This is a genomic window from Frankia nepalensis (assembly GCF_016786325.1).
Classification (GTDB): Bacteria; Actinomycetota; Actinomycetes; order Frankiales; family Frankiaceae; genus Pseudofrankia; species Pseudofrankia nepalensis.
Genome location: NZ_JADWYU010000198.1, coordinates 1 through 57,671, shown reverse-complemented (window position 1 = coordinate 57,671; position 57,671 = coordinate 1). Strand labels below are relative to the sequence as shown.

Below are 57,671 nucleotides of genomic sequence, written 5' to 3'. Positions count from 1 at the left end.
GGTCGACGCCGGTGACCAGCGCGCCCAGCGCGCCTGCCTGCCGCTGGACGGTGATCCCCGTCGTGATCATGCGTCGGTCCCTTCGCGTGCCCGCTCGCGGTGAATGAATATTAGATATATGATCCGATAGCATGATCGCTAGGGGCGGTTGGCCGGGCGCCGCCGCCCCCGAGGCCGGCCATCGTCCGCTGGGCCGGCCGCCGGCCGGCGCGCGCCCGTCCAGCCAGTCACTCCGGAGGTGCCGATGTCGGTCGACGTCGCCCGTCACACCGCGCTGGCGGCCGAGCTGCTGCCGCCCGGGCGGCTGCTCGTCGGCGACGAGCGGCCCGCCGGCAGCGGGGGGACGCACCCGCATGTGAACCCGGCGACCGGGCGGGAGCAGGCCGCGGTGACGCTGGCGTCGCCGGACGAGGTGTCCGCCGCCGTCGACGCCGCCCGCGCCGCGTTCGCCGTCTGGCGTGGCCTGCGCCCGGACGAGCGGCGCTCGGCGCTGCTGCGGCTGGCGGCGCTGGTGCGCCGCGACACCGAACGGATCGGGGGAGTGCTCACCCTCGAGTGCGCCGTGCCGGCGGCGACGGCCACCGCGCTGCCGCGCCGCGCCGCCGACTACCTGGAGTACTACGCCGGGTTCGCCGACAAGCTCGAGGGCCGGGTCATCCCGATCTTCCCGGAGAACGCGTTCGACTACACCCTCGCCGAGCCCTACGGCGTCATCGGGATCATCTCCACCTGGAACGGCGGCATCTCGTCGGTCGCGCGCAAGGCCGGGGCGGCGCTGGCCGCCGGCAACACGGTGGTGGTCAAGCCGATGGAGCTGGCGCCCTTCTCCTCGCTGATCTTCGGTGAGCTGGCGCTCGAGGCTGGGCTGCCCGCCGGCGCGGTCAACGTCGTGCCCGGCGACGCGGCCGCCGGGGCGGCGCTCGTCCGCCACCCCGGCGTCAACAAGATCAGTTTTACGGGCGGCCACCGGGCCGCCCGCGCGATCCTGGCCGGCGCCGCCGAGGTGATCAAGCCGGTCGTGCTCGAGCTCGGCGGCAAGTCGGGCAACCTCGTCTTCGCCGACGCGGACCTGGAGGCCGCCGGCCGGTTCGCCGGCACGGTGTGCATGGGGATGGCCGGGCAGGGCTGCGTGTTCCCGACGCGGCTGATCGTCCACGAGTCCGTGCACGACGAGGTGGTGCGCACGGCGGTCGCCACCGCCGCCGCCCTGCCGGTCGGTGACCCGCTCGCCGAGGCGACCGCCGTCGGCCCGGTCGTGTCCGCCGACGCCCGCGCGCGCATCCTCGGCATGCTGGAGCGGGCCCGCGCGGGCGGCGCCGGTGAGCTCCTGCTCGGCGGCGGCCCCGCCGACGTCCCGACCGTCGACGGCGGCCAGGCGGGCGGGTTCTTCGTCGCGCCCACCGTCTTCGACCGGGTCGACCCCGCCGCCGAGATCGCCCAGGAGGAGGTCTTCGGCCCGGTGCTGACGGTGCTGACGTTCCGCGACGAGGACGAGGCGGTCGAGCTCGCCAACGGCACCGCCTACGGCCTCGCCGGCTACGTCCACACCTCGGACCTGCGCCGGGCGCACCGGGTCGCCGCCGCGCTGGACGCGGGGTACGTCTCGGTCAACGGCTTCGCCGCCCTCCCCGCGAGCGCCCCGTTCGGCGGCTTCGGCGGCAGCGGCTTCGGCAAGGAGGGCGGCCGCGCGGGCCTGGACGAGTTCATCCGGACGAAGAACGTCTACCTGCCGCTGTAGCGGGGGCGGCGAGCCGGTCCCAGGCGGTGGGTGGCAGGCCGCGGGCCCGCAGCTCGTTCTTGCGGACCCGCCCGGTCGTCGAGGTGCGGGGCAGGTCGTCGACCACCTCGACGTAGCGCGGCACCATGAACGCGGGCAGGCGGCCGTCCAGGAACGCCACCAGGTCCGCCGGGTCGAAGGACGGGTCGGCGGCGATGACCGCGACGAGGACCTCGTCGTCGCCGAGCTCGGTGCGCACGCCCACCGCCGCGCACTCGCGTATCCCTGGGTGCGCCGCCACGGCCGCCTCGACCTCGAACGAGGAGATGTTCTCGCCGCGGCGGCGGATCGTGTCGCGCAGCCGGTCGACGAAGTAGTGCCGGCCGTCGGCGTCGGCGCGGAACGCGTCACCGGTGTGGAACCAGCCGTTGCGCCACGCGGCGGCCGACGCCTCCGCCATCCCGTGGTAGCCGAGGCTCATCGACCACGGCTCGCGGGCGCGCACGACCAGCTCGCCCACCTGGCCGGCGGGGACCGGTTCGTCGCTGTCGTCGACGATCCGGGTCTCGAAGCCCGGCCAGGAGGCGCGCGGGAGGCCGGTGTTCTCCCACGGGCCGTGGTCCCAGCCCGTCGCCAGCGGCGCGCCGACCTCGGTCTGGCCGTAGCAGGTCGCGACGCGCACCCCGAAGCGCCGCTCGAACTCGGCCATCCGCCCGATCATCGGGCCGAGGATCACGCCGCGGACCGGGTTGTCGGCGTCGTCGGGACGCGGCGGCGCGGCGAACAGCAGCGCGGTCAGCGGCCCGACGAGAGCGAGCGCGACGCAGTCGTACCGGCGCACGTCGGCCCAGACGTGCGTGGCGCTGAACTTCGGCCGCGTCACCAGGCAGCCGCCGCGCCCCAGCACGTAGTTGAAGCCCGACCGGCCGGAGTTGTGGAACAGCGCCATGGCGGAGTACAGCGCCTCCCCGGGCGCGAGCGTGTCCTCTGGAACCCAGGACCACATCTGGTAGGTGAGTCCCCACGGCGTGATGACGGCCTTGGACGGGCCGGTGGTGCCGGAGGTGAACAGCAGGCAGTTCACGTCCGACACGTCCGGGCCGGCGAAGTCGGTGGCCGGCTCGGTCGCCGCCAGCGCCGGGCCCAGCGAGACGATCGTGACGCCGGCCGGCCACGCGGCGCCGGGCTCCGCGCCAACCCCGGTCTCCCCGCGGCTCCCACCATTCCCGCGGCCCCCGGCATCCTCGCCGCCTCCGGCCTGTCCGCCGCTGCTGGCCTCCCCGCCGGGGCCGGTGACGCCGGGGGCCCCTGCCGGCTCGTCGACGAGCAGGACCCGGGTCAGCGCGGGAAGGGAGCCGGCGACCTCGGCGACCCGCGTGAGCAGCGCGGAGGTCGTCACCAGTGTCGTCGCCTCGGAGACGGCGAGCGTGTGCCGCAGCATCTCGCCGACGTAGGCCGTGTTGAGCGGGACCTCGACCGCGCGCAGCCAGGCGAGGCCGAGCATCGCCCGGTGCGGGTCGAACCCGTCGGTGAGCAGGGTCGCCACGTGCGTGCCCACGCCGACGCCGAGCTCCCGCAGGCAGGTGGCCCAGCGGTAGCTCTCGGCGAGCAGCTCGGCGTAGGTCAGCCGCGGCCCGTCCACCTGGACCAGGGCCGGGGCGTCGGGGGACCGCCGCGCCCAGGCGGCCAGCGCGTGCGGCGCGAGTAATCGTCGGTCCAGCATGGTCGACCTCCCTGGCCGTCTGCGTCGGGCATTGCGGCCTCAGGACGACACAAATATCATGTATCAAACATACAGTTTAGGGGTTCGCTCATGACCATCGAGGCAACCGCGCCGGGCGAGCGCGCCGACCCGGCCGCGCGCATCCCGCCGATCGTCGACGTGGACGCCCACGTCGTCGAGCCGCCCGACCTGTGGACCACGCGGCTGCCGGCGCGCTACCGCGAGGTGGGGCCGCGGGTCGAGTACCTGCCGGCCGGCACCCCGAAGCTCGACGGCGGCGGGTACATCGAGGAGCCGGGCACCGAGGGCCCGCCCATCGCCTGGTGGTTCTACGAGGACCACCGGTACTCGGTGAAGCGGCTGATCGCCGCCGCCGGCTACCCGGCCGACGAGATCTCGCTGACCGGCGTCACCTTCGACGAGATGCGCCGGGGGTGCTGGGACCCGGCCGCCCGGGTCGCCGACAACGAGCTCAACGGGGTCGAGGCCCAGCTCTGCTATCCGAACTACCCGCGGTTCGCCGGCCAGATCTTCCTGCGCGCCCACGACCGCGAGCTCGCGCTGCTGTGCGTGCGGGCCTACAACGACTGGATGGTCGACGAGTGGTGCGGCCCCAGCGGCGGCCGGCTGGTCCCGCTGTGCCTGGTGCCGCTGTGGGACGCGGAGCTCGCCGCCGCCGAGGTCCGCCGTAACGCCGCCCGCGGCGTGCGCGCCGTCGCGTTCACCGAGCTGCCGACCTACCTCGGCCTGCCCAGCATCCACACCGGCTACTGGGACCCGTTCTTCCGGGCGTGCGCCGAGACCGGCACGGTGCTGTGCATGCACATCGGCTCGGGCACGAAGACCCCGCAGGCCTCGCCGGACGCCCCCGACGCCGTGCCGGCGACCATCATCTTCGGCAACTCGGTCGCCAGCATGAGCGACTTCCTGTTCTCCGGCGTGCTCGACCGGATGCCCGACCTGTTGCTGATGTACGCCGAGTGCCAGATCGGCTGGATCCCCTACCTGCTCGACCGTCTCGACGACGTCTGGGAGACCCACCGCGGCTGGAGCAACGCCCAGCTCAACTGCCCCCGGCCGCCGTCGGAGTACTACTACCGCCAGATCCACGCCTGCTTCTTCAAGGACGCCGTCGGGATCGAGCTGCTGCACCGGGTCGGCATCGACAACATCATGTTCGAGACCGACTACCCGCACCAGGACGGCACCTGGCCGGGCAGCCGCGCCGCCGCCGCCGCGCAGTTCGGCCATCTCGACGACGCGAAGATCCGCAAGATCGCCCGGGGCAACGCGATCAGGCTCTTCGGCCTGCCGCTCGCCCCCTGAGTCCGCCCCTGAGCGCGGCTGGCGGCCCGCGGGCCATGCTCGGGCCGGTGGCCCGCCGGCCGCGCTCAGGCCGGCGGGCCGCCGCCGATCACGCCGTCCGCGCGCAGCCGCGCCAGCGCGGCGGCGTCCAGGCCCAGGAGCTCGGTGAGCAGTTCGGCGGTGTGCTGGCCGACCGTCGGCGGCGCGCTCTGCGGCTCCTCGGGCACCCGGGAGAGCTTGATCGGGTTGCCCGCGACGAGCACCGGCTGGTCCACGCCGTCGCCGCGCGGGATCTCGACCAGCATGCGCCGCGCGGCGACGTGCGGGTCCGCCACCAGGTCCTCGGGGCGAAAGCACGGCGCGGCGGTCACGCCGGCGCCGGCGAGCGCGCCGGCCGCCGCCAGCATCGGCCGGTCCGCGGCCCATGCCTCCAGGGCCGGGCGGATCACGTCGGCCCAGTGGTCGTGCCAGCCCCAGGGGGTGGCGAGGCGTTCGTCCGACGTCCACTCCGGGTGGCCCACGAGCCGGGCGAGCCGGGGGAACTGGTGCTCGCGGATGACCTGGACGACGCACCAGCCGTCCTGGGCACGGAAGGCGCCCAGGATGTACGGGACCCGCCGCTCGGTGTCCGGCTCGGCGCGCAGGCCCAGCGACCAGAAGTTGGCGACGATGTCGCAGACCGCCACCATCGCGTCGAACATCGCCACGTCGACGAGCTGGCCGAGCCCGGTCCGGTCGCGGTGGCGCAGCGCGGCCAGCACGCCGACGACGCCGAACAGCCCGGTGCCGATGTCGCCCAGCCCGCCGACCGGGTTGATCACGGGTGGCTGGTGCGGGCGCCGGGAGTACTCGTAGATCCCGGACATGGCCTCGGCCACCGCCGCGTAGGCGGGCCAGGCCGCGTACGGCGAGTCCGCGCCGCCGCCGAACCCGGTGACCGACAGGTAGACCAGCCGCGGGTTGCGGGCCGCCACCGCCTCGTAGCCGAGGCCGAGGCGCTCCGCCCGCCCGGGGCCGAGGTTCTCGGCGAGGACGTCGAACGACCCGGCGAGGTCGAGCACGAGATCGCGCCCTCGTTCGCTCTTGAGGTCGACCGCGATGCTGCGCTTGCCGAGGTTGTAGCGCAGGAACGTGGCCCCGGCCGGCTGCCCGGCGGCGTCGGTCACGGCCGGCCGCGCGGCCCGTCCCGACTCGCCGGCGAGCGGCTCGACCTTCACCACGTCCGCGCCGAGGCGGGCCAGCAGCAGCGTGGCGAACGGGACCGCCTGCACCTGTTCCAGGGCCAGCACCCGGACGCCGGCGAGCGGCCCGCCGGCGGGGTGGGCCTCGGCGGGGCCGGCGTCGACGGGGCCAGGGCCGTCGGGGTCAGGGTCGTCAGGGCGCATGGGTTCTCTCCGTCGGTCCCGTGCCGGTGATCGGGCAAGGTGGCGGGCGCGGGTGGCTGGCGCGCCGGAGGAATCAAATATATAACATACAATCATCGCGCCGGGCTGACGGCGCTGGTCGCGACGTTGGGGGGCCACCATGCCGGCCGCGGGCATCCAGGGGAGCTTCGGATCGGCCGCCGAGCTGCGGGCGGCGGTCGGGGACGAGTTCGGCCCGGGGGAGTGGCTGGTCATCGACCAGGACCGCATCGACGCGTTCGCGGCTGCCACGAACGACCACCAGTGGATCCACGTCGACCCGGCGCGGGCGGCCTCGGGACCGTTCGGGGCGACCATCGCGCACGGCCTGCTGATCCAGTCCCTCGTCCCGTACCTGGTGGGGCGGATCGTCGCGGTGACCGGGTTCCGGATGGCGGTGAACTATGGCAGCGACCGGGTCCGGTTCGTCACGCCGGTGCGGTGCGGCGCGCGGATCCGCGCGCGGACCCGGCTGCTCGCCGCCGACGACCTCGGCGGCGGCGGCCTCGCCGTGTCGATGCGGACGACCATCGAGATCGACGGCGGCGAGCGTCCGGCGGTGGTGGTCGACCACCTCGGGCGTTACTACTTCTGAGCTTTCGATCGTTCCATGTATTTTGTATTCTTGATACAAGTGGGCGACGCCCGCGGCAGCGGCACACGAGGACGGCGGCGCATGACGACTCCACCGGCGCGGGACACCGACCAGATCGCGCTGCCGCCACCGGACGAGCTGGGCGCGCAGCGCAGCACCGGCGAGCAGGTCGTCCTCTACATCCGCCGGCTCGTCTTCGACGGCGTGCTGCGCCCGGGCGACCGCGTGCCCCAGGACAACGTCGCCGCGGCCCTCGGCGTGAGCCGGATCCCGGTGCGCGAGGCGCTGCTGACCCTCAAGCACGAGGGCTGGGTGACGGTCCGGCCTCGCCGCGGCACGTTCATCGCCGCGATCGACGAGACCATCGTCCGCGACCACTACGAGCTGTACGGGCTGCTCTACGGCTTCGCCGCCCGCCGCGGCGCCGGCCGGGCGACCCCGGAGGTCATCACCCGGCTGACCCAGCAGCGCCGGGAACTGCTGGCCGACCCGCGGCCCTACGCGGTGTGGCGGCACAACCGCCAGTTCCACACCACCGTCGTCGACCTGGCGCACTCGCCGCGGCTCGCGCCGCTGCTGCGCGCGATGTCCGGCATCATCCCGGGCAACTTCTTCGAGCTCGTCCCGGGTTCCATCGACGTCGAGCTGGTCGGCACCGCCGCGATCCTGCGCGGCCTGGAGCGCCGCGACCCCGAGGGCACGGCCGCCGCCTACGCCGACCTGATGCGCCAGCAGGGCGACCTCGTCGTCGACCTGTTCGCGGGCCGCGGCCTGTTCGCGCGCGACGAGCCCGCGGCCGCCGCCGGCTGAGGCAGGCGCGCGAGACGTCCTTGCCGGGATAGGCGACCACCTTCCTGGACAGGAGACCTTGACACGATGAGGGCCACGGGGCCCGCGCCGCGGCGCCCCGGAGCCCGGATGGGGCTGGTGTGGACAGGTACGGGTTCACCACGATTCGGACCGAGCTCGACGGCGGCGTCCTGCTGGTGACGCTGGCGCGGCCGGACCGCATGAACGCCATCAACGACGTCATGCACCGCGAGCTGACCGCGCTCTACGCGCGGATCGCGGCCGACAGCGAGGTCGAGGTCGTCGTGCTGACCGGCGAGGGCCGCGGGTTCTGCGCCGGCGGCGACTTCAAGCAGATGGCCGAGAACAACGACGCGGGGTACGACGACGGCTTCTCCCAGCTGTTCGTCGACGCGGTGGCGATGGCCCGCAACATCCTCGCGGTCCGCCAGCCGATGATCGCGGCCGTGAACGGCGACGCCATCGGGCTCGGCGCCACCCTCGCGCTGTTCTGCGACATCGTCTACATCTCCGCGACGGCGCGCATCGGCGACCCGCACGTCCAGGCGGGCCTCGTCGCCGCCGACGGCGGTGTGGTGCTCTGGCCGATGCTGATCGGCGCGAACAAGGCGAAGGAGTACCTGCTCACCGGCGACCTGCTGACCGGCGCCGAGGCCGAGCGGATCGGCCTGGTCAACCACGCCGTCCCCGCCGAGGAGGTCCTCGAGCAGGCGACGGCGACCGCCCGCCGGCTCGCCCAGGGCGCCGCGCTCGCGATCCGCTTCACCAAGCGGCTGGTGAACAAGGACCTCGAGGACCGGGTCGACCGCATCTACGAGATGGCGCTCGCCATGGAGGCGGTCACCTTCCGCAGCGCCGACCACCTCGAGGCCGTGAAGGCGTTCGGCGAGCGCCGCGCGCCCGTCTTCGCCCGCGGCCTGCGCTGACTGGACCGAGACGCCAGCCCGGCGGGCCGTCAGCATACGTGTCATACCGGGTTGTACAACCCGAACCGGCCGGATCCGCGCCCCGCCGGGTATCCCTGACCAGTAGCCCTTTTGGGCGCACTGGTCAGGGAAAATTCGAAGAACGAGTGTGCCCGAAAGAAAGCGTACGCCCGGTTGACGCCGGGCTTCCCGGGAAGAACGACGTCGCGGCGACCGGACTTCAGTCAGCCCTGGGTGCCGTTTTCCACGGAAATTTCCAGCCAGGTGAACGTGAGGCGAAGGGCGGCGCGCTCGCCGTTCGACCTTCTCGAGGGAGGCCGTCCTGCCGGGACGGGCCCCGTGTCACAGGAGGGAGCTGCTCATGGCCGCTATGTCGGGGCGCCGTCGCGTGCTGGTGGCCGCGATGTCGGCGACACTGGCCACTTCTGGCGTGGCCGTACCAGCCGCTGCGGCCGCGACGGCTCAAGGAAATCACGGCGCCGCCATCACGCAGGACATCTCGGGCGTCTACAGCCAGGGTTACGATGATGGGGACTACACGGACGGTCTCGGCGACTGGCAATGAGTTCGGACTGGCAATGAGTTCGCCAGAACGCCACCCTCGGCGGCGGGGCGGACGCGCGACATGCACGTCGGTGAGCTGGCGTACTAACCGAGATCGGGGTTGGGGACGTATCGGTACACGTCCAGCGCGCCGTCCCGGCTGGTCATGAAGGTGTCCTGGTCGACGAGGCGCAGCCCCGCGTCGAGGAGGGCCGGCACCGCCGGGTGGGCGCCGAACACGGCCACGGACACGGCCAGCCCTCGGTCGGCGGCCTGGCCGACCGCGGCGAGGACGGCCTGGACGCAGGCATCGGGGTCACGCCCGCCGGCCGGGCCGAGGACGCAGGCGTCGCCGTGCACGCGGGTGAACGCGTACCCGTGACGGGTGGACCAGGCAGTGACGCCTGGCTGGGCGGCATACCAGGCGAGGTGGCGGCCGCGATGACCGCCGCTGGCCTCCGCGTCCAGACCGGCGACCTCGTCGACGCCGACGGGCGGCGGGCGGACGGCGCCGGCGGGAGGCGTCTTCGGGCGGCCGTTCAGGTACCACAGCGGCTGGCTGGGACGCAGCCCGTGCCGCAGGTAGAGGGTTAACGCCCGCGGGTCTGACGACGCGAACGTCACCACGTCCGCGCCTGCTCCCGGGAGGACGGCCGACAGCAGGCGCCGGCCGAGCCCGGCCGACTGCGTCCGCGGGTCGACGAACAGGTCGCCGAGATGGGTGAGCGTGCCGCGGCTCAGCGTGCCGGCGAAGCCGACCACGCCCTCGTCCCCGTCGGCCACCCACAGGCGGCCGTCCTCCCGCTCCAGGTCGAGGAAGTCCGCCCGGCCCGGCCAGGTGTCCAGCAGCCCGAACCCGGTGGCGACGGCCCGCACCGCGGGCATGTCGGCCGGCGTCGCGGCCCGGACATCGCTCACCACACCCCCCTTCAAAACTGCGCAAACCGTACCGCCCCGCCGAATGACGTTCCCGGCATTAGCGCCCCAATCGCCAAGATCAGCCCGTCGCGCATGATCGCCAGTTGTGCCCTCCGGTGGTCGCGGTGTCGCCACGTCCACGACCACCCGAGGGCAGGAACCGCGATCATGCTGGGCGCCGGGACCGGGCCAGCCCCGCGAGAGCCCGCGGGAGGCGGCCGGGTCGGGCCTGGTGGCGCCCCGTGCGGGGCCACCGGGCTGTTGGGCCGGGTCCTGAGCCGAGACGGCCGCCGGCCTCGGCCTCGGGCCGGTCTCAGACGCGGTCCGGTTTCAGGCAGAGGGCGTGGCGACGGGGTCGTGGGGGGAGTCGTTCGGTGAGCTGGTGAGCCCGGCCGCCTTCGCCAGGTGCTCCAGCGAGGCCAGCCAGTGATCGGCCAGGGACTCGAGGGCCGGGACGCCGCGGTCGGCCACGATCCCGAGCGTGGCCGTCGGCGCCAGGCCGCCGAGGCCGACGGAGACGCGCTGCTCGGGCATGAGCACCGGCAGCGGCAGCGCCGCGGTCACCGGGCGGTCCGCGACCACCAGCGGCCCGCGCATCGCGCCGAGGTTGGAGGCCGACAGCGCCACCCGCTGGGGAGCCGTGCCCAGCGCCACCACGGTCGGCGTGACGCGGGTCGGGATGCGCTCGAACCACCAGCGTTCCCCGACCCCCGCCCTGGCGGCGCGGAACTGGGCGGTCTGCCGGCGGATCTCGTCGAAACGGCGCCAGGGCGAGTCCGACGCGCTCGGCAGCCAGACACGGGTTCCCATGACGAAGTTGCCGAGAAGCTCCTGCTCCTCCGGCCGCCGGGCGCTGATCGGCATCAGCGCGCGCAGCCCGCGGCGCGGGCCCACCGGGCGGGTCCAGGACTCGAAGGCCTCCGACAGCGCCACCAGGAACACGTCGTTGACGGTGGCGCCGTACGCGCGGCCGATGGCGCGTAGCCGGTCGGTGCTCGTCGACGCCCAGTGCAGCCGGACGTCGCCGGCGAGCGGACCGGCCAGGGCCTCGAGGCCACCGGACGGCCGCGCCCACGTGCAGATGTGCCGGAACGCCGACAGGACGATCCGCGGCGTGGGCCGCCCGTCCCGGCGGGGCGACAGGGCGCGGTCGGGGGCGTCGCCCGCGCCGAACAACATGCCCATCACCCGGCCCGCCGCCATCCCGTCGAGCCAGACGTGGCTGGACCGGAAGAAGACCGCGAACTCCCCCGCGGCCACCTTCGGCACCAGGAAGATTTCCCAGCCCGGAGCGTCGAGCGGCAGCTCGGCCCGGTACCGCCGCTCGAGGAAGGCCCGCAGGCCGGCCTCGCCGTCGACGTCCGCCATGGTGTGCTCCCGGACGACGGCCGACACGTCGAAATCGGGGTCCTGACCCCAGACCGGCTGGCGCGCGCCCTTCGGGAACATCAGCCGCTCGGTGAGCTCGGGAAACCGGCGTACCCGGTCGAGGACGGCGGCGCGCAGCTCGTCGACGCCGCATTCTCCGGCGACCCGTAACAGATAGCCGCCGACGACGGGCGTCGCCGGCTTCTTCTGCTGGTACCGCATCATTGTCAGGTCCATGGCGCTGAGCGGGCGGGTCTTCGGGCCGTGCTCCGCCTGAACGGTCATCGCAACCTCCGTCGCCCGGGCCGAGAACCGGCCGAACCGAGCACCCCGTACCGGGCGCCGGCGCGCCGTGGGCGGGTCCGAAGCCGCCGCGCGAAATCCGCTCGAGGTTCGAGACGGGCCGCCCGGCACCGAGCCGTGGTTTCCCCCCGGTCGCCTGGCCGTGTACCGCGAGCAGCATATGGCGGTGTCGTGGGCCCGTCATTCGAATCCGTAATGGTCGATGTCGGGTGGAGGACATGCCTCACCCGACGCGGCCAATGCGCGGGTGGGCCGGGTCATTGCCGGCCGCCGTTTCCCGCTCCGGGCTGCCTGAACGGCCGGCACGCGTCGGGCGCCGGCCCCGGCCGTCGGAATGCGGGCGCGTCCGTGCGGGCACAGATGCTCGCCGGCGCGGTGACGGCGAGGTCAGGCCGCCGGATGGATGGTCAGGCCGGCGGATGGATACCGGGCCGGCGGACATCAGCGGCGGTGGCGCGGCCAGGCGAACTGCCGCCCGGATGACCCGGGCGCGCCCCCCATGGCCAGTACGATGCGCTGGTCATGCCGTTTCGCCTCCATCGTCGAGTCGACGCGGCTCGCGTACCCGGCGGCGGTGGCGCGTCCCCACGCGCGGTTCTGCTCATCATCACCGTGACCCTCGCCGTGAGCGTGCCGCTCTCGTTCGCCGGCGTCCCGAGCCCGGTACTGTTCGGGTCGCTCGTGGGTGGCATGGCGTACGCGCTCGGAGGCTCGGCCGAGCTCACGGTTCCACGCTGGCTCACGACGCTCGGCCAGGGCCTGCTCGGGGTCGTGATCGGCACCAGCGTCAGCTACCCGGCGCTTCGCTCGATGGGTGGGGACACTCCGGCGATCCTCGCGGTCACGCTCGGAACCGTCGCGATCAGTCTCGGCGCGGGCCGCGTCCTGGCGATGCGTCGCGACGTGTCCCAGGTGACCGGCGCCTTCGCGATGATCGCCGGGGGCGCGTCCGGGGTGGTCGCCGTCGCCAGGGACCTCGGGGCCGACGACCGGGTCGTCACCGTCGCCCAGTACCTGCGGGTCTTCGTCGTGGTCGTCACGATGCCGCTCGTCGCCTCGCTCGTCTTCCGCCCGGCCCTCGGCGCCGGCACGCTGGCGGTGACGAGCGCTCGGCTGGGCCCGAGCCTGCTCTACGTCGCCGCCTCGCTGGGCCTCGGCCTGCTCGCGGCCAGGGTGCTGCCGTTCCCCACGTCGACGCTGCTCGCGCCGCTGGCCGTCGCGTCCGTGATCGTGGGGGCCGGCTGGCTTGGCCCCGTGGACGTTCCGGTCCCGCTGCAGTGGTTCGCCTACGCGGTCATCGGCGTCCAGGTCGGCCTGAGGTTCACCAGGGCGAGCCTGCGCTCGATCGCCAGGATGCTGCCCGCGATCTTCGCCATCATCATGGGGATGATCGTCGCGAGCGCGGCGATGGGGGCGGTGCTCGCCGTGGTCACCCCCGTCGACGGGCTCACCGCGTACCTGGCGACGACGCCGGGCGGCCTGTTCGCCGTGCTCGCGACCGCGGCCGACAGCGGCAGCGACGTGACCTACGTGACGGCCGTGCAGGTCGTGCGCCTGCTGGTCGTCCTCGTCTGCACCCCGCTTCTCGCCAAGGTGCTGGCACGCAGGGGTTAGTTCCCGGAGTCGTGACCCGGCGAACCGTCGGACGGGGTGGCCTCGAAGGTCCAGACCTGGGAGTCCGCGGCGGGAGGTTTCCCCCGCGTGTAGTCGGCGTGGACGGCGGTCACCGTGAAACCGGTGTCCTGGAGCAGCGCGGTGAACCCGTCGACGTCGTACCGCCGCAGGGCGAAGAAGGACGTCCCGATCGGCTTGTCGACCTGGTAGACGAGCGCGCACAGCCGCCCATACCCCCACGACGTCGCGCCCATCGGCCTCCCCGTCCCGTCGGTGGCACGGACCTCGGCGCGGTCCGCCTGTCGCGCGGTCAGTGTCCGGCCGCGAGGAACTTCCTGGCGAGCCGTTTTGGCGCGCGGGCGAGCCAGGCTTCCACCACCAGTTCCTCCAGGTCGGTGACGCTGATGCGGTCGAGCTGGACCAGCACCGCCGGATAGCCGTCGAAGTGCGGGGTCGTGAAGTACACGTCGGGGTCGTCGGCGACGAGTGCTTCCCTGACGCCGAGGTCGGCGACCCGCGCGCCGAGGATCGGCCCGCCCGGAGCCGCGTCACCCAGTGCCGCCAGGTCGGCGCGGCGCAACGGCCGCTCCCAGACGAAGCCCTTGTCCGCCACCTTCCAGGAACGCTGGCCGTAGGAGGTGCCCTCGGCCGTCTCCGGCAGCGCCAACGCGATTCGGGCCACGTCGTCCCAGGTCGCCATGGCCCTGACGGTAGCCGGCATCCAGGGCGCCGTCAGGGCGCGGCGACCCGGACCCACATGGATCCGGCGGCGCCGGGTCGAGCCTCGCGACGCCGGGCCACCGGCCGTCACAGCCGGCAACCTCACAGCCGGCAACCTCACAGCTGGCGATGTCACAGCTGGCGACGTCACAGCCGGGTGGCGGCGCGGCGAGCCAGGACGAGCACCTGCTCGGTGTCCAGGCCGTCGCACCACACGGTCGCGACCCGGTCGCCGACGCGCACGACCGCGGTGAGGGTGACGCGCGGCTCGGGGGCGAGCGTCGCGCCGTCGTAGTAGAAGTGCGACTGCCGGACGAGCAGCGACTCGTCACCGGCGAAGCCAGTCCGGATGATCGTGTTGGTGGTGGGCCCGGCGCCGGTGCGCTCGGCATTGAACGCCGGCCGGTTCTCGCAGAACGCGACGACCGCCCGGACGTCGGCGAGGCTGCGTGCCCCGAAGCCGAGCGCGAACGCCTCGACCTCCTCGAGCACGGACCGCGCCCCACCGTCGGTGGCGTAGCCGACCACCGCCCAGTCGAGCTGCCGCTGGCGGGACGGGTAGTCGGAGCGCTGGTAGCCGGCGCAGGCGTCCGCCCAGAACCAGGCATCCCCGCCGCCCTCGAATGGCTCGGCCGCGACGTCGGCCCAGCCGCCCGGGCCGAGGTCGGCGGCGGTGAGCAGCATGCCGGGACCCACGGTCATGGTGGCGCTGGGCACCACCGTGGTCGCGAGGGCCGATGGCGGCGCCGTGCCCGGCTGGGTGGTTCGCGGCGCGGTCGTGGCCGGCGCGGTCGGCGTCGCCGTGGCCGTGGGCATGGTGGTGGCACCGGACGCGGTGGCCGCTCCGGGCGGGGTCGCCGCCAGCGTGACCGTCCCGCCGGGCTCGCCAGGCCCGGCATCCGCGAGTACCGCGCCGGCGGCCGCTCCACCGCCGGCGACCAGGCAGACGGCGGCCAGCCCGACGGCGACCCGCCTGCGGGCGGCCAGCCGCCGGCCGTGGCCGCGGACCTCGTCGGCGGTGGCGAACGGCCGGGGCGGCCGCTGCCGCCGCAGCGCTTCGAACGCCTCGCCCAGCCCGTCCAGCGGCTCCGGCGGGGTGCCGGCCGCGCCGCCCTCCCGGCCCAGGCCGGGGTCGTGGTCAGACATGGCTGTCCTCCGGCTCGATGCGCAGCAGGGCGGCCAGCGCGTGCCGGCCACGGGAGAGCCGGGCCTTGACGGTCCCGACCGGTACCCCCGTCTCGGCGGCCACCTCCGCCACCGACCGGTCGCACAGGTGATGCAGGACGATCGCGGTTCGCTGCTCCACCGGCAGCCGGGCGAGGGCGGAGATCATCATCGTGGTCGCCGCCGACGGGGGCGGCACCGGATCCGGCGGGCCGAGCCGCCGCTGCGCCGTGAGCCGGTTGCGGGTGCGCCGCCACCGGCTCACGGCGATCCGCCGGCCCACCGTGCGCACCCACGCCTCCGGGTCGTCGTAGCCGCCGACCGTCGGCCAGCGCTGCCACGCCCGGGCAAATGCCTCCTGCGCGGCGTCCTGCGCCTCGGCCGGGTCGCCGGTCAGCGCGTACAGGCAGTCGTACAGTCGCTGCCGGCTCTGCCGGTAGAAGGCGTCGAACGACGCGTCGTCCGCCATCGACCGCCCTCCCTCCCGCCGCGACCGGCTCGTCCGGCCCTGTTCAAGTCACGCCGGGTCGGGCAGGTTGGTTGCCGATGTGGTGTGGATCACATCGAGTGGCGCGGTCGCGGTGATCAGCGGGCGGTCAGGACATCGCCGTCGCCTTCGGCGGTGGGGCGGGCCTCGGTCGGCGGTCGTCGACGGCGGCCAGCGCGGGGCGCAGCAGCACCCTTGCCACCGCGGCGAGCCAGCAGGCCCCGATCAGCGCGCCGGCCAGTACGTCCGTGGGGTGGTGCATGCCCCGGTAGACCCGGCAGAACGCGACCACCAGCGGGGCGAGCACGGCCGCCGCGGCAGCCGCCGCGGCGACGACGTCGACGACCCCACGCGCGGGCGGGACGCCGGCCGCGGCACGCCGCCGGGCGGCGGCCCAGCGGGCGAAGACGGCCACTCCGCCGTACAGGCACACCGCGGCCGCGACATGACCGGACGGGTAGCCGGCCGCCGGGTCGCCGACGTCGAGCCGCGGGACCGGCGGGCGGGGCCGGTCGACCAGCAGGCCGGTCAGCTCGTAGATCGCCGTCTCCCCGGCGGTGAGCAGCACGGCGGCGGCGGGCAGCAGCCAGCGCCTGGTCCACCAGCCGGCCGCGGCGGCGAGCAGCGCCGTCGCGGCGATGACGGTCCAGGTGTCGGACAGGTAGGTGCCCGCCGCGGTCGCGCGCAGCAGCCAGCCGGTACGGTGCGCGGCGAACCAGCGGACGACGTCGAGGTCGGCGTCGCGAACCGCGGCCGGGCCGGACGCGATCAGGGTGCCCAGCGCGGTGAAGACACCGATGAGCAGGGCGGCCACGACGACCAGCCTGACGACGATGATCCTGACCGGGTGTCCGTGTGTCGCCGCCACCGTCCTGTTCTTCCGGCTTTCGCCCCGGGTCAACCATCCGAAACCAGGATCTGTCAGCCACCGGCGATCCTTGGCGTCACGCCGGTGGCTGACAGGGCTGGGCCGGAGTCCGCGTCCCGTGGATGTCACTGGGGGACGCGGACCAGCCGGAGCGTGTGCACGACGTCGCGGATCCACCCGTAGCCGGCCACGGCGTCCGCGAAGTCGTCGACGTCGTGGGCGCCCAGCAGCAGCCGGTTGGGCCGGGGAAGGATGACGGCGCCGCCCTCGCCGACGGTGGCGCGGGCACGGTAGCCCGCCCGCAGCGCGTCGTTGAGCTCCCGGTGGCACCCGGCGGCGAGAATGCCGTCCACGTCCTCGCTGACCTGCTCGCGGTGGCGGCGGCGCTGGTCAGCGCTCCACTCGGCCCGGCGGGCGAGCCACCGCTCGCGGTCGGCGGCGTGCCTCAGGTCGGACTCGATGTGCTGGACGGCGTGCCGGCCGATGGTGTTGTCGGGAACGAGCCGCGCGAAGTAATCGACCTGCTCCGTGAGCGGAGCATCTCGCAGGACTTCGTCGCGCCCTACCTGGACGCTGGCCCAGCGGGTAAGCGGCCCCACCTTGTCTGCGGCCCGCCGGCCCCACACCATCTGGGTGATTTCCTGCCGGCGGATTCCCTCGCGGAAGTCCGCGTCGCGGTCGTCGTGGCCGGCCGTCCGGCGCGCGACGACCAGGAGGTCGCGCTGGCGGGCACGCTGGCGCTTGTGGACGCGGCGCCGCTCCTGGCGGGCCGCCTTCCGCCTGGTCGAGGGCAGGACCGACTCCGTCATGTCCCTGACCTTCTCGTCATGGTTGCGCACAAAGCACCTCCTCGTGGTCGCCGGAGCCGGGCAGCGAACGTATCGACGGCCGCGCGGTGGCTATCGTGCCGGCGCCTTCCTGGCGCCAGCTCGTTCGGTGCGAGCACGAGAATGCCCGATATCAGACAGGGCGCGCAAAGGATTTTCCGCACGCGGTCGACACCATCACCGCCGCGCATTCTCGCGAGGAGGAACCCGGCGGAATGTCGACGGCGCTGTCGCGGCGCGCGCGTACCGATGAGTCCGTGGCGGTGGCCCGGTCTGAGGAGGTGACGTGCCGCGAGGCCTCGCGGACCGACCGGGCAGCCGAGAGCAGGAGCATCACGATGACGACCACGAGGACCAGCGCCCCCGCCGCCGCGAAGGTCAAGGGGCCGGCGTCCTACTTCCCGTCGATCGAGAAGAAGTACGGCCGGCCCGTCGCCGAGTGGAAGGAGATCATCCGCGCCAGCGACCTCACCAGGCACATGGAGCTGGTCAACTGGCTCAAGACCGAGCACGGCCTCGGCCACGGCCACGCGAACGCCCTCGTCGCGGACACCCTCGCCGAGGGGGCCTGACCGGGCCGGTGCCCGTCGGCGCCGGCGGGTCAGACACGACGCCGGCCTGGTCGGTCAGACATGACGCGGCCTGGTCGGTCAGACACGACGCCGGCCCGGTGGGTCGGGTTGTCCCGTGGCTTACGCGGTCAGGCGCGCGTCGCCCTGGATGTGGTGGTGCCGGTCAGCGGGAACCGGGGGTGGGCAGGGCGACGTAGGGGAACATGTGCTGGAAGTGGACGTCGTTCGCGTCCACCGCGTCGCCCAGTGCCTTCGCCGCCGGCGGCGGGTTCGGCAGCAGGACGCCCTGGACCGCCTGCAGCTCGATGTCGACGACGTCGTCGGTGAGCCGGCGGCCGTTCGGGAAGCCGGCGGTGTCACCGCCGACCACGCCGAGCCTGTTCGGAGTCATCGTCGGCGCGATCGACATGTTCAGCCGCAGTCCCTCGTAGGGGATGATCTTGTCCTTCCTGGCGTCCTGGTTGAGGGTGTGCGCGTTCAGGTCCACCCCGAGGTTCGCCTTGGAGACGCCGGTGAGGAAGGCGGCCACCAGGTCGTTGCGCGGCTCCGCGGGCGCCGGGATGTTGTAGATGGCCTGGATCAGCTTGGGCAGCTCCGGGTTGGTGACATAACGCAGGAACTGGGCGTCACGGTCCGGGTTGGAGTTGTTGAACCGGTCCTTCTGGCCGACCGGGAGCACCACCTCGTTGACGAGCGGTGAGCCGAGTCGGGACACCTGCGACCAGCCGCCGGAGTTGAGCGGCTGGCCGTCGCCGCCGGTCCCTGGCAGGAGACGCAGGCTGCGCCGATCGGTGGTGCTCCAGACCCCGATCACCGGGTTGCGGGCCGGGTCCTTGTTCAGTGCCAGCTCCTGCTTCGGCACCTGCAGCACGATCGAGTTCACGTTGTACCCGCGCAGGGTGTCCTGCCCGATCTCGGAGGCGTTGCCGCCGTAGAGCAGGTCGAAGACCCGAAGATCGAGGAAGAAGGGATCGTCGGCCTGGCCGGCGAACGACTTCAGACCACCGGGCAGGGTACGCACCGCGTCAGCCCGCAGCTTCGGGTAGTCCGGCATCGAGGCGACACCGACGTTCGACGGCGCCACCGGCACGTTGTCGGCCAGCACCGTGGTCTGCAGGCCGCGGACCAGCTCCAGCTTGTAGGTCTGAGTGAAGTTCAGGTCGGGATCGTCGAGCGCCGTGACCTGGTTGGTGTTGTACAAGAACGTGTTCTGGTTCTTGTAGTTGGACGTGAAGGTCCACCGGTAGGTGAGGTCGGCCTTCGCGTCGCCGTCCGCGTCGACGTGCAGGTTGTAGCGGGCGTCGGTCGCGAACGGGAAGAAGTTCGGGCCGCCGGCCGGCTCCGAGAACGGCGACCAGTTGGCGACCAGCGTCACCGTGTCCGGCGCGTCCGGGCTGACGAACGCGTAGGTGTCGGTGTTGTCCACGGTCGGGTCGCCCGCGATCAGCGGTGCCTCCCGGTGGGAGGACGCGTTCCCGGCGAGCGGGGTCCCCGCCACGGCCGCGGCGGCGCCGAGGACCAGCGCCGTGACGGCGGTGGCCCCCCGCCGCCGGCGGCGGGGCTGGGGCCGCGTCCGTGGCTCGGGGGCGTCCGCCTCGGGGCGGACAACCGGGTGTCGATGCACGAGATCACCTCGCTGTGTCGCGCGGGCCGGCCCATCGCCGGCCCTGGCACGGGTGGGTTCGCCGCCGACCGCCCGGCGGATGGGTGCCGACGGCGTGGCGGAGGTGTGTCGCCCTGCCGACACCTCCCGCGCTCGACCAATTCCGTTTCGTGACCAGTCCGCGCGACGCCCGGCTCCGAAGCCCGCTCGTCAGACCGTCGGAGACCGCCGGCGGGCCGCCCGGGAAGTCCGGGCCCGCCCGCGGCAGCGGACGTCAAGGGGCGAGCCATGGGACGACCACCCGGCCAGCGGAGACGCGAAAATGTTCTTCCTTCGCGTCTCCGGAGGCCCCTTGGCCGGTATGGCCGGGGGAGACGCGGGAGTGCTCTTCTTTCGCGCCTCCAGAGGCCCCTCGAGCGCTATGGCCGGATCGGGTGGCGGCGGCTGCCGGGCTCGCGCCGGTCGCGGGCGGCGGGCGCGCTGGTCACCGTCGCCGTGCTGGCCGCGACGGCGGCGGCAGCGCTCGTGCTCGGCGTGGGCACGGGAACCGGCGGCGGCCAGCCGGCCGGCTCGGCCGCGGCCGCGCAGCCGCCGCCCACGCCGGCCACCCGGATCGGTCAGCAGATCGACGGCCTGACCGCGCGGCTGCGCCAGGTGCCGGGGGACTGGCCCGGCTGGGCGGCGCTCGGCGGCGCCTACGTCGAGCAGGCCCGGATCACCGGCGACCCGACGGCCTACCCGCGTGCCGAGATCGCCCTCGCCCGCTCGCTGGAGATCCACCCGGACGGCAACGACCTCGCGCTGGCCGGTCAGGCGGCGCTCGCCGCGGCCCGGCACGACTTCCCGGCGGCGCTGCGCCTCGCCGACGCCGCGATCGCCGTCAACGAGTACAGCGCGCCCGCGCACGGCGTACGGGCCGACGCGCTCGTCGAGCTGGGCCGTTATCCGGAGGCGTGGCTCGCGGTCCAGCGGATGGTCGACCTGCGCCCGGACGTGTCCTCGCTGGCCAGGGCGTCGTACGCGTTCGAGCTGCGCGGCGAGGTCGAACCGGCCCGCGAGGCGCTGAACCGGGTGCTGGCCGATGCCTCCTCGCCGGCCGACGTCGCGTTCGCCTGGCTGCACCTCGGCGAGCTGGCGCGTGACACGGGCGACCTGACCGGTGCCGAGGAGGCGTTCCGCCGCGGGCTCGTCGCCGACCCGACCAGCCCGGCGCTGCTCGCGGGCCGGGCCAGGGTCGCCGCGGCCCAGGGACTGGTCGACGCGGCGCTCGCCGACTACCGGACCGCCACCGGCCGCTCGCCGCAGCCGGCCCTGGTCATCGAGTACGGGGAGCTGCTGGCGGCGGTCGGCCGGCAGCCGGAGGCGGACCAGCAGTACGCGCTCGCCCGGTCGGCCGCGGGACTGCTGCGCGCGCAGGGCGTGGACGTCGACGTGGAGCTCGCGCTGTTCGAGGCCGACCACGGCGATCCCGAGGCGGCGCTCGCGGCGGTCACGGACGCCCGGCAGCGCCGCGGCGGCGTGTTCGTCGACGACGCGCAGGCCTGGGCGCTGCACCGCCTCGGCCGCGACGCCGAGGCGCTCGAGTACGCGCGGGCGGCGGTCGCGCTGGGCACCCCGAGGGCGTTGTTCCGCTACCACCTCGGCGTCATCGAGGCGGCGCTCGGCCAGTCCGACGCGGCCGTCGCGAACCTGCGGGCCGCGCTCGCGCTCGACCCGGCCTTCTCGCCGCTGCACGCCCCGCTCGCCCGGAACCTGCTGGGATCGCTCGACGCCGTGCGCCCGGTGGGAGGTGCCCGGTGACCGCCCGCTCCCGCGCCACCCGGCCGCCCGCCGTGCGCGCCGTGCCCGCCGTGCCCAGCCCGTCCCACCCGCTTGGCGCGTCGCGGCGGCGTCACGGCCGGCGCCGCGTCGCGGTGCTCCTCGGGTTCGTCGGCCTGTTCCTGCTCGTGACGGCCGGGGTCGCCGCGGCCCACCCGCTCGGCAGCTTCACCGTGAACACCGCGGGCGTGCTGCGAGTGGCGCCCGACCGGGTCCGCCTCGACGTGGTGGTGGACTTCGCCGAGATCCCGGCGACCCAGCTGCGCCCCGAGATCGACGCGGCCGGGCCGGAGGCCTGGCGTGACCGGGCGTGCGCCCGCGTCGCCGGCGAGGTGGCGCTGACCGTCGACGGCCGGCCCGCCGCGCTCGCGGCCACCGGTGGAGCGCTCACCTTCCCGCCGGGCCAGGGCGGCCTGGCGACGACGCGGCTGGTCTGCAGGTACGCCACGGCTGTCACGCCAGGGCTCGTGGCCGACGACGGCTCGGACGTCGCCTACGAGCTGCGCTCCTACACCGACCGGTCCGGCTGGCGGGAGACCGTCGCCGTCGGCGACGGCGCCACGCTGGTCAGCTCGGACGTCCCGGCGGCGTCCGCGAGCGCGCTGCTCACCGCCTACCCGGCCGACCCGCTCGCCGGCGGCGCCGACGTCACCCGCGCGTCGCTGCGCGCCCGCCCCGGTGGCCCGGCCGCCGCGGACCCGCTGCCTGGCGTCCCGGGCGACGCCGCGGGCTCGGACGCCGCGGGGACGGACGCCGCGGGCCCGGGCGGCGACGGCCAGCTCGCCGCCCGCCCGGGCACGGGCGGGCTGACCGGCCGGTTCACCAGCCTGGTCGCCCCCGGCTCGGCGCTGACGGTCGGCGCCGCGGCGGTTGCCCTGGTCGTCGCCGTCGGCCTCGGCGCGGCGCACGCCTTCGCGCCCGGGCACGGCAAGACGGTGATGGCCGCGACGATCGTGGGCGGCTCGGCGACCCGCCGACAGCTAGCCGCGATGGCCGGCGCCGTCACGCTGACGCACACCATCGGGGTGTTCCTGCTGGCGCTCGTCCTGTCGGCGTCGGCGGGACTCGCGCCCGAGCGCCTCTACCCGTGGCTCGGCGCCGCCAGCGGCCTGCTGCTGGTCGGCCTCGGCGTCAGCATGCTGCGCGCGCGTCTCGCCGCTGACTCGCCCTACCGCCTCGCCGCCCTGCTCCGTCCGCATCACGATCACGGTCACGACCACCATCACGACCATGACCATGACCATGACCACCATCATGATCACAGTCGCGATCGCGATCAGGGTGATCACCACGACCGCGACCACGGTCACGGCAACGGCCCTGGTCACGACCACGGTCATGGCGGCGATCACGGTCATGGCGGCGATCACGGTAACGAGCACAGCCACGAGCACGAGAACGAGCACAGCCACGGTCACGGTCACGGTCACAGCCACGGGGACGGCGACGAGGCGCGTCATGGCCGCGGGCACGGTCATGACCACGGACATGACCACGGACATGACCATGGACATCGTCACGGGCACGATCACGACGGCCACCGCCATCGGCACGGCGGCCGGTGGCACAGCCACGCGCCGCTGGTGGCCGCCGGCCAGGCCGCGCCCCGGTCCCGTGCCCTCCTGCTGACCGGCCTCGCCGGCGGGATGGTGCCGACGCCCTCGGCGGTGGTGGTGCTGCTCGGCGCGACCGCGCTCGGCCGGGCCTGGTTCGGCGTGCTGCTCGTGATCGCGTACGGCCTGGGCATGGCCGCGACCCTCGTCGGCGTCGGCTATCTGCTCGACCGCGCGCTGCGCCCGCTACTGCGTCGCCTGTTCGGCGTCGCGCCTCGGCTGGCGACGGCGGCCCTCACCGTCGGCCCGGTCGCGAGCGCCCTGCTGGTGGTCGCCGTCGGCGCCTTCCTCGTCCTGCGAGCCGGCCTTTCCCCGACAGCCTGATCGCCGGGTCACCCGGACACCGACTTGACGACCCCCTTGATCAGGTCGGCCACGATCGCCGGCTGAGAAAGCATCACCAGATGTGACGAGTCCACCTCGACTACGTCGGCCCCCGCGCGCTGGTAGCCGAAGCGCTGGACCTCCGGGTTGATGGTGTGGTCCGAGGCGGCCACGACGCCCCACGCCGGCCTGGTGCGCCACGCGGCGGCGGGCGCCTTGTCGCCGAACGCCGCCGCGGACAACGGCCGCTGCGACACGGCGAGCACGGCGGCGAGGGCCGGGTCGACGTCGTGGGCGAAGACCGCCGGGAACTTCTCGGGGTCGACCGAGAGATCGATGCCACCCGGGAAGGGGGTGGCATCGAGCGCCTGGGCCAGGTCGGAGTCGGGGAAGCGGCCCTGGAGTTCGCCGAGGGCCTCGTCCTCGTCGACGACGAAGCCCGCGAGATAGACCAGGGCCCTGACGTTCTCGGCGACACCGGCCACGGTGACCACCGCGCAGCCGTACGAGTGGCCGACGAGCACGACGGGGCCGTCGATGGCCGCGAGGACGGATCCGAGGTATTCGGCGTCGCCGACGAGCGAGCGGTTCGGCACCGCCGGTGCCACAACCTTGAGACCGTCGGCGAGCAGCTCGGGAATCACCCTGGCGAAGCTCGAGGCGTCGGCGAAGGCGCCGTGGACGAGGACGATGGTGGGCTGCGACATGCTCTTCGGTCTCCCCTGGTCGGAACTACGAGACCCGACTACACCACCGGCGAGTTGACGATCTGTGTAGTGCCGTGGTGCCGGGTGGCCGTGCCTTCCGCCAGGCATCCACTCAGGTATCCACTCGTCGTCAAGAGCGTCGCCCTAATGTCGCCAGAAGCGAGTGGGCCGCGACCGCTGAGAACAGGCGGCGGTATTCCAGAGCACGGCGCGTCGTTCACTCGCCTTGAAGTCCCGTGTCCACATCGCGACCACCCGTCGCGCGGAATTCCTGAGGGGCAGCGATGTTCGAGCGGCTGGGGCGGACGGTGTTCCGTCGCCGGTGGTGGGTGATCGGCCTTGCCGGCGCGTTCTTCGTGTTCGGCGGCGTCTGGGGCACGCAGGTGTTCGGCGCGTTGACCACCAGCGGGTTCGACGACCCGGGCAGCGAGAGCTCCCGCGCGCTCGAGCGCGCCGAGGAGGCGCTCGGCCGGACCGGGAACGACCTGGTCGTGCTCTACCGCAGCCCGGACCGGACGGTCGACGACCCGGCGTACGAGCGGGCGGTGACCGAGACGCTGGACGCGCTCCCCGACGACGTGGTGACCAGGACGATCACCTACTGGGGCACGAACAACAGCCCCGCCCTGGTCAGCCATGACCGACGCTCCACCTACGCGGTGCTGACGCTCGCCGGCGAGGAGGGAGAACGCGTCGACGCGCTGAAGGAGATAGAGGACGAGCTCGCCGCTCCCGGCCTCCAGACGCAGCTGGGCGGCATCACCGCGGTCAGCCGCGACATCGGCGAGCGGGTGGCGGCGGACATCGCCCGCGCCGAGATGCTCTCCATCCCCGTCCTGCTGGTCCTGCTCGTGTTCGTCTTCGGGGGTGTGGCCGCGGCGAGCCTGCCGCTCATGATCGGCGGTCTGGCCATCCTCGGCGCGTTCACCGCGCTGCGGGTGCTGAGCTACCTGACCGACGTCTCGGTCTTCTCGGTCAACCTCGTGACGATCCTCGGGCTGGGCCTGGCGATCGACTACGGCCTGTTCATGGTCAGCCGATTCCGGGAGGAGATCGCCCGCGGGCGCGACGTCGAGGAAGCGGTCGCGCGCACCATGGCCACCGCCGGCCACACCGTCGCGGTCTCCGGCGTCACCGTCGCGGTGTCGCTGGCCGGGCTGCTGATCTTCCCGATGACGTTCCTGCGCTCGATGGGCTTCGGCGGCCTGGCGGCCGTGCTCGTCGCGATGGTCTCGGCGCTGACCGTGCTGCCCGCCGTGCTCGGCGTGCTCGGCAGGCGGGTGGACGCGCTCGCCGTGCCGTGGCCGCGCCGCCGGCCGGCCGACCCGGCGGGCGAGGTCGAGAGCGGCTTCTGGTACCGCCTCGCGCACAGCATCATGCGGCGACCGATCATCTACGCGGTCGGCGTGCTCGCGGTGCTGCTGCTCGCCGGGTCGCCGTTCCTGCGCGTCGAGTTCGGCGGCGTGGACCCCAGGGTTCTTCCCGAGGGCACCGAGAGCCGGGTGGTCTCCGAGGTCTCCGACCGCGAGTTCGTCCAGAACAGCCAGCTGCCGATCGAGGCGATCGTGACCTCGCCCGACCAGGGAGGGCTGGACCGGTACGTCGCCGCGGTCGCCGGCGTCGACGGGGTGACCGCGGCCGCGGTCACCGCGCAGGCCGGCGAGGTCGCCCGGGTCACCGTCAACTACGACGGCGACCCCATCGCCGGCCAGGCGCGGGACCTGGTGAGCCGGGTCCGGGACGTTGCGGCACCGGCCGGCGGCGAGGTGCTGGTGGGTGGCTTCACCGCGGAACTGGCCGACCAGCTCCACACGACCGCCAGTCTGCTGCCCTGGATGGCACTGATCATCGTCGGCGCGACGTTCATCCTGCTGTTCTTCGCCTTCGGCTCCGTCGTGCTGCCGATCAAGGCGATCGTGATGAACGTCCTGTCGCTCGGCGCCTCGTTCGGCGCGCTGGTCCTGATCTTCCAGGACGGCCACCTGTCCGGCCTGCTGGACTTCACCCCCACCGGGACGCTGGAGGCCACCCAGCCGATCCTCGTCCTCGCGATCGTGTTCGGTCTGTCGACGGACTACGAGGTCTTCCTGATGTCCCGGATCCGCGAGGCATACGACCGCACCGGCGACAACACCACGGCGGTCGCGATCGGCCTGCAGCGCAGCGGCCGGATCATCACCAGCGCCGCGGTCCTCATCCTGGTCGTGATCGGGCTGTTCTCGGTCTCGGGCATCACGTTCATCAAGCTGATCGGCGTCGCGATGCTCATCGCCGTGCTGGTCGACGCGACGATCGTCCGCGCGCTGCTCGTGCCGGCCACGATGCGCCTGCTCGGGAACGCGAACTGGTGGGCGCCGGCGCCGCTGCGGCGCTTCTACACCCGCCACGGCCTGCACGAGCCGGAGGACCCGTCCCTGACCGTGTCCGATCTTCGCCCCGCGCCCGCTCAGGCACAGCCCAACTGATCGACCGTCGCCCAGCCCGGCTCAGGCCGACGCGGCCCAGGCCGGGCTGGGCCGCGTCGGCCTGAGCCGGGCCACGTCGGCGCTGGCCGCTGGCGAGCCGCACTCGCGTCGTCCGGCCACTGACCACCACATCACCTATCAGCGGCGAAACCGTGTCCGGATTTGTTGCCGGATATAGGGTTCCCGCGTGCGCCATGGTCAGCTCCGTCTTCGGATTCTCGGTCCGTTGCGGATCTGGCGGGACGGCGTCGAACTGGACGCCGGGCCCCGGCAGCAGGCGTACCTGCTCGCTTTGCTCCTCGTCCGCGCGGGCCGGCCGATCAGCATGAGCGAGCTCATCGATCTGATCTGGGGCGATGACGTCCCAGCCTCGGCGCTCAATATCCTCCAGAAGTACATAGGCACGCTGCGGCGCCTGCTGGAACCCGCGCTGCCGGCCCGCGAAACCGGTTCCTACCTGCAACGGCGCGGCAGCGGATACCTGTTCGCGTCCAGCCCGGGGATGCTGGACGTCGTCAGCTTCCGGGAGCTCGTCGACGAGGCCGGGACGCGCCTCGCGGAGCAGCGGCTCGACGCGGCGTTCGACCGCTACGCGCGGGCACTGGAGCTCTGGCACGGTCCCGCGGGCGACGGGCTGCCCCACGGGTCGACCGCGGTGTCCCTCTTCGCCGCGCTGAACGAGGAGTTCTTCGGCGCGTGCGTGACGGCGGCCGAGCTCGCGGTGATGAGGGGGCAGGCCGAGCGGGTGCTTGCGCCCTTGCGCCTGGCCGCGGCGATGGCGCCGTTGAACGAGGCCGTGCAGGCGAGTCTCCTCGCGTCCCTGGCCGCCGTCGGGCGGCAGGCGGAAGCGCTGGCGGTGTTCGGGACGGTCCGAGCCCGGCTCGCCGAGGAGCTCGGCGTCGATCCCGGCCCCGTCCTGCGGGCCGCGCACCTGCGGATCCTGAGCCAGCCTCCGCCCTCGTCGGCGTCGGCCGGCGCCGACGCGGGCGGGCCGGACGGGACGGCGCGCCGTTCGCCCCCCTTTCCGCGGCCGACCGAGCCGGCCGCGCCCGCCGGCCGCGCCGAGGAAACGCCGCCCGGGCGGCCGAGGGCACCCGCCGTCGAGACACCGCTCGCCGACCGGCTGATCGGCCGGGCCGAGGAGCTCAAGGTGCTGCGGCACGCCGTGGCGTCGGCCTTCGCCGGCGGCGCGGCGCTCGTTCTGGTCGAGGGCGAGCCGGGGGCGGGCAAGACCCGGCTGCTGGAGGAGGCCGGCGCCGACGCGGGCCGGCTTGGCGCGCTCGTCGTCTGGGGCCACTGCCTCGACGGGGGCGGGATGCCGTCGATGTGGCCGTGGGTGCGGGCGGTCGCCGTGATCCTCGACAGCCTGCCCGCCGCGGCGCGCCAGGAGTGGCGCGCCGGCGAGCTCGGTCGCCTCGTGGAGCCCCGCGACCTCGTCGCGGCGTCGGCGCTGCCGGACGCCGGCGCCCAGTTCCGGCTGTTCGAGCGGGCCGTCGCGCTCGTCGGCCAGGCCTGCGTGCGTCGGCCGGTGGTGCTCGTCGTCGACGACCTCCAGTGGGCCGACGTCGCCTCACTGCGGATGTTCAGCCACCTGGCGGCGCGGATGCCGGGCGGCACCGTGATCATCGGCGCGCTCCGCGACCGGGCACCCGCCCCCGCTTCCGAGCTCGCGCGGATGCTCGCCGCGGCGAGCCGGCTTTCCCGGCACCGCAGGATCCGGCTCGGACCGTTGGACCCGGCCGAGGTGGCCGAGCTCGTCCACCGCGAGACTGGCCAGCCCCCCGGCCCCGCCGTCGCCCGGGGCATTCACGCCCGCACCGCCGGCAACCCCTTTTTCGTCCGGGAGCTCGCCCGTTTCCTGGCCGAGGGCGGGGCTCTCACCGAGCAGGCCGCGGCGCGGGCCGGTGTGCCGGTCACCGTTCGCGACGTCGTCCGCGACCGGATGGCCGGCCTCGACGACGACACCCGAGGCCTGGCGCAGATCGCCGCGCTCATCGGCCGGGACGTCGACCTCGGCCTGCTCGCGGGCGTGGCCGGCCTCGACGCGCGGACCTGCGTCGACCTTCTCGAGCCCCTGGAGGCGCTCGGCCTGCTCGAACCCCAGCCCGGGGACCCGTTCTCGTTCCGCTTCGCGCACGACCTGGTCCGCGAGTCGGTCGTCGAGACGACGCCGCCGCCCCGCGCGACCCGGCTGCACCTGCGCGTCGCGGACGCCCTGGAGCGTTCCGTCGTGGACGGCGAGGCCGTCGCCGAGCGTCTCGCCCACCACCTGTGGGCCGCCGGTCCCCTCGCGGACCCGGCCAGGACCGCGGCCGCGCTGGTCCGCGCCGGCCGTCGGGCCGCGGCGAAGTCCGCGTTCGAGGCCGCCTCGCGGCAGCTGGAGTCGGCCGCGCGGGTGGCGCGGACGGCGGGCCTGGCGGAGCTGGAGCTGTCCGCCGTGTCGCTGCTCACCGCGGTCGTCGGGATGCGGTCCGGGTATGTCGGCTCCGCGACCGACCTGCTGGAGCGCGCCGAGCACCTGGCGCGTGGCCTCGGCCGGGAACGGGAAGCCGCCGACTTCCTCTTCTCCCGCTGGGTCGCGTACTCCCAGGGCATCCAGCTCGACCGGTCGGGCCCGCTGGCGTGCCGGCTGCTCGAGCAGGGCGAAGCGTCCGCCGACCCGGTCATACGCGCGTATGGCCGGCACGCGTGGGGCTTCCATCAGTGGGGCGTGGGCAACATCGGCGAGGCGTTCCGGTACCTGAGCCAGTCCCACTCGGCCATGCGCCTGGCCGAGCGCGACGAGGAACCGCTCCGGCACGACCTGCAGCTGCTCTCACCCGTGATGCTCGCGCTGAACACCGCGCTGCACGGCGACGTCGACGGGGCGCGGGCGCTGCTCGACCGGCTGGAGGCCGCGGCGGGCGACGACCCCTACGCGGTGACGGTCTGGTCGGCCTTCGCCGTCACGGTGGCGGCGCTGGCCGGCGACCCGGCCTGGGCGCTGCGCGCGGCGGAACGGGGGATCGCGGTGGACCCGGAGTTCTCCTATGGATTCCTCGGCAGCTACCCGCGGCTCGCGCGGTGGTGGGCGCGGGCCATGACCGGCGAGGACCCGGCTGGCGCCGCGGCGGCGGCCCAGGAGCTCATCGACGCGAGCCTGCTCGACCCACCCCGCTCGTGCCTGGCGTCCTGGTACGGACTGCTCGCCGAGATGCGGCTGGCGGCCGGGATGCCGGTCGAGGCCGGCGCCGCCCTCGACCGGGCGGAGGAGCTCCTCGGCACCTACGGCGAGCGGTACGCCGAAGGCCACGTACTCCTGCTGCGCGCGCGGCTCCTGCTGGCCCGCGGCGAGCCCACCGCGGCCGTACGTGCCGCGGCCGAGCGGGCTCGCGCGCTGTCCGTCGAGCGCGAGGCCCACCTGTTCGCCGACCGCGCCGCGGAACTGCTGGCCGGCCTGGCCCAGACGCCGCCCCACCGCTGACCGCCGCGGCCGGGCGCCTTCGGCCTGGCCGCGCTCGACCTGGCCGACTCCCTCGGCGCGATCGGCGGCGCCGTCGCCTCGTGGCACCAGACCGGGCTCGTCCGTTGGTTCAGGAACGGGTTGTCGCATGCTTCTCGATCTTGACCGGGGCCTGGGCCACCGCCCGGGCGGGCCGCACCTCCGTCACGACAGGCCGGCGCCAGCTCGGCTAAACTCGGCGCACGCTGTGGTCCGTAGAGATCGCAGGCAGACGACGCTGTCATGTCCATCCGGGAGTCGACAGACATGGCTGGCCGAGCCCATCCCGTTCGTCCCGATGGCGGAGATCCGCCGGCCGGCGCCGGTTCGCTGCGTCTACAGGTCCTCGGTCCGTTGCGGCTGTGGCGCGACGGCGCCGAACTGGATGCCGGCCCCCGCCAGCAGGCGCAGCTGTTGGCGCTGCTCCTGGCCCGCGCGGGCCGCCCGGTGAGCACCAGCGAATTGATCGACCTGATCTGGGCCGATGACGTCCCGGCCAGCGCGCTCAACGTCATCCACAAGTACATCGGGGTATTGCGACGGCTGCTCGAACCCGAGCTGCCCGCCCGGGAGGCTGGTGCATATCTGCACCGCCGCGGCAACGGGTACGTGTTCGTCGCCGGCCCCGGCATGCTGGACCTTGTCACGTTCCGGGAACTCGTGAAAGCGGCACAGGCGGCTCTCGCCGAGCAGGCCCGCGAAGGGGCGCTCGACCACTACGTCGAAGCGCTCGGCCTCTGGCAGGGCCACGCGGGGGACGGAGTCTTCCACGGATCGACCGCGCCTGGGGTCCTGACCGCCCTCGACGACGAGTTCCATGCCGCCTGCGCGGCGGCGGCCGAGCTGGCCGTGGCGTTACGCCAACCGGCGCGGGTTATCCCGCCGCTGCGGCTGGCCGCGTCGATGGCACTGTTCCACGAACCCGTACAGGCCAGCCTCGTCACCGCCCTCGGCGCCGCGGGACGGCAGGCGGAGGCGCTGTCGGCGTTTCACGCGGTCCGCGACCGCCTCGCCGAGGAGCTCGGCATCGACCCCGGCCCGGCGCTGCGGGCCGCGCACCTGCGGGTGCTGACGCAGACCCCGACGCCGGCCGAGGGAGCGAGCGCGCGCAGCGAGGGGGAACGCGTACCGGCGAGGCGGGCAGCCGGGCTGGTCGGCCGGGGCGAGGAACTCGGCGTGCTGCGGCAGGCCATCGAGGAGGCGCTCGCCGGCGGCACCGGCCTCGTCATCGTCGAAGGCGAACCGGGGGTGGGCAAGACGCGCCTGCTGGAGCAGGCCGCCGCCGTAGCGGACGGGCGCGGCGCGCTCGTCGCCTGGGCCTCCTGTCTGGAAGGCGATGGCACACCCTCGATGTGGCCGTGGGAGCAGGCGCTGTCGGCCATCCTCGACAGCCTGCCCGCCTCGGCGCGTGAGAAGTGGCTGGCCAGCGAACTCGGCAGTCTCCTCGAATCTCGACACGATGACGCCGAGCCGCCGGCCTCCGGTGGCCGCGCCCAGTTCCGGTTGTTCGAGCAGGTCGTCACCGTCATTGGCCAGGCCTGCGCGGAACGGCCACTGCTGCTCGTCATGGACGACCTCCAATGGGCCGATGCCGCCTCGCTCCAGCTGTTCGGCCACCTCACGGGCCGGCTACCCGCCGGTACCGCGGTCGTCGGCGCGCTGCGCGACCGCGCACCCAGGCCCGGCTCCGACCTGTCGCGGGTACTGGCCGCCGCGAGCCGGCTGGCCAGCCATCGCAGGATCCGGCTCGGCCCGCTCAACCTGACCGACGTGGCCGAACTCGTCCGTCGCGAGACCGGCCACGAGCCCGGCGCGGACGTCGCCAGCAGCATCCACGTTCGTACCGCGGGCAATCCGTTCTTCGTCCGCGAACTGTCCCGGCTCCTCGTCGACCGTGGCGCGCTCGGTGGCGGCGACGCGTCGGCCCGCGCCGGGGTGCCGTCCACGGTGCGCGACGTCGTCCGCGACCGGATGGCGGGCCTCGACGACGGCGGCCGCGACCTGCTGCGGGTCGCGGCGCTCATCGGCCGTGACCTCGACCTCGCCCTGCTCGCCCGCGCCGCGCGCGTCGACGTCGCGGACTGCCTCGAACGCCTCGAACCGCTGCGCGGACTCGGCCTGCTCGAATCGGGGCCCGAAGACCCGTTCTCGTGGCGTTTCGCGCACGACCTCGTCCGCGAGTCGGTCACCGAGACAACGGCGCATCAGCAGGCTATCCGGCTGCATCTGCGCGTCGCGGACGCACTCGAGGAAAGCCAGGCCGACGATGAGTCGATCACCGAGCGCCTCGCCTACCACCTGCGGGCGGCCGGCCCGCTCGCCGACCCGGTCCGCACCGCGGAGGCGCTGAAGCGCGCCGGCCGGCGCGCCACGACCAAGCTCGCGTTCGCGGCCGCCGATCGACACCTCGAACTGGCCGCCCAGATCGCGCGAACCGCCGGGCTCCCGGAACTGGAGCTTTCCGCCCTCTCGCTGCTCGCGATCGCCCCGCGCCGGCAGGCCGGATTCGGCGGCACGACGTTCGATCTGCTGGAGCGCGCGGAACACCTGGCGCGCCAGCTCGGCCGGGAGGTCGAGGCCGCGGGCCTCCTGTTCGCCCGCCTGTTCGGGGCCTACGCCTTTCTGGAGTGGGACCGCGAACGCCTGGTCCGCCGGCTGTCCGAGCAGGGGGAGGCGTCCTCGGATCCGGTCGTCCAGGTGTACGGCCGGCAGGCCTGGGGCCTGCACCAGTGGGACAGCGGGAACATCGGCGAGGCATACCGGTGCTTCAGCGCGAACGACCTCGCCCTCCTCGAGGGGGTCGTCTCGTCGTACAGCGAGACCTCTATCCGGCGCGACGTCTCGGGTGAGTGGCCGGGCTGGCTGGCCGTCGTGACCGCGCTCCACGGTGACGTCGAGAAGGCGAGGGCCCTGGTCGACAAGTGGAACGGCCCCGACGACCCCTACGCGGTCGCGGCCTGGGCGTACTACACCACCATCATCGCCTCGATGGCCGGCGACGCCGGCGGGGTGCTGCGCACGATCGAGCGGTGGACGACGGTGGGTACCGGCCACTCCGCCATCGAGCAGGAGCACTACATCCGGCTGATCTGGTACTGGGCCCGTGCCGTCACCGGCGACGACCCGGCCGGCATCACCGCGCAGGCCCAGCAGCTCCTGGCCGGGACACTGATCGACCCGCCGCGGTGGGGTGTCGCGTACCACCACGCACTGATCGCGGACATGTGGCTGGCCGCCGGCAGGCCGGACGAGGCGGGCGGCGCCCTCGACCAGGCGGACCGGGCCCTGCGGGCCTACGGCCAACGCTACGCCGAAGGACTCGTCCTGCTGCTGCGGGCGCGCCTGCGCCACGCCCGCGGCGAGTCCGTGGACGTGGTGCGAGCCGCCGCCGAAAGCGCGCGCGAGCTGTCCGGCGAACGCGAGTCCTACCTCTTCGCCCACCGCGCCGAGAGGTTCCTCGCCGAGCTCTGACCGCGCTGCTCGGGAACAGTGACGCCGGCCGCGGCCGGTCTGGCTGACAGCCGGGCCGGCCGCGCTGACCGGCGGGTGGTCGACCAGCCGAACGCGGTCGCGGTGAAGTGCATGACGATGCCGTACACCACGCCGGGGATGGCCATCTCGGCGTTGTCCAGCAGCGCGGGGCTCAGCGCGACCGTGACGGCGATCGCCGTGTTGTGGATGCCGATCTCGAACCCGGCCGCGACGGCGGCGGGGCGGTCGATGTCGACCAGGCGCGGCACTCCGTAGCCGACCAGCATGCTCACGATGTTGAAAGCCAGCACGGCCAGCCCGACCGAGAGGAAATAGTCGGCGAGGTTCGCCCGCTGCCCGACCAGCACGACGGCGACGACGGCGAGGAGGACCACGACCGACAGCACCTGGACGGGACGGTTGAGCCGCCGCGCCACCTCCGGCGCCCGCGCGCGCAGGAGCATCCCGACCGCGACCGGCACGAGCACGATGGTGAAGACCTGCAGCATCTTGCCGAACTGCAGCCCGATCGCGGCGCCGTCGGCCAGGAAGTACTCCGCCGAGAGGTTCACCACGACAGGCAGGGTGACCACCACCAGCACCGAGTTGGTCGCGGTGAGCGTGACGTTCAGCGCGACGTTCCCGCCGAACAGGTGGCTGTACAGGTTGGCTGTCGGCCCGCCCGGCGACGCCGCGACCAGCATCAGCCCGATCGCCAGCTCCGGTGGGAGCCGGAAGGCGAGCACCAGGCCGAAGCAGATCGCCGGCAGCAGCACGACCTGGCAGAGCAGCGCGACCGCGACCGCCTTCGGATGCTGGCCGACCCGCCGGAAGTCCTCCACGGTCAGGCCGAGGCCCAGGCCGAGCATGACGACGCCGAGGGCGAAAGGCAGGCTGTCCAGGATTACGGGATTCATGGCGGCATCCTCAGGCGCGTCGTAGCCGGCGGAGAAGGCTGGATTTCAGGTCCCGCGGGCCGAGGACTGCCCGCGGCCACGTCGGCGGATCGCCACACCACGGTCGCCGAGGCCGCCCACAGCACGGCCTGGGTGAGATCGACGAGGACCTACCAGAGAATGCGGATCCGCGGACTCCGCATCCTGGCGGCCTCGCTTTCGTGTGGCTTCACTGCCTCAAGCTAGGCCGGCGCAGTTGACGGCGAGTGGAATCTTTGTGGACCCGCCGCCGTGGTGCGGCCGGCGTCGTCCACCGCCCGTCAAGCACCGGGCTTCAGGCTGACCCCTGACCGTCACCGAGAACGACAGACACGCGGGTCCGCGGCAGACAGATGTCGCGGGTCCCGCGCTGAAGGGGCCAACCGATGGAGACAACTCGCCGCACGCTGCTCGCCGGATCCACCGTGGTCGCGACCGGCGCCGTGCTCGGAGCACCCGCCGCGCAGGCGCACACCCCGCCCGGCCACGGGCCGAAACCAACCGTGGTCCTCGTGCACGGCGCGTTCGCCGACGCCTCCGGCTGGAACGACGTCGCCGCCCGGCTCCTCCGCGACGGCTACCCGGTCATCGCGCCGGCGAACCCGCTGCGCGGCGTGGCGTCCGACTCCGCGTACCTGGCCAGCATCCTCGCCACCCTGGGCGGCCCGCTCGTCCTCGCCGCGCATTCCTACGGCGGGATCCTCGTCACGAACGCCGCGACCGGAAACGCGAACGTGAAGGCGCTGGTCTACGTGGCGGCGTTCGTACCCGACCAGGGGGAGACGCTGCTGGGCCTGCAGACGGCCTACCTCGGGAGCAGGCTCAACGAGACGGCACTGGATTTCCGCCCCTACGGCGGGGGCGTCGACGGATACATCAAGAAGGAGGTCTTCCGGGACGTGTTCGCCGGCGACGTGCCGAGGGCGACCACCGACCTGATGTGGGCCAGCCAGCGGCCGAGCGACGTGCGCACCCTGCAGGAGCCGTCCGGCGCCCCGGCCTGGAGGACCATTCCTTCCTGGTACCTCGTCGCCCGCAACGACAACGTGCTTCCTGCCGCGGCACAGCGGTTCATGGCGCGGCGGGCCAGGGCGCACACCGTCGAGGTCGCGGCGTCGCACGTCGCGATGATCGCGCAGCCCGCTGTGGCGGTTGAGCTCATCAAGCGCGCCGCGGGCTGAGGTTGCGACGATGCATCAGCGTGCCTATGAAGGCCAGTGCGCCGCCGAGGAGGAGCGGCACACCTTCGGGAAGTCGCCTGTCCGCAATCCGAGGATGACGTTGTTCGCGCTCGCGTTGGGCACCTTCGCAATCGGCACCGGCGAGTTCGGCAGCAACGGCATCATCCAGCTGTTCGCGTCCGACCTGGACGTGTCGATTCCGGTCGCGACGTATGCCATCACGGCGTACGCCTTCGGCGTGGTGATCGGCTCTCCGGCGATCACCCTGCTCGCCGCCCGGGTCAACCGGCGCACTCTGCTGCTCGGCCTGATCGTGCTCTTCCTGGTCGGCAACGGGCTGTCCGCGCTGGCCCCGAACATCGCGCTGCTCGTCCTCTTCCGGTTCGTCGCCGGCAGCGTGCAGGGCGCGTTCTTCGGCGCCGGGGCCGTCGTCGCCACGTATGTGTACGGCCCGGGTAAGGGCGGCAAGGCGTTCGCCACCGTGATGGGAGGACTCACCGTCGCCACCATCGCCGGGTCGCCGCTTGGCACCTTCATCGGCCAGAACGCGGGCTGGCGCGTCATGTACTGGACCGTGGTCGCCGTCGGGCTGCTCGCCGGCGCCGCTCTGGTGACCTGGCTGCCGCGCACCGACGACCTGCGCGGCACCTCCATCACGAACGAGCTGGGTGGCCTGCGTCGGCTCAACGTCTGGCTGATGGTGACCGCCGCGGCGCTCGGCATCTCCAGCATCTTCGCCGTCTACACGTTCATCGGCCCGTTCGTCACCGACGCGGCGCGGCGGGACGCCTCGCTCATCCCGATCGCGCTCGCCGTCTTCGGCCTCGGCATGGCGGTCGGCAACCACCTCGGCGGACGCGTCGCCGACCGGCACGAGAACCGCGGTCTGATCTGGGGCTACAGCGGTGTCCTCGCGCTCCTGGTGCTCATCGGGGTGGCCGGCGACGACCTGGCGATCCTGCTGCCCTGCCTGTTCGGCGTCGGCGCGACCATGATGTTCGCGATCCCCACCATCCAGGTCCGGCTGACCGGCTTCGCGCCGGACGCCCCGACCCTGATGGGGGCGCTCAACCTGGCGGCGCTCAACCTGGCCAACTCCCTCGGCGCGGTCGGCGGGGCGGTCGCCCTCGGCGCGGGCTGGGGAACCCTGTCGACAGTCTGGGCCGGCTTCGTGCTCACCGCCGCTGGCCTGCTGCTGTACGTCGTGACCATCGCCCACGGCGGGCCCGCTCCCGTTCCCGGTCTCCGCCTGAGCGGTTCGGCTCAACCACAGCTCCGGCCGGGGACCCGTCCTGACCTGGCATGACAGCGAACCCCGGTCCTCATCTATCGGCCGTCCGGCCCGTCGGGCCCGCATAGCCGCGGGAAGCAGGCCTGGCCCCGTCTGGTCGCCGGCGCGGCGGTGGCGCGGTCTACGGTGAAGCGGTGAGTGTGCCCGCCTTTGAGCTCGACCTGCACCTTGCCCTGGAGCCGCTGGGCTCCGGTTCCTTCGGGGCCGAGCTGGTGCCCGGGTGGGTGGTCGGCGGCGGGATCAACGGCGGCCTGCTGCTGGCGCTCGCGGGGAAAGCGGCGGGCGCGGTGCTCGACGGGAAGGCCAACCCGATCGCCGTGTCGGCGCACTACGTGTCGCCGGCGGCGCCCGGTCCGGCCGTCGTGACGGCGCGGGTGCGCCGCGAGGGCCGCTCGCTCGGCACGGTCGCCGTCGACGTCGAGCAGGAGGGGCAGCTGCGGCTGACCGCGCTGGTCACCGCCGGATCCCTGGCCCCCGGCGAGGAGGCCGAGAGGGTCACGGCGGTGCCCCCTGACCTGCCGCCGACCGAGAAGTGCGTGCCAGCCTCCATGGGCCCGCCGGAGCTGCTCGAGATCGTGCCGATGCTGGGCCGGTTCGACCTGCTCCTCCACCCCGACCACGTCGGCTGGGCGACGGGGGCGCCGAGCGGGCGGGGGCTGCTGTCCGCGTGGTACCGCCTGGTGGACGGGCGGGAGCCGGACCCGGTCTCGCTGCTCCAGGTCGTGGACGCGCTGCCGCCGGTGACGTTCGACATCGGCATTCCCGGCTGGGCGCCCACCCTGGAGCTGACCGCGCACGTGCGTGCCGCCCCGGCGCCTGGCTGGCTGCGGGTCACGCACACCACCCGCTACCTGGCGGGCGGCATGTTCGAGGAGGACTGCGAGGTCTGGGACAGCGCCGACCGCCTGGTGGCCCAGTCACGCCAGCTCGCCCGGCGGCCGCGCGGCTGACGCCGCCGGCGGCGACCGCCACGGCGACAACTCGACGGACAACCCCCGGCCCAGGCCAGACGCCCGGACCATCTCGGTCAGCGGCACCCTGCGCGCGGCCGACAGGACACCGCGTTCCGCGGCGTCCACGCGGACGGATGGGTAGGCACCGGCGCTCCGCCCTATGAGGGTGCTCCTTGGTTCGGATGGATCAGTTCCTCGGCAAGCCCGATCCTTCCAGCTCAGGAGCACTTTCTATCTTCGGCGTGCCCACCGACGGTCATCGGCATGAAAGCTCGAGGCTAGCGGTACGCCTATCGCCATCGCGTCGGGAAGTGCGTGGGCGTCGCGCGGCAGTCCGGCGCTCTTCGTCGGCGCTCGTCGCGAGGAGGGCCACTTCGGTCGCCGACTGCTTTGCGAGGCGCAGCTGTGTGCCCACCGAGCCGAGGAGCCGCTGAAGGCAATCAACCGGTGCCCGTGACGGCGTCCACTCGTTGTCAACAAGGCATCCACTGGACCAACCTAGCTTTCCCTTCGAGGCGACTGGCGAGAAGGGACGAGACATGAAACAGACCATCGTTTCCGAAGCGGCTGAGAAGGCTCGATCCGTACATGACAGCCCGGGAAGGGCGTTCGGCATCTGGTCGTTCGTCCTGTCGTTCTTCGTGCCGGTGTTGGCGTTGATCTTCGGAATCATCGCGCTGCTCCAAAGCCGTAGGGCGGGCATGGCCAACAGGCTCGCGATCGCCGGCATCGTCATCAGCGTCGTGCTCATCGTCACCGGAATGATCATCTGGATCTCCATCGCCGCCGCCGGAGGCAGCTGATGAAGACCGCGGTCGTCACCGGGGCGGGCGGTGGGCTCGGACGGGCCATCACGGCAGAGCTGGACCGACGCGGCTTCGCGGTCTGGGCGACCGATCTCGAACTCGGCATCGCCAAACCGGTGGTCGAGGGCCTCGGCTCCGGGTGCCGCGCGGCGGTACTCGACGTCACCGACGCGCTCGCCAGCCGCGCGCTCGCCGACGAGATCGTCGCCGAGCACGGTCACGTCGATTTGTGGGTCAACAACGCGGGCGTGCTTGCCGCGGGATACGCCTGGGAGGTCGACGACGCCAGCAACGAACGCGTCCTCGCCGTCAACGCGACCGGGACGATCAACGGCACCATCGCCGCGCTGGCCCACATGGTCCCGGCGGGGCGGGGTCAAGTGATCAACGTGGTCTCGCTCGCGGGGATCGTGGCGACGCCCGGACAGGCGGTCTACGCGGCGAGCAAGCACGCCGCGATGGCCTTCACGCTCAGCACGCACTTCGACCTGCGCCGCGGCGGCCACCGCGGCATCGACATCTGCGCGGTCTGCCCGAGCGGCGTCTGGACCCCGCTGGTGGGAAACCGCGTCGACGACCCCGAAGCCGCGGCCTCCTTCACCGCTCCACTGCTCACCGCCGACGCGATCGGCCGCGTGGTCGGCCGCCTCACCGAGCGCCCCCGCCCGGTGACGATCGTGCCGCGCCGACGGGGTCCGATGATGCGCTTCGTGGATCTCTTCCCGCGTCTCTCCGCGCCCGCGGTGCCGAGGCTGATGCGGGACGCCCAACGCCGACAGCGGCGCTATGAGCGGCTTATCGAGAACGGCGAATGGCCGTGACTGCCACCTGACCGTCGATCCTGCCTAGTGGGCCTGCTAGCTTGCATAAAAGGGCGGTTGTTCGGGAACGCGCCCAGATTGGAGATTCAAGATGGCCAAGCTTCGACACGTCGCGATCAAGTGCGACGATCTGCACTCGGCTTCGAAGTTCTACTCCGCTCTGTTTGAGATGGAGGAGGTGGGCCGCGGTGGCGACATCGACAAGTTGGGCGCTATTTATCTGAGTGACGGCACGGTCAGCCTCGCGCTCATCAAGGTCGACCCTGACCATGTCAACGGCAAGCCCGAGGGTCTCAACCACGTCGGATTCGTGGTTCCCGACATGGACTCCGCGGTCCAGCGAGCGAAGAGCCTCGGAGTCGAGATACTCGTGGACCCCGTAGCCGAACATGCTGGTGTCACCTGGGAGACGAAGATGCGGACGCCCGATGGCGTCTACTTCGATTTCTCGTCCCAGGGCTGGCCCGGGATCTCTGGCGTCGACCACTGAGCCCCGCCGTCGACGATGTTCGCTCGCCCGCGGGTGGGTGGCGCCAGCCAGCCACGTCAGTCCATGGGGATGATCTGGCCGTTGCGGAACAGGTCGACGAAGAGCTGGTGGTCGTGGTGGACCCGGGCGCCGTAGCCGTGGGCGAAGTCGACGAGTCCCTCGACGAAGCCCTTCTCGTCCGCGGCGATCGCCTCGTGGATGGCCTCCTCGGTGGAGAAGCTCACCAGGTCGAGCTCGCTCTCGTCGTCGGCGACGGCGTGCATGCGCGCGGTGGAGCGGCCGAGGTCCTCGACCAGCGCGAGCATCTCGTCCGGCTCGTCGACCTCGGACCAGTCGAGGTCCTGGGCGTACGGCGACACCTCGGCGACGAACTGGCCGACGCCGGCGAGCTCGGTGTGGCCGACCCAGATGTCGGCGTGCGCCTGCAGGGCGCGCTGGGAGACCGCCGTGCGGTGCCCCTGATGGCGGAAGTAGCCGCGGATCCGCTCGTCGTCGATGAACCGGCCGACCGCCGGCACCTGGGCCTGCTTCATGTAGAGGACGACGTCGTTGTCGAGCGCCTCGGTCATGCCCTCCAGCAGGAGGCTGTAGGAGGGCAGGCCCGCGCTGCCGATGCCGACGCCGCGGCGAAGCACGACGTCCTTGACGGTCAGCGAGACCGGGCGGTCCCGCCGCGCGGGCGGCAGCGTGTCGAGGTAGCGCTCGAAGGCCTCGAGGACGCCGCCCCGGGTCTCGTCGTCGACCAGGCTCGCCCCGTCGATCCGCGCGAACCGGCGGTCGTGGCTCTCGAGCACGGTCAGCTCGTCGAGCAGCTCCACCCGGGTCGCGCGCCGGGCCTTCTGCAGGAAGGCGTGCACCACACCGGTCGTCGTGTCCAGCGTCAGCAGGCTCGCGGCGGACACCTCGCCGGTCAGCAGGCGGATCTTGTCCAGGTAGGCCCGGACGCAGGCCTCGACGAGCGTCGTGATGAACGCGTCCGACAGCGCCTTGGCCCGGCCGAGCAGCGCGAGGCTCGCGACGAGGCGGCGCAGGTCCCAGGTGAACGGCCCCACGTAGGCCTCGTCGAAGTCGTTGACGTTGAACACGAGCCGGCCGTCGCTGCTCATGTAGGTGCCGAAGTTCTCCGCGTGCAGATCGCCGTGGATCCAGACCCGGCTCGTCCGTTCGTTCAGGAACGGGTCGTCCAGTGCATGTACATCGTTGTAGAACAATGCCGCCGACCCGCGATAGAACGCGAACGGCGAGGCCGCCATCTTGCGGAACTTGCGCCGGAAGGCGGCTGGCTCGGCGGCCATGAGCTCGCCGAACGCCGCGTCGAATACCTCTCCGATGACCTCTGACCGGTCGGCGGTGCTGTCGGACGTCACTTCCGAGATTCCTCCCTGCGCGGCCGCGTGCATCCTTCCTACCGCGGTATTGCCGCAAGCATGCCCCATCACCGCCTTGGGATGCCTAATCCGACCAACGCCTGACATCGGCTGTTCGCCAGCGGTCCCACCGCCCCGCGGCCCTGGTCGGTCGTCAGCGTGTTGATCCCTGTCTGGTTGCCCAGGCGCGACCGGCGAGGAACGAGGCGAGGACGTCCGGCCGGCTCGGGCTGATCTCACGGTCGTCCGCCCCGGGACTGGTCCGAGTGGCGCACCGCGCTGTTCGGCGGGGCGGTGGTTCTCGGCGGCGGTGCCCGGTCGAGCATCCTTGAGGTGTGGGCGAGTTGAGGGCGTCGAGGCCGGTGATCGTCGCGGTTCACCTCGGTTTGGTCTGGGTGGTGGGGGCGTTGGCGCCGCCGCTGGCCTGGACGGCCATCGTGGCCGCGGCGTTCGCCGGAGGCGCGCTGGGTCTGGGCGTTGGCCTGCTGGGTTTCCTGGCCGCGTTGGCTGGCTTTCTCATGGTGATCACGGCTACGCGGGCGGCGTCGGTCCTGGGCGGGACCGGTGGTCGCCGAGCGTTATGGGCGCTGCTGGTCGCGGGTGTGGGGACGGCCGGGTGGGTGCTGGGGTGGGCCGTGACCGACGTCGCCGGGCTCGGAGTGAGCCGCGACCCGCTGCTGGCGGCCCTTCTGGGCGGAGTGCCCTTCGCCCTGGTCGCCGGGCTGCTGCTGCTGCGCGGGTGGCCGTTCAGCGTCGGCGCGCTCACGCTGAGCGTGGCGCTGGTCGCCGCGGGCGTGGTGGTGCTGCGCCAGGAGCCCTCCGATGAGCTCGACGCGCGGCTGGTCACCGCGGGCATCTACCGGGAGACCTCCTACGTGGTCGCCATTCCCGGCTACCTGCCCGTCGGTGGCCGTGACTACGGCGACCGGCTGGGCGGCGGGAGCTTCGGTCCCGAGGATCCCGGCCTGGTCCCGCCCGACCTGTTCATCACGATCACCGCCTACCCCCGGGACGTCCTGGGCGAGCAGATGTGCGGGCAGCCGACCGCGTACGACTCGCGCCTGACCTGGGGCGCGTGCACGGTCGAGGAGGACGGCCTCGTCTATCGGCACAACGAGGTCGCGCACGGCTACCAGGTGCCGATCGACGACCGGTTCGTGACGGTCGTCGGAACCCCCGCGGTCGACCACGACCTGCTGCGGGCCGCCGCGTCGAGCCTGCACCCGGCCGGCGCCGACGAACTGGTCGGCGCGCAGGTGGAGGCCGGCGCCCACTACGCGGCGCAGGTCCCCGGATACGTCGGGCAGGTGACCGGCCCCTCGCCGGGCGTGACCTACACCCCGGCTGACCGCGCCGGGAACGGAGCGCGGAGCGTCGCCATCACGCTGTATGTGAGCTACGCGGCCGGCGAGGACATCTGCTTCCGCACCACCGAATGCACCCCGCGGGACGCGGGCCTCACCTACGTCCGCGACGAGGACACCCACGGGTACGTGATACGGCGCGGCGACGTGAACGTGCGGGTGCTGGGCGGGCCGCAGGTCGCCAAGGAACTGCTGCGGCAGGCCACGCTGACCGCCCGACCGGCCACCGACGAGGAACTGCGCCGGATACTTCCGCCGCCGCGGCCGCATGGTCGGCTCGAGCGCCTCCGCCACTGGCTACGTCAGTTCTGACCAGCCGGCGCGCGTCGCCGTGACCAGCGGCGCTCGGTGCCGGGCGCCGCGGGAAGGCCGCGGGAGTACGTCAAGGGGGCGGCGGAGTCGCGCGTTCGACAGCGCGATCCCTTTTCCGGCAGGCGCGGCATGAAGCGATTCGTCCGACTATGTTGTCGTCGAAACGCGCTGCCTGGGAGGCCGCGGAGTGGAATCCACGAGGAACCTCATGGCACAGGCCCAGGCCCTCGTGCGAAAGGCCGACGGCCACGAGGCGGCGGGCAGGTTCGACGAGGCGTCGCGGCTGAGCCTGCGCGCGCTGGACCTCGTCCGCCAGTTGCGGGAACGAGAGCCGGACGTGCACGAGCATGCCCGGATGTTCGGCGCCACCGCCTACACCCTCGGGGCGAAGCTGGCGGGCGCTGGGCGGCGCGCCGAGGCCGTCGCCGTGCTGGGCGAAGCCGAGAAGGCATACGAGAGCCTGCCGGCCGCGTCCTTTCCCGCCCGCGACGACTGGGTCGCCGACGTTCGTGCCCGCCGCGCGCTGGGGCACGCCCACCGCGGCGCGCGGCTGTCCGCCCTCGAGGACCTGCGCGCGGCGTTCCGGCAGTACCGGTCCCACCCGATGGTGCCCGCCGAGGCCGTGCGGACGCTCGGCGTCGCCGCGCAGGTCCAGGCGGCATGCGGCGACCCGGGGCTCGCGCTCGCCTGCGCGAAGCGCGCGGTGAACCTGGCCCTGACGAGGCGCGGACCCCGGCTGTCCGTCCCCACGGACGGCACGTTCGCCTATTTCCTGTGGGCGTCGGACGTCATGCGCTGCGTCCTCGCCGCCCAGGGCGAGCACGAGGGCGCAGCCGCGGTCGAGCAGGTGCTGGTCGAGATCGCCGGCGGCCCCCTGCCCGCGAGGATGCCGACGCTGCTCGGCGACCGATTGGCCTCGGACAGCCCGCCCGACCTGACGCTCACGCTCACCGCGGCGCTCGACGCCGCCGAGCGCGAGGGGGCGGACGTCACCGCCGCGAGACGGTTCGTCCGGCGGCCGAGGGACGAAGCAGATCCCGTCCTGCTTCCCGGCGACCGGGCGGACAGGCCAGAGACCGCGGCGGTCGCGGCCGCGCACGCCGTCGAGCTCACCGGGCTCGCGCGCCGGTTCGCCGGCCAGCCCGCCGCGGCGGCGCGGCTGGTCGTCGACGCGCACCACCTGTTCCTCGTCGCCTCCGAGGCCCAGACGCTCGGGATGCGCTACCAGTTCGGGGACTACGGCCCGCACTGGGCGACGGCCTTGCTGGCCTGCTGCCGGCAGGCCCGCGCGGACGGCGACCTGGTGTTCGCGGTGGACCTCGGGCGGTGGATGGTGGCGGTGGCCGAGCGGCTGATGCCGTTCGCGTCCGTCCACCCGGAGGTGGCGGCCCTGGTGGTCGACTGCGTCCGGACCGACGGACAGGTGCTCGTCGACAGCGGCGACGTCGAGGCTGGGCGGACGGCGCTGGCGACAGCCGCGCGGATCGCCGACCGGTACGGCCGAACGGGCGGCGGGCCGGGCGCTGGCGAGTAGGCCCGCGGCGAGGGCCCGGCGCGGAGACAGGCAGGTCACCGCCGGTTCCCGCGCGGCTGGGACGCCGGCCGCCCGCCCGGCGGGGACGTCGCCTGGTCGTTCACGGGACGGCCGAGCAGGTGCCAGAGCGTCGCCCACTGCCCAGGAGTGAGGTCACGGGGCAGGGCGGTGGGATCCAGCGCCGCGGCAGCCAGCGCGGCTCGGCGCGATGGTCTCGGGCCGGGCGTGGCCAGGGCGAGGATCTGTCCGATCCCGCGGCCGGGGCCGGTGAACACCGCGTGGACGAACCGTTCGTAGGCCCGCCGGTCGGCGGGGGCGACCAGCGGTGTGGCTCGACGGCTGATCGCGAGGATGCCGGCGTCGACGCTGGGCCTCGGGATGAACGCGCCCGCGGCCACCCGTCCGTGCAGCGCGAAGTCGAACCACGGCGCCGTCTGCGCCGTCATCATCGTGCGCCCGCCGACACCCGCCCGCTTGCGGGCCACCTCCCACTGGGTCAGGAAGATCGCCTCGCGCCATCCGTCCGCGGCGAGCGAGCGGCGCAGGATCGGGGTGGTGAGGTGGAACGGGATGTTGCCGACGATCACCGGGCGGTCGAGCCGCACGCGCAGCGCGTCGGCCTGGCGGACGGTCACCGACGGCAGGCGCCGGCGCAGGCCGTCTACCCGGCGCTCGTCGAGGTCGACGGCGAGCACGTCCCGCCCGAGGGCCGCGAGCCCTCGGGTGAGCGCGCCGTCGCCGGCGCCGATCTCCAGGATCGGCCCGTCGGTCGCGCGGACGAGACCGACGATCCGGTCGATCGTCCGGCGGTCACGCAGGAAGTTCTGGCCAAGCTCATGCCGGCCACCGTGAAGGGAACGAGATCGCACGGGAGCGCTCCAGTCGCCAAGGAGAGGAGCACCCGGAAGGGCGGTGATGGGAGCCGCGTCCGGGTGCGAACAGCATCCGGAGGAGCGGGCGCGATCGGTAGGTCAGCGAGAGCGCGCCCTCAGGCGCGGCGGTCCCGCACGTAGAACAGCGGCCCGCGGCCGCACATCACCAGCGTTCCCATGGGCCGCACTCTAGCCTGCCGTCCCCACCTGGTCGCCTGATTTTCCGCCCGGTCCAGCGGCCCCAGGAGACGGCGCTGGCCCGCCACGGCGCCGCCGGCCCCAGGACGAACGCCGCGCACGCTCGTGATCAAGGCTCTTGACATTACGCGACAGTGTGGATGTTAATCCGGTGTGCCGCGCGTCACATCGGCGTCTCGCGGCGGAGACCGGGAGGTCGGGCGTGAAGGTCGACGATCTGCTCGCGGGGGCGCGTGAGGCCACCGGGCTGGCGGACTTCGGGGACGACGGGCTCTTCGGCGGCGACGGCTGGCGCGAGGCGTTCGCGCGGCTGCTCGCCAGCCTGAACGACGAGGCCCGGCTGTCCGAGCTCGGCCGGGGCATCGTGGCCGGCGAGCTGGCGAACTACCTGGCGACGCGATTACGGATCGTCGAGCACCACCGGGCGCATCCCGAGATCCGCGACCGGGACGTCACCCCGCCGGTCGTCATCATCGGGCAGGCCAGGACCGGCACGACCATGCTGCACGACGTCCTCGCGCAGGACGCCGCCCACCGGGCGCCGCTGACCTGGGAGGTCGACCTCCCGCTGCCGCCGCCCCGGACCGAGACCTACCTGACGGACCCGCGCATCGCCGAGGTCGACGCGACCTTCGAGCTCGTCGACACCTTCATCCCCGAGTTCCGCGCCGTGCACCAACTCGGCGCCCGGCTCGCCCAGGAGTGCTCCCGCATCACCGGCGGCTCGTTCGTCAGCGTGATCTTCCCGACGCAGTATCGCGTCCCGGGCTACCTGGACTGGGTGCTGCACGACGCGGTACGCGACGGTCACCACGCCGCCGCCTACGTCTGGCACCGCCGCTACCTGGAGCTGCTGCAGAGCGAGCATCCCGGGACCCGCTGGCTTGTCAAGTCGCCGGCGCACGTGTGGACGCTGCCGCAGCTCGTCGCGGAGTACCCGGACGCGCTGCTCGTGCAGACGCACCGCGACCCGGCACGGGTGATCGCCTCGACCGCCAGCATGCTCTCCCACCTGCGCCGGCTCTACAGCGACGACGTCCGGTTCGCCGAGCTGGGGCCGGAGTTCGCCGAGCTGATCCTCGACGGCCTCGAGCGCACCGCGCAGGCCCGCCTCGACGGCACGGTCAGGCCCGCCCAGGTGGCCGACGTGCTGTTCCGCGACCTGATGGCCGACCCGCTGGCCGCCGCCCGGTCGATCTACGACCGGTTCGGCTGGGAGCTCACCGACGAGGCCGAGGGCCGGATGGCCGCGTTCCTGCGCGACAACGCCCGCGAGAAGTGGGGCGGGCACGACTACACGTTCGCCGACACCGGCCTCGACCTGGCCGCCGTCCGCGACCGCACCGCCCGCTACAGCGAGCACTTCGCGGTCCCCGAGGAGGTGCGCTGACGGCGCCGGCCGCCCGGCTGGACGCCCTCGGGCGAGGTTCACTCATATGACGACCGGAGTTGTTGACTAGGTTTGCCTCGTGACCATGGCGGAGGGCGACGCGCTGGCCGCCGGGCGCCCCCACCCGCGAGGAGAGCAGGCGGGGCCGGGGCGGCCGCGCGACACCCGCCGGCACGCCGCCGTGCTCGCCGCCACCCGTGACCTGCTCGCGCGCGGGGGGTACACGGCGCTGACGTTCTCCGACGTCGCCGAACGGGCCGGGGTCACCCGTCAGCTCGTTCACCGCTGGTGGCCGGACCGGCCGGCCCTGGTCGCGGAGGCCCTGTTCACCGCGCCGGCCGCCGCGGACTGGCCGACCGCCTACGAGGGGCCGCTGGCCGCCGACCTGCGCCGCCTGCTGAGCGCCATGGTCGACTACGCCTGCCGGCCGGAGGTCCGGGCCGGCGTCCTGGGGCTGATGGCCGACGCCGTCCCGAGTGCCGAGCTGACCAATCTGGAGGACGGGCTGCTCGGGCCGCTGCGCCGCTCGCTCGGCGCGCTCGTCGACGCGGCGGTGGCGCGGGGCGAGGCGCGCGACGAGATCGACGTCGGCCTGACCCTCAACACGCTGCGCGGCGCGGTCCTCATGCATCTGATCGCCGACCTCACCCCGCCCGAGGTGATCGTCGACCATCTCACGTCGCTGACCCTCTGGGCGTTTCGCCGCGACCCTGAGGCGCCCCCGCGCGGCTGACGGATCAGAGCACGGATCAGAGCTTGGTGAGGATGCCCTCGGGGCTGACCACGAGGATGTCGATGCCACCGTCGATGTAGAGCGCGCCGCCAGCGGCCACCGCGACCTTGTCGGCGGCGTAGAGCGACTGCCCGGCGGCGAGGCGGCCCTCGTTGGACGGGCCGGAGCGTCCGTTGCCCGCGACCGTCGTGATGAACCCGTCGGGAGAGACTCGACGCACCCGGTAGGCGCTGCTTTCGGCGATATAGAGGTTGCCCTGGTCGTCGAGGGCGATCGTCCCTCCGGAGGAGGACAGATTGAGGTCGGCCTCGGTCGCCAGGCCGACGTCGCCGGAGATTCCCTCCCGTCCGGCGCCGGCGACGGTGGTGACCGTCCCCTGGTCGAGCATGCGGACCACGTTGGTCTTGGAGTCCACCGCGTACAGCCGGCCGTTCCGCACGGCGAGCGCCCCGAGAAGACCGGAGACGAGCGGCGGCAGGCCCGCGTCGGGATCCTCGGAGCCGGGTGTGGGCGCGGATGTGGGTTCGTCGCCGATCCGGGCGACCCGGGTGAGCAGGCCCGCGCTGTCCACGCGGTAGACCGTTGACGGGTCCGCGAAGTAGACGTCGCCGTTCCGGTCCACGGCGATGTCGTCGGACAGGGAGTCAAGCCGGACCGACGTCGCCGGGACCGGGCCGGCCTGGTCCGGCTGGCCGGAGCCGCCGCCCGCGAAGCGCGTGATGGTCCCGGCGGGGTCGACGCGGCGGATCCGGTTGTTGCCCGTGTCCAGGATGTAGACGTTTCCGGTGCTGTCCACGCCCACGGCCGCCGGACGGGACAGCCTGGCCTCCTTCGCCGGGCCACCGTCTCCGCTGATTCCCTCGATGCCGGTGCCGGCCAGGACGGTCCCCGTTCCGTCCGGGGCTCGGACCAGGACCATAGGACTCGAGCTGTTGGCGATGTAGAGCTCCCCGCGGGGCCCGAGCGCCCACGCCGTGAAGTACGTGGGAAGGACGACCTGGCCGAGGCGAGCGGACTGGCTCGGGCCCGCGGGGCCCGGGCCGCCGGTGGCGATGGGCTCGCCGTCTGCGCTGTCGCGCGTGGCCAGCACGACGCCCGTGACGGCCAGGGCCAGCGCGACCAGAGCCGCGGCGGCGGCGAGGACGGCGCGGCCCAGGGGCCGGTCCGGGGCGAACCACCGGCGAGCGACCTGGGCGTCGGCGAACGGGTGGGTGTCGTCGCCCGGCCGGTCCGCCACGGCGGGCCTACGGGTGTCGCCCGTGGCGGCGCCCGTGTCGGCGGGGCGTTCGGTCGCCGGATCGGCGGCGGCGATCTCGGCCGGTGTCCGGGGCCCGGCCCGGGTCGGGTCGTCGGGCGGGAGGTACCGGTCCGTGACCGCGTCGGTTCTCGGCTGGGAGGTCCACGGCGCCGGTTCAGGACGCGCGGTGGCCGGCCTGAAGACATGCCTCCCCGAGGTGGGCGCCGCGGCCGGATCGTCGGTCCTGGGTCGCTGTGGCCGCACGATCAGGCCCGTCATCGAGAGCCAGTCCGGCCCGTACGCCGCCGCGGCCGCGGCGGCGAGCGCGTGCCCGAACGCGGCGGCGTCCGGGTGCCGGTCCGCCGGCGCCTTCGCGAGCGCGGTCATCACGGCGTCGGCGATGGGCGCGGGCACCCCGGTGGGCGTGGGCGGCATGACCTCGCGGTGGTGGCGGAGCAGCTCGGGCACCGGAAGGGCCGGGTCGAACGGCGGCCGGCCGGCGAGCAGCTCGTAGAGGACGACGCCGAGCGCGTACTGGTCGGCGGCCCGGCTGACGCGGCCCTCGATCTGTTCGGGGGCCATGTACCGGGGCGTGCCGGCCAGGTGGCTGGTCGTGCCGGAGGACTCCTCGAAGATCTTCCCGATGCCGAAGTCGGTGAGCTTGGGCTGGCCGGTGGCGGTGAACAGGATGTTGTCGGGCTTGACGTCGCGGTGCAGCGCGCCGTGGTCGTGCGCGTGGGCGAGCGCGTCGGCCATGGCGAGACCGACGGCGCAGGCCGCCTCGGTGGGCAGCCGGTGCTGGGAGAGGGTGCCGCCGGCGAGGAGCTCCATGACGATGAGGCACAGGTCGTCCTGGCTGACGAAGTCGTAGATCCGGACGATGTGCGGATGGTCGAGCCGGCTGAGGATCTGGGCCTCGGCCCGGAAGTCGGCGGCGAGCGCCGCGCCCCCCGCCGCCGGCGCCTCGATGGGCAGGACCTTCACCGCCACCGCGCGGTCGAGGTCCAGGTGGTGGCCGGCGACGACCAGCCCGAACGAGCCCGCGCCGAGCTGCTCGCCCAGCCGGTAGCGGGGCAGCGCGGCGGCCACCCGCGCGCGGTCGATGGCAGGCATGTCGGGTCCTCAGGAGCCGGTCGCGACCGGGGCCGTGGCTGGCGGCTCGGCCGTCGTCTCCGGTGGCGACGTCACCGGGGGAGACGTCATCGATGGAAGGGGCGTCCCGGACGGGCTCGCCGGCGGGCGAGGGCTTCCCGTCGGGCTCGCCGCCGGTCGCGAGGCGGTCGGCGACGGGCAGGGCGGCGCCAGGCAGGGCGGCTCGGCGACGCGGATCGCGCGAAGCCGGCCGTCGCTCGTGAGGACGTAGAGGATCCCCTGGTCGTCGAGCGCGAGTCCCACCACGAAGCCGATTTCGGCTTCCTTCGCGGGACCGCCGTCGCCGCTGTCGCCGGATTCTCCCGTGCCCGCGATGGTGGTGATCATGCCTTGGGTGTCGATGCGGCGGATCCGGCTCTCGCCGGCGAGGTAGATCGTGCCGGCGGCGTCTATCTCGATGGTTCCGGACGAGCCCAACCCGGCCGTGGTGGCGGGCCCGTCGTCGCCGGAGTACTCCCTCGACCCGTTGCCGGCGATCGTGGTGATCACGCCCTGGGGAGTGACCCGCCGAATCCTGACGTTGCCCTCGTCGATGAAGTAGAGACTGCCGTCGGGACCGATCGTCAGGTCGGAGGGATAGTCGAGGAACGCCCTGGTCGCGGGTCCACCGTCGCCGGCGAAGCCCTCGACTCCGGTGCCCGCGACCGTCGTGATGACGCCTTTGGTGTCGATCCGGCGGATCCGGTTGTGGAACCCGTCCGCCAGGTAGAGATTCCCGTACCCGTCGAAGACGACGCTGTTGGGCTCGTTCAGGTGCGCCTGCGTCGCGGGCACGCCGTCGCCGGAGAAGGTCAGCCCGTCCTCGCCGACAGGCCCGTTGTAGTTCCCCCCGGCGTCTCCGGTGCCCGCGACCGTGGTGATGACGCCGCGGGTGTCGATTCGCCGGACCCTGTTGTTCTCGATGTCCACGATGTAGAGCGTGCCGTCGTCGGCCACGGCGACGTCCCAGGGCCAGCTGAGCTGGGCCTTGGTCGCGGGGCCGGCGTCGCCGGCGAATCCCTTGACCCCGTTGCCGGCCACCGTCGTGACGATCCCGTTCCGGTCGACGCGGCGGACTCGCTCGTTGTAGGTGTCCGCGATGTACAGGTGGCCGCGCTTCGGGTCCAGCTCGAAGCCGCTCAGCAGGTCGAACGAGGCGAGGTCGACCGGCCCGTCGTCCCCGGCGTAGCCCTCGTCGGCGGCGAACACCCTGGTGATCATCCCGAGTTGGAGCGTGGTCGGCTGCCAGGCGGGCGGGGGCGTGGTGGGAGTGGGCGTCGGCTCCGGCCGCTCCCCCCACGCGGCCCAGCTGATACCGCCGCCGACGGCGCCGCCGACCGCGAGCGTGCCGGCCAGGAGCGCCGCCGTCGCGCCCACGCCCGCCCAGGCCAGCGGGCGGCGCCCCCGCCGGCCGTCCCCCGTCCCGTCAGGGCCACCCAGCCGGGCGAGCCGGCTGGTGGTGAGGGCGCGGACGTCCTCGGAGATCCGGGCAGGGATGCCGGACCGGTCGAGCCAGCCGCGGCCGAAGACCTTGGTCGCGGCGCGCGCAAGGTCGGCGGCGAACGCGCGGGCGTCGGGGTGCCGGTCCTCCGGCCGCTTGGCCAGGCTGCGCGTCACCACGTCGGCGAGCGGTTCCGGCACTCCCGGCGGGGGTGGGGGGACGACCTCGAGGTGGTGGTAGAGCAGCACCGGCAGCGGCACCCGGCGCGGGACGAGCGGGCTGCCCGAGAGCAGCTCGTAGAGGACGGCGGCGAGCGCGTAGAGGTCGGTGGCGGGGCTGAGCCGGCCGCCGGTGATCTGCTCCGGGGCCATGTACCTCGGGGTGCCGACGACCCGGCTGGCCGTGGAGGCGGAGCCTTCGACGATCTTGGAGATGCCGAAGTCGGCGAGCTTGGGCTGCCCCGTCTCGGTGAACAGGACGTTGGCCGGCTTGATGTCGCGGTGCAGCACGCCGTGGGCGTGCGCGTGCGCTAGCGCGTCGGCCAGCGCCAGCACGATGGCGCAGGAGGCCTCGGGACGCGGCCGGCGCCTGGCGAGCGTTGGGCCGGCGAGGAGCTCCATGACGAGCAGGCACAGGTCGCCGCGGGCCACGTAGTCATAGGTGCGGACGATGTGCGGATGGTCGAGCCGCGCCAGCAGCCGTGCCTCCGCGCGGAACTCGGCCACCGCCTGGGGCGCGGTGTTGACGAGCACCTTGACGGCTACCTGGCGGTCCAGGTCCTGGTGGTGGGCGCCGAGCACGAGGCCGAAGGCGCCGGCCCCCAGCTCGGCGCCGAGCGTGTAGCCCGGCAGTGCCGCGCCCACCCGTGCCCGGTCAACGACCGCCACCGCGTGGTCCCTCCTGTCGCGTGGCCATCCGACTGGCCCCTTCGCTCACCGTCGATCGTCTCGTCGCCGTGTCCGCTAGCCCAACGCGTTGATGAGAATGATCTGGTTGTGCTGGCGGTCGGTGGCGAAGATGCCGCCGACGTTGTTCGCCACGACCGGGCCGTCCGGAAGGAACGCGGCCTCGGACACGCCCGCCTCGCCGGGATCGGCCGTGCCCGCGATGGTGGCGATGTTCCCCCCGAGGTCGATCCTGCGGATCCGGTGGTTGTCCCCGTCGGTGATGTAGACGTTGCCGACGGCGTCCACCGCGACCCCGCGCGGGTTGCGCAGCGTCGCCGCGATGGCCGGTCCGCCGTCGCCCGAGTAGCCGGGAAAGCCGGTGCCGGCGATCGTCTCGATCGTGCCGTCGAGGTTGATCCGACGGACCTTGTGATTGAACGAGTCCGCGATGTAGACCCGCCCGACGCGGTCGCAGGCCACGCTGAACGGGCTGCTGACCATCGCCTCGTTCGCGGGCCCGCCGTCGCCCCATTCTCCCTCGCCGAACCGGCCGGCGACCGTCGTGATGATCCCGTCGACGCTGATCCGGCGGATGAGGTCATTGCCCATGTCCGCGACGAAGACGTTGCCGACCGGGTCGACCGCGATCCCGGCCGGGTACCACATCGAGGCGGCCGTCGCGGGCCCGCCGTCGTGATCAGGGTCCCACGGGCGCTCGCCCGAGCCGGCGACGGTCGTGATGATCCCGGCTGGGCTGACCTGGCGGACGCGCATGTTGAACGTGTCGACGATGTAGAGCTCGCCCAAGGGGCCGATCGCGACGCCCGCCGGCTGGTTCAGCTGGGCCTGCGTCGCCGGTCCGCCGTCACCCGAGAAGCCGGCCTCTCCGGTGCCGGCGATCGTCGTGATCGTGCCGTCCAGGCTGATCCGGCGGACCCTGTTGTTGCCGAAGTCCGCGACATAGAGGTTCCCGAAGACGTCGATCGCGGGGCCGATGGGCTGGTTCAGGGCCGCCGCCGTCGCGGGACCGCCATCACCGGAGAATCCGGCCTCCCCGGTTCCGGCGAGCGGGGCGAGGGGGTAGGCCGGGGGAGCCTGCGAGGACAGCGGCCCGGACGTCGGCACCACCGTCGGGGGCGCGGTGGGGCCGGCCGGCCGGCGGGCCGCCTGCGGGGACGCCGGCTCGTCGTCCGAACCGAGAGCCCTGGGCAGGACGACGGCCGCCGCGGCGGCGAGGATGGCCACCGCCACGGCCACCGGCACCGCGATCCGCCAGGCTCGCGAGCGCCCGCCGCGCCCGCCGCCGGGCGCGGCGCCAGCGGGGGCGGGCGCGTCGCCGGATGGGGTGGCGGTGCCGGTCCCGTCCGCTGGTCGGGGACCCAGCGAGCGGGTCTGGATCGCGGTCGCGTCCGTCGGGACGAGGGAGGGCTCGGCCGGCGCCGCGGAGCGGACGGGCAGCGGGAGGAGCGTGCCACCGGGGGGAAGGCGCAGGGTGGAGTCGGCGTCGAACGGCCCACCACCGGCGTCCTCGGGCGGGAGGCCGACCGGCCCGGGGCCGACGGGCAGGGGGGTGCCGGGTTCGGGGTCGACGGCCTGGGTGGCGCGGGCGCGCACGTCGTCGGAGACCTGGACCGGGATCCCGGCCGCCTCGAGCCACCCGGGCCCGTAGCCGCGGCGGGCGGCGTCGGCGAGGTCGAGGGCGAACTCGGCGGCGGTCTGGTGACGGTCGGCCGGCTGCTTGGCCAGCGCCCGGGCCAGCGTGTCGGCCACCGGCGCCGGAACACCCGGCGGTGGCGGCGGGACGACCTCGCAGTGGTGGCGGACCAGGTCCTGGGCCGTCAGCCCCGCCCCGAACAGGGGGGCGCCGGCGAGCAGCTCGTAGAGGACGGCGGCGAGCGCGTACAGGTCGGTCGGCGGGCCGAGCGGGGCGCCCGTGATCTGCTCCGGGGCCAGGTACTGGGGCGCGCCGACGATCTGGCCGTCGCTCGACGAGCCGCTCGATGAGCCGCTCCACGAGCCGTCCGCGACGAGCCCGGCGACGCCGAGGTCGGTCAGTTTCGGCCGCCCGCCCGCGGTGAACAGCACGTTCGCCGGCGTGAGGCCGCCGTGCAGTATCCCGGCCGCGTGGGCGTGCGCCAGCCCGTCCGCGACGGCCAGCGCGACCGCGCATCCCGCCGGTGGGCCGAGGTCCTGTCGCCCGAGGGACCCGCCGGGCAGCAGCTCGGTGACGAGCAGGAGTATCCGGTCGACGGTGAGGACCGCGTGCGTCCGGCACAGGTGGGGATGGTCGAGTGCCGTCAGCGCGGGCAGGGCGGCCTCGTCGGTTGGTGGCGCCGTCGTCTCCTGGGCCGGGCCGAGGTCGATGACCTTCACCGCGACGTCTCGCTCCGGCTCCCGCTGGGTCGCCGCCAGCACCAGGCCGTGGGCGCCCGAGCCCAGCTCCCGGCCGAGCACGAGGCCGGGCAGCGCCGCGGCTATCCGCTCTCGGTCGACGACCGGCACAGCCAGACCTCCCGGTTGCGTAGCTCAACCGCCCGCTTCCGCCGTGTGTGGTCATCCTCGGGCGTCATTCGCGTATGCGCGCACATGGTAGCGAAGCGCGACTAACCATTCGTTGTCCGCAACCTGACACCGCAAGGAGCGGCAAACCGGGGGATGCGCGGCAACCATCGCGCCGTTTCCGTCTCGTCGTGGAACGGCGCCCGCCCGGCGGTCAGCGGGCGTGAAAGGTGATCCGCGTCCACGAACCCAGGTAGAGGCGGTCGCCGTCGGCCAGCTCGACCGCCACGCCCTTCACCAGCAGTTTCAGGTCGTCGCCGAGCCGGGTCCCGTTCGAGGAGCCGAGGTCGGTGACCGTGAGCGGGCCGCCAGGCGGATGGTCGAGGACGGCGTGCGAGCGGGAGACGCCGGTGTCCTCGGGGTCCAGCGACAGGTCGATGCGCGGGGAGATGGACAGTGACCGGCTCCGCCGGCCGATCAGGGACCGGGCACCGGTCAGCGGGATCAGCCGCGACGCGGCGTTCGCCGGGAAGACCGCCGAGCCGTCGTCGCCGCGGTCGAAGTAGGCGCGGTCGGGCGCCACCTCGGCCGCCCACGACCGCGTCCGCACGGGTGGCCCCGGCGGGCCCGGCGTCACCGGAGGACTGGTGTCCTCGGACAGGTCGTGAGCGGGCGGGGCGTCGAAGTCGTGGCCGCACGCCTCGCAGTAGCGTTGCCTGGCCTCCCGCGACAGCCCGCACCGCGGGCAGCGGGCGGCGCCGCCCGCGGCCGCCGGACGCGCGCCCGGGCGTGGCGGGCCGCCCGCGGGCGCGCCCGCCGCGGCGGGCCACGCCGACGACGAGGAACCAGCCGGCAGCGGCGCGGTCGGCACCTGTGGCCCGGCCCGCCGCCCGGCGGGCTCGATCGGGGCGCCACAGGTGTCACACCAGTCGTCGGTGCCGGACAGGTGTCCGTGCGGGCAGCGAACGGTCACTTCGGCGCTGGCACCGTCCTCGTGGACTTGGCGTCGAGATCCATCTCGTCGAGTTTGTCGACCACCCCGCGCAGTACCACCTTCCCGGTCGCGGCGTCCTCGATCTCGACGACCTTGTCCAGCCGGGCCAGGGTCGCGGAGTCACCCGCCGCGGCGGCCAGCCGCGCGGCGATCCCGAGCCGCGTCGCGGCGGTGGACAGGTCGCCCTCCTGGCGCGCCTCCAGCCCCTCCTGGATCGCCCGGGCGAGCTCGGCCTGCCCGGTGTAGTGCGCGACCACCTTGTCCATCTGGGTGGACAGCTCCGCGTCGTCGGTCCACGCCGCGAGGACCTTCGCCGTCGAGAGCACGTCGTCGCCGACCACCAGGCTCACCCGCGCGGCCAGCTTCTCGGCGCCGACCGGGCCGGCCGGCACGTCCACGCACAGGTGGTAGGCGCGAGTCCCCGCCCCCCAGGCGCCGGTCGGGTAGTCCCGGACCAGTGGGCTCACCTCCGTGGCGCGCGCGGTCAGGTCGTCGACCTCGGGCAGCACCTGCCGGACGAACCGTACCGTGGCGCCCTTCGGCGCCCACAGCCGCAGCGCCACCCGGTCCACCTCGCGGCCCATCGCCGCGGCGATGACGGCCTGGAAGTCGGCCGCCATCTGCGCCGGCTCGCGCAGCAACTCGACGGAGCCGAGCAGCTTCTGGGCGACCTGGCGCAGCTGCGCGACGCTCCAGTCCGCGCCGACGCCGCGGCAGTCGCACTGGAAGACCCCCTCGCACCGGGCCAGGGCCTGGGTGAACCTGTTTTCGTCTTCGCCGTTCTGCCCGTCGGTGAGCAGGAGCGTGTGGTGGATCGCGTCCGGCCTGGCCAGCATCAGCTCCCGGGCGAGCAGCAGCCACTCGCCGATCGACGTCCCGCCGTGCGCGCGCAGCCGCCCCACCGCCGCCCTGGCCGCCGCCCGGGTCTCGGCGGACGCCACGGCCAGCGCGGTCTCGCGCGGGTAGATCATGGAGGCCCGGTGGGTGCCCTCGACGACCGCGAACGCGACACCGTCGCGCAGCGTGTCGATCGCGACGGCGGCCGCGTTCGCCGCCTCCTTGATCTTGCGACCGGACATGGATCCCGAGCAGTCCAGCAGGATCACCTCGGCGGCCGACCCCGGCCCGCCGGTGCCCGGGCCAGCCGGCGTGCCCGCCCCGCGGTCGTCGGCCGCGGTGACCGTCACGACCGCGTGCACCTCGGTGCCGCCCGCGGGCAGGTACTTGTTCTGGCTGACGTCGGAGGTAAAGGCAACCATCAGGCTCTCCCGGGAAGATCCATCACTACGACGGTCACGTTGTCGCGGCCACCGGCGCGTAGCGCGACCGAGGTCAGGTGGCGGGCGACGGCGAGCGCGCTCGCTCTCGTCGGCAGGTCGGCGACGCGCGCGGCGACCGCGGCCGCGGCCGAGACGTAGTTCCACAGGCCGTCGGTGCAGACCACGACCCGTCCGGGAGCGGTCAGCGGCACCGAGGCGACCCGTGGCACGGGGTCGGCGTTGCCCGGACCGAGCCAGCGGGTGATCGTGTGCGCGCCGGGACCCGTCTCCGCCGCCTCGGGGGGGAGCAGGCCCGCGCGGGCGGCCTCGGCGGCGAGGGTGTCGTCGGCGGTCATCCGCAGCGCGCCGCCGTCCGCCCCGAGCAGGTAGACCCGGCTGTCCCCGAGCCAGCCGACGGTCAGCCAGCCACCGTTCACCACGGCCGCGGCGAAGGTGCACGCCGGGCCGGGAACCCCTTGCGGGGGAGTGGCGATCGCGCCCTGGGCACGCAGCGCGGCGACGCGCAGCGCGTCCGCCGGGTCCGGCGGGTCGGCCTCGGGCGCCGCCAGCCACTCGGACAGCGCCGCCGTCGCACACGACGGCGACGGCCGCGGGCCACCCCGCGGCGGAC

Annotated in this window: 45 protein-coding genes and 1 pseudogene (1 of these 46 running past the window's edge); 23 read left to right on the top strand and 23 right to left on the bottom strand. The window is 73.6% G+C overall.

Annotated elements, in window-relative coordinates; translation table 11 throughout:
* Positions 1–70 carry the start of a TauD/TfdA dioxygenase family protein gene (locus tag I6A81_RS30500; protein WP_203002819.1) on the bottom strand. 728 nt of this gene lie to the left of the window's left edge, so only the first 70 of its 798 coding nucleotides appear in the window; the start codon lies at positions 68–70; its stop codon lies beyond the left edge, outside the window.
* Between the two features lie 174 nt (positions 71–244).
* On the opposite strand from I6A81_RS30500, the gene I6A81_RS30495 reads away from it, so the two are divergent.
* Positions 245–1,738: an aldehyde dehydrogenase family protein gene (locus I6A81_RS30495; protein WP_203002820.1), complete on the top strand. Its 1,494-nt coding sequence runs from the start codon at positions 245–247 to the stop codon at positions 1,736–1,738.
* Here the strand turns inward: I6A81_RS30495 and I6A81_RS30490 are convergent.
* Complete coding sequence (locus I6A81_RS30490; RefSeq protein WP_203002821.1) at positions 1,704–3,440, bottom strand: AMP-binding protein; 1,737 nt, start codon at positions 3,438–3,440, stop codon at positions 1,704–1,706. The genes I6A81_RS30495 and I6A81_RS30490 overlap by 35 nt on opposite strands.
* 90 nt (positions 3,441–3,530) lie before the next feature.
* Between I6A81_RS30490 and I6A81_RS30485 the strand changes: the two genes are divergently transcribed.
* Positions 3,531–4,766, top strand: a complete 1,236-nt coding sequence (locus I6A81_RS30485) for an amidohydrolase family protein (RefSeq protein WP_203002822.1) — start codon at positions 3,531–3,533, stop codon at positions 4,764–4,766.
* 65 nt (positions 4,767–4,831) lie between these two features.
* Here I6A81_RS30485 and I6A81_RS30480 read toward each other — a convergent pair whose 3' ends face one another.
* Complete coding sequence (locus tag I6A81_RS30480) at positions 4,832–6,130, bottom strand: CaiB/BaiF CoA transferase family protein (protein ID WP_203002823.1); 1,299 nt, start codon at positions 6,128–6,130, stop codon at positions 4,832–4,834.
* Positions 6,131–6,269: 139 nt separating this feature from the next.
* On the opposite strand from I6A81_RS30480, the gene I6A81_RS30475 reads away from it, so the two are divergent.
* The 4 genes from I6A81_RS30475 to I6A81_RS30460 all read left to right on the top strand — a co-directional run bounded on the left by I6A81_RS30475 (position 6,270) and on the right by I6A81_RS30460 (position 9,044).
* Positions 6,270–6,743, top strand: coding sequence for a MaoC family dehydratase (locus tag I6A81_RS30475; protein ID WP_203002824.1), 474 nt, complete (start codon positions 6,270–6,272; stop codon positions 6,741–6,743).
* 81 nt (positions 6,744–6,824) lie between these two features.
* Entirely contained in the window at positions 6,825–7,553 is a 729-nt protein-coding gene (locus I6A81_RS30470; protein ID WP_203002825.1) for a GntR family transcriptional regulator, read from the top strand.
* A gap of 119 nt (positions 7,554–7,672) precedes the next feature.
* On the top strand, positions 7,673–8,479 hold the full coding sequence (locus I6A81_RS30465; protein WP_203002826.1) for an enoyl-CoA hydratase/isomerase family protein: 807 nt from the start codon (positions 7,673–7,675) through the stop codon (positions 8,477–8,479).
* Positions 8,480–8,840: 361 nt separating this feature from the next.
* Positions 8,841–9,044: a hypothetical protein gene (locus tag I6A81_RS30460; RefSeq protein ID WP_203002827.1), complete on the top strand. Its 204-nt coding sequence runs from the start codon at positions 8,841–8,843 to the stop codon at positions 9,042–9,044.
* Positions 9,045–9,127: 83 nt separating this feature from the next.
* On the opposite strand, the gene I6A81_RS30455 is transcribed toward I6A81_RS30460, so the two are convergent.
* Positions 9,128–9,940 carry a GNAT family N-acetyltransferase gene (locus I6A81_RS30455; RefSeq protein WP_203002828.1) on the bottom strand — a complete coding sequence of 271 codons (813 nt, stop codon included), beginning with the start codon at positions 9,938–9,940 and terminating at the stop codon, positions 9,128–9,130.
* A 330-nt stretch (positions 9,941–10,270) separates the two neighbouring features.
* A complete protein-coding gene (locus I6A81_RS30450) occupies positions 10,271–11,593 on the bottom strand; it encodes a wax ester/triacylglycerol synthase domain-containing protein (RefSeq protein ID WP_203002829.1) in 1,323 nt (440 codons plus the stop codon).
* 540 nt (positions 11,594–12,133) lie between these two features.
* Between I6A81_RS30450 and I6A81_RS30445 the strand changes: the two genes are divergently transcribed.
* Complete coding sequence (locus tag I6A81_RS30445; protein ID WP_203002830.1) at positions 12,134–13,225, top strand: AbrB family transcriptional regulator; 1,092 nt, start codon at positions 12,134–12,136, stop codon at positions 13,223–13,225.
* Here the strand turns inward: I6A81_RS30445 and I6A81_RS30440 are convergent.
* The 6 genes from I6A81_RS30440 to I6A81_RS30415 form a co-directional block, all read right to left on the bottom strand.
* Entirely contained in the window at positions 13,222–13,479 is a 258-nt protein-coding gene (locus I6A81_RS30440) for a hypothetical protein (RefSeq protein ID WP_203002831.1), read from the bottom strand. The two genes, I6A81_RS30445 and I6A81_RS30440, sit on opposite strands and share 4 nt — an antisense overlap.
* A gap of 56 nt (positions 13,480–13,535) precedes the next feature.
* Entirely contained in the window at positions 13,536–13,925 is a 390-nt protein-coding gene (locus I6A81_RS30435) for an MmcQ/YjbR family DNA-binding protein (RefSeq protein WP_203002832.1), read from the bottom strand.
* A gap of 167 nt (positions 13,926–14,092) precedes the next feature.
* Positions 14,093–15,091 (bottom strand): hypothetical protein, encoded by a 999-nt coding sequence (locus I6A81_RS30430; protein ID WP_203002833.1) that lies wholly within the window; start codon positions 15,089–15,091, stop codon positions 14,093–14,095.
* Complete coding sequence (locus I6A81_RS30425; protein WP_203010382.1) at positions 15,084–15,578, bottom strand: SigE family RNA polymerase sigma factor; 495 nt, start codon at positions 15,576–15,578, stop codon at positions 15,084–15,086. Before I6A81_RS30425 ends, I6A81_RS30430 begins: the two co-directional genes overlap by 8 nt.
* 127 nt (positions 15,579–15,705) lie before the next feature.
* Positions 15,706–16,464, bottom strand: coding sequence for a phosphatase PAP2 family protein (locus I6A81_RS30420; RefSeq protein ID WP_307875015.1), 759 nt, complete (start codon positions 16,462–16,464; stop codon positions 15,706–15,708).
* Between the two features lie 125 nt (positions 16,465–16,589).
* Complete coding sequence (locus I6A81_RS30415) at positions 16,590–17,303, bottom strand: hypothetical protein (RefSeq protein WP_203002834.1); 714 nt, start codon at positions 17,301–17,303, stop codon at positions 16,590–16,592.
* A gap of 326 nt (positions 17,304–17,629) precedes the next feature.
* Between I6A81_RS30415 and I6A81_RS30410 the strand changes: the two genes are divergently transcribed.
* Positions 17,630–17,863 (top strand): DUF4287 domain-containing protein, encoded by a 234-nt coding sequence (locus I6A81_RS30410; RefSeq protein ID WP_203002835.1) that lies wholly within the window; start codon positions 17,630–17,632, stop codon positions 17,861–17,863.
* A 163-nt stretch (positions 17,864–18,026) separates the two neighbouring features.
* Here I6A81_RS30410 and I6A81_RS30405 read toward each other — a convergent pair whose 3' ends face one another.
* The gene (locus tag I6A81_RS30405) at positions 18,027–19,487 is read right to left on the bottom strand and encodes a DUF4331 domain-containing protein (protein ID WP_203002836.1); all 1,461 of its coding nucleotides are present in this window, start codon (positions 19,485–19,487) and stop codon (positions 18,027–18,029) included.
* A gap of 474 nt (positions 19,488–19,961) precedes the next feature.
* On the opposite strand from I6A81_RS30405, the gene I6A81_RS30400 reads away from it, so the two are divergent.
* Positions 19,962–21,266, top strand: a complete 1,305-nt coding sequence (locus tag I6A81_RS30400; RefSeq protein ID WP_307875014.1) for a tetratricopeptide repeat protein — start codon at positions 19,962–19,964, stop codon at positions 21,264–21,266.
* Complete coding sequence (locus I6A81_RS30395) at positions 21,263–23,221, top strand: high frequency lysogenization protein HflD (RefSeq protein ID WP_307875013.1); 1,959 nt, start codon at positions 21,263–21,265, stop codon at positions 23,219–23,221. Before I6A81_RS30400 ends, I6A81_RS30395 begins: the two co-directional genes overlap by 4 nt.
* 8 nt (positions 23,222–23,229) lie before the next feature.
* On the opposite strand, the gene I6A81_RS30390 is transcribed toward I6A81_RS30395, so the two are convergent.
* Complete coding sequence (locus tag I6A81_RS30390; protein ID WP_203002838.1) at positions 23,230–23,928, bottom strand: alpha/beta fold hydrolase; 699 nt, start codon at positions 23,926–23,928, stop codon at positions 23,230–23,232.
* 284 nt (positions 23,929–24,212) lie between these two features.
* On the opposite strand from I6A81_RS30390, the gene I6A81_RS30385 reads away from it, so the two are divergent.
* The 3 genes from I6A81_RS30385 to I6A81_RS30375 all read left to right on the top strand — a co-directional run bounded on the left by I6A81_RS30385 (position 24,213) and on the right by I6A81_RS30375 (position 33,345).
* A complete protein-coding gene (locus I6A81_RS30385; protein WP_203002839.1) occupies positions 24,213–26,393 on the top strand; it encodes an MMPL family transporter in 2,181 nt (726 codons plus the stop codon).
* A 226-nt stretch (positions 26,394–26,619) separates the two neighbouring features.
* Positions 26,620–29,856: a BTAD domain-containing putative transcriptional regulator gene (locus I6A81_RS30380; protein ID WP_203010381.1), complete on the top strand. Its 3,237-nt coding sequence runs from the start codon at positions 26,620–26,622 to the stop codon at positions 29,854–29,856.
* A 285-nt stretch (positions 29,857–30,141) separates the two neighbouring features.
* On the top strand, positions 30,142–33,345 hold the full coding sequence (locus I6A81_RS30375; RefSeq protein WP_238429582.1) for an AAA family ATPase: 3,204 nt from the start codon (positions 30,142–30,144) through the stop codon (positions 33,343–33,345).
* On the opposite strand, the gene I6A81_RS30370 is transcribed toward I6A81_RS30375, so the two are convergent.
* Positions 33,300–34,262, bottom strand: a complete 963-nt coding sequence (locus tag I6A81_RS30370; protein ID WP_203004510.1) for a bile acid:sodium symporter family protein — start codon at positions 34,260–34,262, stop codon at positions 33,300–33,302. The genes I6A81_RS30375 and I6A81_RS30370 overlap by 46 nt on opposite strands.
* Before the next feature lie 404 nt (positions 34,263–34,666).
* On the opposite strand from I6A81_RS30370, the gene I6A81_RS30365 reads away from it, so the two are divergent.
* From I6A81_RS30365 to I6A81_RS30355, 3 genes are all read left to right on the top strand, one after another.
* Entirely contained in the window at positions 34,667–35,461 is a 795-nt protein-coding gene (locus I6A81_RS30365; RefSeq protein ID WP_203004509.1) for an alpha/beta fold hydrolase, read from the top strand.
* Between the two features lie 10 nt (positions 35,462–35,471).
* Complete coding sequence (locus I6A81_RS30360; RefSeq protein ID WP_203004508.1) at positions 35,472–36,767, top strand: MFS transporter; 1,296 nt, start codon at positions 35,472–35,474, stop codon at positions 36,765–36,767.
* A gap of 119 nt (positions 36,768–36,886) precedes the next feature.
* Complete coding sequence (locus tag I6A81_RS30355) at positions 36,887–37,702, top strand: thioesterase family protein (protein WP_203004507.1); 816 nt, start codon at positions 36,887–36,889, stop codon at positions 37,700–37,702.
* A gap of 3 nt (positions 37,703–37,705) precedes the next feature.
* Here I6A81_RS30355 and I6A81_RS44135 read toward each other — a convergent pair.
* Positions 37,706–37,867 (bottom strand): annotated as a pseudogene (locus tag I6A81_RS44135) (IS1380 family transposase); the annotation flags it as partial.
* Between the two features lie 377 nt (positions 37,868–38,244).
* Here I6A81_RS44135 and I6A81_RS30350 point away from each other — a divergent pair.
* The 3 genes from I6A81_RS30350 (at position 38,245) to I6A81_RS30340 (ending at position 39,822) form a co-directional block, all read left to right on the top strand.
* Complete coding sequence (locus tag I6A81_RS30350) at positions 38,245–38,508, top strand: hypothetical protein (protein WP_203004506.1); 264 nt, start codon at positions 38,245–38,247, stop codon at positions 38,506–38,508.
* Entirely contained in the window at positions 38,508–39,332 is an 825-nt protein-coding gene (locus tag I6A81_RS30345) for an SDR family NAD(P)-dependent oxidoreductase (RefSeq protein ID WP_203004505.1), read from the top strand. The genes I6A81_RS30350 and I6A81_RS30345 overlap by 1 nt, the downstream gene beginning before the upstream one ends.
* Before the next feature lie 91 nt (positions 39,333–39,423).
* Positions 39,424–39,822 carry a VOC family protein gene (locus tag I6A81_RS30340; RefSeq protein WP_203004504.1) on the top strand — a complete coding sequence of 133 codons (399 nt, stop codon included), beginning with the start codon at positions 39,424–39,426 and terminating at the stop codon, positions 39,820–39,822.
* 56 nt (positions 39,823–39,878) lie between these two features.
* Here I6A81_RS30340 and I6A81_RS30335 read toward each other — a convergent pair whose 3' ends face one another.
* Entirely contained in the window at positions 39,879–41,222 is a 1,344-nt protein-coding gene (locus I6A81_RS30335; RefSeq protein WP_203004503.1) for a DUF2252 domain-containing protein, read from the bottom strand.
* 302 nt (positions 41,223–41,524) lie between these two features.
* On the opposite strand from I6A81_RS30335, the gene I6A81_RS30330 reads away from it, so the two are divergent.
* Both I6A81_RS30330 and I6A81_RS30325 read left to right on the top strand, forming a co-directional pair.
* Positions 41,525–42,865, top strand: coding sequence for a hypothetical protein (locus I6A81_RS30330; RefSeq protein ID WP_203004502.1), 1,341 nt, complete (start codon positions 41,525–41,527; stop codon positions 42,863–42,865).
* Positions 42,866–43,073: 208 nt separating this feature from the next.
* The gene (locus tag I6A81_RS30325) at positions 43,074–44,399 is read left to right on the top strand and encodes a hypothetical protein (RefSeq protein ID WP_203004501.1); all 1,326 of its coding nucleotides are present in this window, start codon (positions 43,074–43,076) and stop codon (positions 44,397–44,399) included.
* Between the two features lie 35 nt (positions 44,400–44,434).
* Here the strand turns inward: I6A81_RS30325 and erm are convergent, their stop codons facing one another.
* Positions 44,435–45,268: a 23S ribosomal RNA methyltransferase Erm gene (gene erm, locus I6A81_RS30320; RefSeq protein WP_203004500.1), complete on the bottom strand. Its 834-nt coding sequence runs from the start codon at positions 45,266–45,268 to the stop codon at positions 44,435–44,437.
* A 403-nt stretch (positions 45,269–45,671) separates the two neighbouring features.
* Between erm and I6A81_RS30315 the strand changes: the two genes are divergently transcribed.
* A complete protein-coding gene (locus I6A81_RS30315) occupies positions 45,672–46,859 on the top strand; it encodes a sulfotransferase family protein (RefSeq protein WP_203004499.1) in 1,188 nt (395 codons plus the stop codon).
* Positions 46,860–46,944: 85 nt separating this feature from the next.
* On the top strand, positions 46,945–47,592 hold the full coding sequence (locus tag I6A81_RS30310; RefSeq protein ID WP_238429586.1) for a TetR/AcrR family transcriptional regulator: 648 nt from the start codon (positions 46,945–46,947) through the stop codon (positions 47,590–47,592).
* 16 nt (positions 47,593–47,608) lie between these two features.
* On the opposite strand, the gene I6A81_RS30305 is transcribed toward I6A81_RS30310, so the two are convergent.
* From I6A81_RS30305 to I6A81_RS30280, 6 genes are all read right to left on the bottom strand, one after another.
* Entirely contained in the window at positions 47,609–49,942 is a 2,334-nt protein-coding gene (locus I6A81_RS30305; protein WP_203004497.1) for a serine/threonine-protein kinase, read from the bottom strand.
* 9 nt (positions 49,943–49,951) lie between these two features.
* Positions 49,952–52,288, bottom strand: coding sequence for a protein kinase domain-containing protein (locus I6A81_RS30300; protein WP_203004496.1), 2,337 nt, complete (start codon positions 52,286–52,288; stop codon positions 49,952–49,954).
* Between the two features lie 75 nt (positions 52,289–52,363).
* Positions 52,364–54,790, bottom strand: coding sequence for an NHL domain-containing protein (locus I6A81_RS30295; protein WP_203004495.1), 2,427 nt, complete (start codon positions 54,788–54,790; stop codon positions 52,364–52,366).
* Between the two features lie 211 nt (positions 54,791–55,001).
* Positions 55,002–55,760, bottom strand: a complete 759-nt coding sequence (locus I6A81_RS45835) for an FHA domain-containing protein (RefSeq protein WP_307875011.1) — start codon at positions 55,758–55,760, stop codon at positions 55,002–55,004.
* Positions 55,757–57,040, bottom strand: coding sequence for a VWA domain-containing protein (locus I6A81_RS30285; RefSeq protein WP_203008386.1), 1,284 nt, complete (start codon positions 57,038–57,040; stop codon positions 55,757–55,759). The genes I6A81_RS45835 and I6A81_RS30285 overlap by 4 nt, the downstream gene beginning before the upstream one ends.
* The coding region (locus tag I6A81_RS30280) for a PP2C family protein-serine/threonine phosphatase (RefSeq protein WP_203010380.1) at positions 57,040–57,671 on the bottom strand (632 nt) is incomplete at its 5' end. The genes I6A81_RS30280 and I6A81_RS30285, both read right to left, overlap by 1 nt.

Coding starts and splice junctions, on each gene's coding strand:
- I6A81_RS30485 (WP_203002822.1), top strand. CDS start 3,531: ATGACCATCGAGGCAACCGCGCCGGGCGAGCGCGCCGACCCGGCCGCG.
- I6A81_RS30480 (WP_203002823.1), bottom strand. CDS start 6,130: ATGCGCCCTGACGACCCTGACCCCGACGGCCCTGGCCCCGTCGACGCC.
- I6A81_RS30435 (WP_203002832.1), bottom strand. CDS start 13,925: ATGGCGACCTGGGACGACGTGGCCCGAATCGCGTTGGCGCTGCCGGAG.
- I6A81_RS30490 (WP_203002821.1), bottom strand. CDS start 3,440: ATGCTGGACCGACGATTACTCGCGCCGCACGCGCTGGCCGCCTGGGCG.
- I6A81_RS30440 (WP_203002831.1), bottom strand. CDS start 13,479: ATGGGCGCGACGTCGTGGGGGTATGGGCGGCTGTGCGCGCTCGTCTAC.
- I6A81_RS30335 (WP_203004503.1), bottom strand. CDS start 41,222: ATGCACGCGGCCGCGCAGGGAGGAATCTCGGAAGTGACGTCCGACAGC.
- I6A81_RS30345 (WP_203004505.1), top strand. CDS start 38,508: ATGAAGACCGCGGTCGTCACCGGGGCGGGCGGTGGGCTCGGACGGGCC.
- I6A81_RS30285 (WP_203008386.1), bottom strand. CDS start 57,040: ATGGTTGCCTTTACCTCCGACGTCAGCCAGAACAAGTACCTGCCCGCG.
- I6A81_RS30305 (WP_203004497.1), bottom strand. CDS start 49,942: ATGCCTGCCATCGACCGCGCGCGGGTGGCCGCCGCGCTGCCCCGCTAC.
- I6A81_RS30310 (WP_238429586.1), top strand. CDS start 46,945: ATGGCGGAGGGCGACGCGCTGGCCGCCGGGCGCCCCCACCCGCGAGGA.
- I6A81_RS30370 (WP_203004510.1), bottom strand. CDS start 34,262: ATGAATCCCGTAATCCTGGACAGCCTGCCTTTCGCCCTCGGCGTCGTC.
- I6A81_RS30470 (WP_203002825.1), top strand. CDS start 6,825: ATGACGACTCCACCGGCGCGGGACACCGACCAGATCGCGCTGCCGCCA.
- I6A81_RS30385 (WP_203002839.1), top strand. CDS start 24,213: ATGTTCGAGCGGCTGGGGCGGACGGTGTTCCGTCGCCGGTGGTGGGTG.
- I6A81_RS30475 (WP_203002824.1), top strand. CDS start 6,270: ATGCCGGCCGCGGGCATCCAGGGGAGCTTCGGATCGGCCGCCGAGCTG.
- I6A81_RS30430 (WP_203002833.1), bottom strand. CDS start 15,091: ATGTCTGACCACGACCCCGGCCTGGGCCGGGAGGGCGGCGCGGCCGGC.
- I6A81_RS30365 (WP_203004509.1), top strand. CDS start 34,667: ATGGAGACAACTCGCCGCACGCTGCTCGCCGGATCCACCGTGGTCGCG.
- I6A81_RS30350 (WP_203004506.1), top strand. CDS start 38,245: ATGAAACAGACCATCGTTTCCGAAGCGGCTGAGAAGGCTCGATCCGTA.
- I6A81_RS30425 (WP_203010382.1), bottom strand. CDS start 15,578: ATGGCGGACGACGCGTCGTTCGACGCCTTCTACCGGCAGAGCCGGCAG.
- I6A81_RS30375 (WP_238429582.1), top strand. CDS start 30,142: ATGGCTGGCCGAGCCCATCCCGTTCGTCCCGATGGCGGAGATCCGCCG.
- I6A81_RS30410 (WP_203002835.1), top strand. CDS start 17,630: ATGACGACCACGAGGACCAGCGCCCCCGCCGCCGCGAAGGTCAAGGGG.
- I6A81_RS30360 (WP_203004508.1), top strand. CDS start 35,472: ATGCATCAGCGTGCCTATGAAGGCCAGTGCGCCGCCGAGGAGGAGCGG.
- I6A81_RS30390 (WP_203002838.1), bottom strand. CDS start 23,928: ATGTCGCAGCCCACCATCGTCCTCGTCCACGGCGCCTTCGCCGACGCC.
- I6A81_RS30340 (WP_203004504.1), top strand. CDS start 39,424: ATGGCCAAGCTTCGACACGTCGCGATCAAGTGCGACGATCTGCACTCG.
- I6A81_RS30450 (WP_203002829.1), bottom strand. CDS start 11,593: ATGACCGTTCAGGCGGAGCACGGCCCGAAGACCCGCCCGCTCAGCGCC.
- I6A81_RS30445 (WP_203002830.1), top strand. CDS start 12,134: ATGCCGTTTCGCCTCCATCGTCGAGTCGACGCGGCTCGCGTACCCGGC.
- I6A81_RS30460 (WP_203002827.1), top strand. CDS start 8,841: ATGGCCGCTATGTCGGGGCGCCGTCGCGTGCTGGTGGCCGCGATGTCG.
- I6A81_RS30325 (WP_203004501.1), top strand. CDS start 43,074: ATGGCACAGGCCCAGGCCCTCGTGCGAAAGGCCGACGGCCACGAGGCG.
- I6A81_RS30495 (WP_203002820.1), top strand. CDS start 245: ATGTCGGTCGACGTCGCCCGTCACACCGCGCTGGCGGCCGAGCTGCTG.